Here is a 57671-nt window from a genome sequence, read left to right as displayed (position 1 = left end):
AGATAGGCTGGAACATCATAAGAATGATCTAATTGCCTATACCATTTGGTCAGATGCTGAACCACAAAAGGAATACACTGTTTATGATAAAAGTAAGGAAGGAAAGGTCATGAAGCAGATGCATTTTATTGAGGATCAGCTTGTTGAGTGATACACTATCGATACAAAATAAGGAAATGGAAATTGTTAGAAACTAAAACAGGGACACTACATGATAGACTAGGGATCAATGTGAATATTTTCCATAGTGGTCCTCATTACTCGAATCGTTTCCATACCCAATTAAAACTTTAATATTCAAAGCTGGAAGCTATGAATACTAAGACTCGTAAAGCAAAGGAAGTTCCACTGTCCACTAAGACAATGAAACTCTTAAAGGAATACATGAACGAGTCAGACGACTTTGGAGAAGACCTGCTATTCCTTACCTACGATGGTAGAGAAATGCTCTCTAATACTTGGAGAACTAGACTTCATGAAGTTGCAGAGCTGTCTGAAGTTAAGAAATCTGTTCGTCCATATTTTAAGACACACAGGAGCATTACTTTACATTACAAATGGAGGAGAACCCTTCAGCTTACAAAAAATATTAGGTCACACAGACATGTCATTGACTAGGAAATATGTAAACATGACTAACATGGACGTTAAGAGACAACATAATTCATTTAGTCCTTTAAGAAATGTTTTCCGTTAAGCTTTCCCTTTATGGAGAGCTTTTTTTTATGAGTCATTAGAAGAAATTAAAGAAGAAATAAGTGAATATATTGAAGAAATATTGCTTGGTACAAATTAGAGTTCTTCTCTAACAAACTGAGGCTTTTGTTATAGATGATGGTCGATACGGCGGTCTTTTTCTTGTTGAGCTAACTGGCAATTTAGTGGAATAGCATTGTATTATTTGTATCAGGGGGTTGATAATAATGCCTGTTCATGAATTTGGAATCATTGATGATATTGAAATAGTGAAAAGAAATATTGGTTATGAACCCAAAAATATAATTGTATTTCTGTTGATGATGAAATTATTATTCACTTAAATGAGCATTTATCTATTATGAGAACCTACTTTCATTCGCTTGAACGTCCAGAGTTTGGGTTAGCTTTCTGGGGAATTACATTTATTCCACCTGAATCTTTATCAATGTTTTATGATGTGATTACATATTCAACGATATAGAAAAATTCTGCTGAACTTAATCAGTTAGCTTCTAAAATAATAAAGGCTAAAGAGGAAAATAAATATATTATTTACAAGCGATTTCCCAAACCTTGACACACTGATTTTTACTAAAGATTTTACTCGAAAATGGTGGATAAGAAAAAAGTTAATGGTATTCACGGAACTCTTTATCTTGAGGATATTGCAAAGGAAATTTTTCCAAATAGAAGAGAAACAGACTCTAGGAAGTTTTAATTGCTGAAAAAATATTATTCAGCTAACGGGTGATAGGATGAAACAAGGTGTTGCTGCGGCAACATCTTGTTGCTTGTTGAGCTTAACGGGGTAGTTTATTGTAATAAGTTTTGGGGATATTTTTGAAAAAAATTTTAAATAAGCAATTTTATAGTTCTTTATTGATAGTCATTTTATTATTTAGTGTTTTGTTTTGGAATCACTATTCTTGGTGGATAGCATTGTTTAATTCTATAGCTATTGTTCTAGTTGGAGTCATACTATACAAACCTGTACAGAAAATAAATCGTAATCGTAGGCGATATTTTCCGAGGTGGGTGCAATCACTAGTATTCTTTCTTTTTCTTCTAATTATGTTCAATTTTAGAAGCTACTTCTCCAACATAGCAGTACTTTGGTTTTGTGTTTTTGTATCGTTATTAGTAAATCTAATTTTTCCTGAATTACCTGAAAAATGAGGGGGGAAGGGTAGTTATTAAAAGAGATTTCTTGTTCTCAAGAGTCGAAGAACAGGGCTGTCACTTTCGGCAGCTTTTCTTATTGAAGTAACGGTCAGTTTGATGAAGAAGGTTAATTAAAACAAGCAGAGAATTATTATGTATATAAATACACAGGGATGAATGTAACGATGAAAAAGAATAGGACATATACACCTAAAGCGTTTGAAGAAAAACCGACCAGGGGAGAAAAAACTCGTTAGTCTATTTATATTTTGCTTTCCAGCTGTTTAAGAGTTGGTAGTGCAATCCCGTTACTTTTCTCTTTAACAGTAATAGGACTTGTGTTTTAGCTACTATAAAAGGATGTTGAAGGGGAGATTGTGAAATGTTGTACTTAAACTATCGGGTGCAAGAGTTAAAGAATGGGATGGCTGCGGCGATCCCATTTTCTTATGTGCGCCCGGCATGGGCGATAACTTGGTGGTGAAAGTCCACTACAGGCTTGGCAGTAGGAACTGTTAGCCAATAGCAAGGGTGTCCACCGTGAGGTGGAATCTGAAGGAAGCTGGAGGCAAATTCTCGAACTGACGAACAGAAACTATATACAAGGCTGAATTGGGGAGGACGAATCTGCATAGCAAGATAAAGTCCAATACTGCCCGACCCCCATACAGTAAATATAGCAGTTACATGAGAAGAAGGTTATCGCTCTTACCCGGGGAGGTCTCACGAACGAGCGAACTCGCTCGGTTGAAAAAAGATTTATCGTGAGAAGTCAGCAGAGGTCATAGTAGTTTCCAGTGGAAATGAAGGACTGAACAATCTTAAATCTTGGAAAACAAGGAGGTGTAGGCACCCCGCCTAATCGCAGAAAACATCGCGGTATAGACCAAAAGATGGCTACCTATGAAGAAATAGGTTGGAAACCGAAGGTTACATAGGAGTGCGTAGGGATGCCAACATGGGTATGAAAGAACAAGATGGTATCAATTTAATCAATAAAGTTATCGCAAACGAGAATCTTTGGAACGCTTATGAAAAAGTGAAAAGTAACAAAGGAGCCCCCGGGGTTGATGGGATTACCGTATATCAATTGAAATCACATATGGAAAAATACTTACAACCTCTTAAACAGAAACTTATGGAGGGAACTTACCAGCCCCAACCTGTCAAAAGGGTTGCGATTCCAAAACCGGACGGTTCCAAAAGATATCTAGGAATACCATGTGTATTGGATAGAGTGGTACAACAAGCCATTCTCCAAGTAATTGAACCAATCATAGATCCATACTTCTCTGAGAATAGCTTTGGTTTTCGTAAAGGCAAGAATGCCCACCAGGCAATCAAACTTGCCGAACGGTATTATCAAGAAGGATACAGAGTAGTGGTGGACTGTGACTTGAAAAGTTATTTTGACACAATTCATCACCAAAGAGTTAGAGCTTATTTAGAGGAGTTCATTTCGGATAAAATTGTCCTTAAACTGATTTGGAAATTTCTTCGTTCAGGCATTCTTGACAAAGATATTTATATCGAAACCACAGAGGGAGCACCGCAAGGTGGTCCGTTATCCCCGATTCTAGCAAATGTCTATTTGAACAATCTGGATAGAGAACTAGAAAAGAGAGGGCACCGTTTTATTAGATATGCGGATGACTTCGTCATCTATGTCAAAAGTAAACGTGCAGGCGTAAGGGTAATGGACAGCGTTGCAAGCTACATCGAGAAAGACCTCGGACTAGTTATAAACCAAAAGAAAAGTACAGTGTGTGGTGCAACTTCGGCTACATTCCTTGGGTTCAATATACATAACCTCATGGGAAAGTTGGTTGCCGACCAAGTGAGTCGGCAAAACAACGATTTAAAAATAAACTAAGGAAAATAACCGGTCGAAAATGCCCGGGTGAGTTCAAAGAAATCGTAACGAAAATAAACCAAGTAACCATAGGGTGGATTAACTGCTACGGGATATCCCGAATGAAGAAATTCATTGTAAAAACTCAAAAATGGTTAAATCACCGACTCAGACAACTCATCTGGAAGAGATGGAAAAAGCTAAGGACAAAGTACAGGATGCTTCGTAAATATGGAATTAATCATGATGATGCCATGAAATTAGCAAACTCCCGTAAGGGATACTGGCGGATATCTAAAAGTGAGATTCTGCATCAAGCGATAACAAAAGAAAAACTCACAAAATGGGGATTAAAAGATACATCCCAACTTTATGAGTTACGATACTTAAAAGATTGAACCGCCGTATACGGAACCGTACGTACGGTGGTGTGAGAGGTCGGGGATTAAATTTCCCCTCCTACTCTATTGTGCTAACGGGGCAGCATTCCTGTAATGAGTGAAAATGAGGTTTGAACCAAAAAATAACCTCTTGGTAGAATGAGAGTGTCCTGAAGCTGGCCAGCGAAAAGGACAATACTCAAATACCAGGAGGCTTTAAAATGAATTATAACCAAAATAAGAAGATTGCTCAAATTACTTCTCAAACACTTATTATAGGAGTCGACATCGCTAAATTCAAGCATGTGGCACGTGCCCAGGACTTTAGAGGAATGGAGTTCGGGTCACCTTGTTATTTTGAAAACACAAAAGAGGGATTCTATCATTTTCTTAAGTGGATTTGGGAAATAAAGAAAGAACAAAGCCTGGATAAAGTTGTGGTTGGGATGGAACCGACAGGGCATTATTGGTTCAACCTGGCACATATTCTAAAGGAAAATGAGATTAAGTTTGTAGTAGTCAATCCATTGCACGTAAAGAAAAGCAAGGAACTCGATGATAATTCACCAACTAAAAATGATGTAAAAGACGCTAAAGTCATAGCCCAGTTGGTCAAAGACGGAAGATACGCCGAACCTACAATACCACAAGGGGTTTATGCAGAACTCCGAGTGGCGAAAAAAATACGCGATCTTTTAACTGATGACCTCCAAACGGTCCAAGGGCAAGTCCATAACTGGATTGATCGGTACTTTCCAGAATTTCTTACAGTCTTTAAGTCGACACTTTTAAGGGAGATTCCTTTTATTTTAGAAACACCGGATGACGAGGGGATTAGTCATAAAGTGGAGATTGAGATGCTTAAGAGGAAATGGGGGTGAATTGCAAATTGTCGATATCCCTTTAAAAAGTGTTGATAATTCTAGTTTTGTGTCGATAATTCCCGCTAAAGAATGTTGATATCGGCTAATAATGTGTTGAATAGCCCCAGCGAGTAAAGGATTTCCGCCTCCGATTGTCGAAATCCTTAAAATATAAGGGGGATTTAATCGTGAAATACAACTGGAATCAATTAGAAGCCTACATAAATGAAAAAATGAAACAAGAACATATTGCCGGAGCCGCAGTTGGAATGATGAAAAATGATAGTATCATTTTTCAAAAAGGCTTCGGATACCGTGATCTAGAAGCACAATTACCGGTTACACCGGAAACTAATTTTGGAATTGCTTCCGTCACAAAGTCATTCACCGCAATGGCGATATTGGAAATGGAAGCGAAGGGATTGCTTTCAGTCGACGACCCGGTTCAAAAATTTCTTCCTGAGTTTAACCTTAAACAGGTAAAAGACATGGAAAGCATCAGCATCCATCACTTACTCTCCCATACAACCGGACTCCCACCGATTGAACGGAAAGAGTACCTAACTGAATTTAGCAAACACCTTTCCTATTTAGCAGAGTTAGAGATTAACATGTTGGGGAAACCAGGAGAATTTTTTAGTTATTGTAATGATATGTTTCTATTATTAGGTGCCATAATTGAAAAAATTTCCGGTAAACCGTACCATCAATATATGACAGAAACCTATCTGCAGACATTTCAAATGAATCGGTCTACCTATTATCTTGAAGAGCTTTTTCAAATGGAAAACGTATCGATCCCCTACGATTACAATCAAAAGGCAGGGCGATTAGAAAAGGTTGCATGGCCAACACTAGGAAACTATGAAGTTGGAGGAGGGATTCGTTCCAATGTAGTCGATTTGTTAAAATACGGTCATGTCTATTTAAATAACTCGTATACGAATAAAATGTGGAATCCTATACATAAAATTGGAAGAAATTCGTTTTATGGCTATGCCCTGAACGTAACTCCCAATTATGCAGAACAATATACCCTTGTCCAACATGGAGGCGGTCAACCGGGTGTGTCTTCAAATTTCGGCTTTATCCCAGAAGAAAATTTATTTGTAGTTGTATTAACAAATGTAGGCGGTGTCAGTGCTGGGAATCTATGGCTTGCAGCGGTTCATACTGCGTTAGGCCTTCCATTGGAAGAAAAGATAAGTGAAGAACCGGAATATGAAATGACTTTAGATGAAATGCGAAAGTTTCAAGGAATTTACTCCTCATTGGAAGGAGATCGGCTGAAGATCCAAATAGAGGGAATTCAAGCTTTTGCAGTTGTTGAAGAGCAGAAATATCATTTACGGGCAAGTGCTCCAGATACTTTGGTTATGATTCAAAATGAAAAGCTGCTTCGTTTCTTTTTCAATGAATTGAAGCAACCGTGGGCGGTTATGTATGGCTTGCGGATGTTGGTAAGAGAGAATGAATTTTAGAAGTAACTTCTGTTAATAAATGGATGTAGATGATATACTCAAAATGATATATGTGGTCTTAGTGACCGAACATGAAAAAAATCTGGTTCAACGGTCACCGAAGACCAATGTCGATGCCCGACAGAGTAAAAATCCGGTGTCCATGGTAACTGAAGAGCAATCTCGATGCCCGGAAGAGCAAAAATATGATGTCCGCGGTAACCGAAGACCAATGTCGATGCCCGACAGAGTAAAAATCCGGTGTCCATGGTAACCGAAGACCAATGTCGATGCCCGAAAGAAGCAAAATCCGGTGTCCATGGTAACCGAAGACCAATCTCGATGCTTGGAAGAGCAAAAATATGATGTCCGTGGTAACCGAAGACCAATCTCGATGCCCGGAAGAAGCAAAATCCGGTGTCCATGGTAACTGAAGAGCAATCTCGATGCCCAGAAGAAGAAAAAACGGTGTCCATGGTAACCGAAGACCAGCCTCAGTGCCCGACAAAGCACGAAATCCAGAGAATCGGTCACTGAGCCAGTGCAAACTATGCTTTATTAGAAATTCTTCTTTTAAAATCGCATACATTTTTAAATCCCTGTGCTTTTCTTTAATAAACATAGCTTTCTTCATGATGCCTTCAAAAGACATGCCTGCTTTTTCCATGACTCGAGCAGACCCAATGTTTTGAACATAACATCTTGCTTGGATCCGCACCAAATCCATTTCTTCAAAGCCATATTCAATTATTCTCTTTGCAGCCTCCGTGATGATGCCCTTTCCCCAATAATTTGGTGAAAGAACATAGCCAATTTCCGCTACCTTATGGTGCTGCTGCCAGGAAACAAAGTCAATCGATCCAATCATTTTTCCCGTTTCTATGTATTCAATTCCCCACGGCGCAATTTTCTTTTGCTCATACTGATTTAATGCAAAATCAACAAACACTTGTGAGTCTGCTAACGACCGGTGTGTATTCCATGTAACATATTTGGTTACCTCTTCAATGGAACCATAAGAAAAGATGTCGTCCAGATCTTCCTGCGTTACTTTTCTAAGAATGAGACGTTCTGTTTCTAAAACAGGTAACTCAAAATCCATAAAACCCACCTTCTTAATGTTAGTTATTTCCATTATATAGGAAACTTGTAAAATATAAAGTAAGGGGGAAGCGAAAATGGATGATAAAATTCAAATTTTAAAACAATGGCTGGAGGAATCGAATTATACCGTTATATTTTCAGGGGCAGGCATGTCCACGGAGAGCGGACTACCTGATTTTCACTCCGCTTCATCCGGTTTATGGAAGGATCAAAATCCTATGAGATTAGTCAGTACTGATGCGATTCAAAATAATCGCTATGAGTTTATTGAATTTTATCAAAATCGGATTGAATATATTGATAAATATAAGCCCAATATCGGGCATGATGTTCTGGTTCAATGGGAACAGGAAGGGAAACTTAACGCGATTATTACCCAAAATGTGGATGGATTTCATCAGTCAGCAGGCAGTAAAAATGTTGTAGAATTACATGGCAGCTTAAGAACCTGTCATTGTTCAGAGTGCCGAGATATTTTTCCAATTGCGAGATTTATGGAGCAAAATTTATCCTGTGAATGTGGTGGATTCATCCGCCCATCTATTGTCCTGTTTGGCGAAAGGTTGCCAGAAGCATCTTTATTACAAGCAGCACGGGAAACAAAGAAAGCGGAGCTGTTTATTGTTCTCGGTTCCTCCTTAAATGTCTCACCGGCAAACTTTTTTCCACAAGAAGCAAAAGAGAATGAGGCAAAACTCGTCATTATCAATATGGAGCCAACGGGAATGGATGATGTAGCTGATTTGATGATTCATCACCGGAAAATTGGCGAGGTATTAAAGGAATTAACCTAATAGATTTTTGCAAATAGGCGAAACCACCTTTCTCATAGAAATCTATTATGGTTATACTATATATTCAGGTAAAATGCAAAATGGAAGATTGGGGGTCTTATAGATGCAATTGTCAAACGAACAAACGAGTTTTATAGTAGACAATTCGAAAATAAGCTATCAAAGATGTTCTGAGGTAGAGGATCATTTTATACACCAAGCTTTTCAAGATGGTTTTTCGGATTATATAATAAAAATGGAAAATTCAGAGCCGGATTTTATCCAGCGCTTTTTTGGTCCTGAAGGCAATGCAAGAGAGACTTCCTTCATCGCTTTTTTTGAACAACAGCCTGTTGGAGTAATATTGGGCGGCATTAAAAATTATGAAACGATTAAAACGATGAGATGTGGAACATTAGCACTTCACCCTGATTTTAGGGGTCATGGCATCAGCCAACAGCTATTTGAACTTCATAAAGAAGAGGCGGTTAAACAAGGCTGTAAGCAGCTTTTTCTTGAAGTAATCGTTGGGAATGACCGAGCGATTCATTTTTATAAAAAATTAGGCTACGAAAAAATCTATGATATTGTTTATTACTCAAATCAGAATTTATCGGGGCTAAAAATGGCAGAAACAAAATCAGAAGCCATCATAAGAAGTTTGGATTTTAATGATTTTCAAACACATATTCAAAAATGGACCTACCATATTAACTGGCAGAATGATATCGATTTCTTAGAAAAATTGACCCATAACCATTATTTTGCGGCCTATTTAAACGAAGAATTAGTTGGATGTCTATCCATCAATTCGAACGGCGGGATAAGTTTTTTAATGGTGGATAAAAATGTAAGAGGTCAGGGTATTGCAACACAGCTTTTGCAAACCGCCTGTAAAAATCTCCAATTATCTAAAATGACTACTGGGTTTTCAAACAATAGTTTACTTGAAGGTTTTTATAAAAAGCATGGTTTTCAAAAAGGAAACCTAGCACAATATGAAATGTATCTGATCCTTTAATAGGGAAAAGCATTGGTTTTCAAGCAACCAATGCTTTTTTCTTTAGGTAAATAAATATTGTATCATTTCCCCATACTTTATAAATCCTAGCTTCTCGTAAAGCCGCAGCCCGGCTGGTGTTGCATGGAGAATCGCTGTATGATATCCATCATGTTTCGCTTTGAAGAGTAACGCTGTCATAATATCCATACCGATGCCTTTTCCTTGGAAGTCCAGTAAGGTGGCTACATTGTAGATTCCTGCTAATCCATTACAGTAATAAAGCGTTGCAGTCGAAACTACTGTGTCATCTACATAACCAACAAAATTGACGATATTGGGATCTTCTTTATGGATTAATTCACCAATCGGCTCAAGAAATTGCTTTGGAATACCGAATGAAGTGCAGGCACATTGAGAGAAATTTACTGCATCTCTTTTCATACCGATTGTTTGTATCGTTAGTTCAGGAAGAGGTTGTGTGAGTGGTTGAAAGGAGTCCAAGTTGATTGCCATCAAGATTGTACCAGGAATTTGCTGGGCACCATTTTCGAGCAATACTGACCCGATTTCATCTGGTTCATCATGGTCCCAGATGCGCCAAAGAAAAGGGATCTGTTGACTCTTGTAATCGTTTATAATTGAATCTACATATCCATGAACATCCTGATCAACCTTTGTTTTTAAAATATTGTTAAATAAGGGGTGTTTAATTGGCGATTTAATTCGAAAACAATTTTCGTCTTCGATTACTTGAAGTGATTCGGATAAACCTCCCCAGGTATGCATAAGTCCAATCATATTATCTTGTGTTGCTTTAATTACTTCAGGAACGGTTAAATTATTCAAGGAAAAATTCATACACATACCCCCTTTTTTCTCATCCTATGGATATGTTTCATGTCCATCTTTAGAACCAACTGAAAAAAAAGTATTTGGAAAATATGAAATTTTAGTAGATAATATTATATATAAAATATTATATATAGGAGTGATGATTATGATGAATTTTTTTGAAGAAGCAAAAAGATATGAAGAACAAATTATTAAGGATCGCCGGCATTTACACCAATATCCTGAACTCGGATTTGATCTTCCAAACACTCAAAAATATATTCGTGAACGGTTGAACGAAATGGGGATTGAAAATAAACCATGCGGTGTGGTACCAGCAGATATTACTAAAAAATATGCGAAAGCAGGATTTGGTGAACAGTTCCAATGTACAGGTGTAGTTGCGACAATTGGTAAAGGGGAACCATGTATTCTCCTCCGTGCAGATATGGATGCCTTGCCGATTGAGGAAGAATTTGAATCTGAATTTAAATCTAAAATTCCTGGTAAAATGCATGCTTGCGGCCATGATTCCCATACAGCTATGCTGTTAGGCGCTGCACAACTATTGAAAGATCATGAAGATGAATTGCAAGGAACAGTTAAATTAATGTTTCAACCCGGTGAGGAGTGGGGTTATGGGTCTAAGTTAATGATTGAAGATGGACTCTTGGAAGATCCAAAAGTTGATGCAGCTTTTGCTATTCACATCATGCCTGACCAGGAAGCCGGCACATTATCTGTCCATAAAGGAACCATATCACAAGCAATGGATACCTATATTATTGAGGTTCAAGGTAATGGTGGTCACAGTTCACAACCACATAAAACCATTGATGCCAATATGATCATGAATCAATTGTATACAAGTTTAAATTTATTATTCACGCGCGAAGTGGACCCAAGTTCAAGTGTTACTTTTTCGATCGGTGCGATGAGCGGAGGAACCGTTACGAATGTTATCCCGGACAAGGCTGTTTTACAAGGGAATATGCGCAGCTATGACCAACAGTCAAGAGATCATTTATGCGGCCGAATTCCAGAGATGATAGACCATGTTGTTAAAGCATGGCGAGGTAATTATACTATCGTTGATTTCCATACACCTACGACCTATAATGATCCAAATTTTGTAGATGAAATTATGCCGGCATTAGAAGAAATTGTCGGGGTGGATTATGTAACGGATTTAGGAACATTGGGAGGATCAGAAGATTTTTCACATATTTCCCAGGCAGTTCCTTCCGCATTTGTTGTTTTAGGTACGGGTAAAGAGGGAGAAGCACCTGTTCACAATCCGCGCATGCATCAAAAGGAAGAGATATTCAAATATGGTGCCGCATTACATGCAAATGTTGCAATGGAATGGTTGAAAGCGCAGCGTAAATAGAATTGGCTTTATTCGTATTTTAACATCACAATTTTCTTAAATGACGTCCTGAGTTAGATTGGGGCGTCATTTGTTATTTTTGAAACATTTCCTTAAAAAACAGAAGATTGACACTAATAAAAATGCCCGATACAATATTTTTATATATTAGAAGATTGGGGCTAAGACATGCTTAAAACTGAGATAAACACCGTTGCAACCTTATGTCAGCTTCATACAGACCTATCAGATGAAGAGATCCGAAAGATTCAAGAAGTGGTTCAAAACCTCCAGTTAATTGCGGACCTGAATCAAGCAAATGTATTTATCGACTGTCAAACGCGGGAAAAAAAGCATGCGATTGTCGTGGCTGAGGCGGCACCTTCGACGGCTAAATCGGTCTATAAAAATCCGGTTGTCGGTAAATTTGCTTATGAAACGTTTGAACCCGCTGTTTTTTATGCCTTTCGAACAGGAAAGCCGCTTTTTCTAAATCATGCCTTTACACAAGAAGGTAAAAAAGTCGAACAAAGTGTGGTTCCTATTATAGGTGTACATAACCGGGTTATTGGCACGTTGATTATGGAGAAGGACAATAGCGATAAGCTTCAAAATCAAAATAAACTGAAAGCGCTAACAGAAGCAAATGAGACACTCAGTGAACTATTATTGGGAATGGCCGAAAACCGACCGTTTATTCCGGAAGTCATTGAGGAGTCTTTATTCATAATTGACCAAGATTTACGGATTCAATATTCGAATCCTGCGGCGATGAACCTTGTGTTAGAAATGTGTTCGATGGAGTGTAAGAGCGGAAATTTTTTTACCACTTTTTTTCCAAACTTAGAAGAAATCTGCCTGCGTTCAGATGAACTTGTGATTCAAGAAGTGACGATTCAGAATAAAGTCTTTCAAATGAAAAAAATTGCGCTCGTGCAAAATGAACAAAACAGCGGCTCCTTCATTATTTTTCGCGATTTAACAGAGCTGCGTGAAAAGGAGCGCGAGCTTACCGTTAAAACGGTGGCGATCCGTGAAATTCACCATCGCGTGAAAAATAACCTGCAAACAGTCGCAAGTCTACTGCGCTTGCAGATGAGAAGGGGAATTCCTGAGGAGAGCAAGGTGCACTTCGTTGAAAGCCTCAACAGAATTTTAAGTATTGCTTCTGTGTATGAAATCATTTTATCTAACTCGCAAAACCAGGACGATGTGGAGATTGTCAGTTTAATAGAGAAAATCGGCAATATGCTGGTCTTTAGTGATGATCATGAAGGAAAAACGATTACGATTGATTATTCAGGACCGAAGCTTTATATCAAATCAAACCTAGCAGTTTCGGTTGCCCTTGTCATCAATGAATTGATCCAAAATTGTGTGAAGCATGCTTTTACGGAGAGGAATGAAGGCCAAATTCATGTGGTCATCGAGGAAGAGGCTTCAGCCATAATGGTTCTGGTAAAAGATAATGGAATTGGCTATACCTCTACCATGAAACCATCTTTAGGGCTTGATATTGTCAAGATGATGATTGAACATGATTTGTCGGGACATTTTAGGATCGAGGGAACGAGTGAAGGCACAGTTGCGACCGTCGAATTTCCCTTTACGAGGGAGGTTTAAGGAATGAAAAAGCGAATTATGGTAGTAGAAGATGAATCCATCGTCCGTTTGGATGTTTCGCTAATGTTAAAGGATGCCGGCTATGATGTTGTTGCCGAAGCGGCTGATGGAGAAAAGGCCATTGAATTAGCTTATTCACTAAAGCCCGACTTAATCATCATGGATATTAAGATGCCAAAGTTGAATGGTTTGAAGGCGAGCGAGATTATTTCGAATAAATTCAATATCCCGATTTTGCTGTTAACGGCCTATAGTCAAAAGGAATATATTGAGAAAGCGAAGAAGGCCAATATTTTAGGGTATTTGGTAAAACCAATCTCGGAGGCAAATCTGATTCCAGCGGTTGAAATTGCCTTGATGCAGGCTGAAAATGCAAACTTTTACAAAGAAAAAGTAGAAGAAATGAATCGAGAGCTGAAAAACCGCAAGCTGGTAGAAAAAGCAAAAGGAATTTTAATGAAACAATTGAATTTACCGGAAGAAACGGCTTACAATAGGATGAGAGACCTCAGCATGAAAAAACAGCTGCCAATGGAAAAAGTGGCAAAGTACATTATTTTGAAGTACCCAAGCTAGTTTACAAGTGAATAGATCAAGCAATGGTGCTTAATAGATTTTATTTTTGATAAAAATAAAATCTATTAGGCATTTTCTTTTTTTAAGAAAGGGAGAGGTGATTGTTGTGAGTGAAGAGAAAAAGCGGTTTATTCAGGAGTTTGTCCCAGGGAAGCAGGTAACGTTAAGCCATATTATTGCGAATCCAGACCCGGATATGTTTGAAAAATTGGGGATTCAAGAGGCGGGAGCCCTTGGAATTTTAACACTGACACCAAGTGAGACGGTAATCATTGCCGGGGATTTAGCGACAAAATCAGCAAATGTAAAGTTAGGATTTTTGGACCGGTTTACCGGAAGCCTCGTGATTGTTGGCAATGTTTCTGAAGTAGAAATGGCGATGGCAGAAATCAACCGGTTTCTGTCGGATACGCTGATGTATACGCCGGCGAAGATCACAAAGTCGTAGATTTGTTGATATATTCGAAAAAGTGTTGATATCCTTTAAATTTTTGTTGATATCCGTCCAAAAAGTCTCGATATCGCGTGGATTTGTGTTGATATCCGATGAAAAAGTGTCGATATCGCCAAACTTCTCAGGAAAGGAGGCCATCACATGGCTAAAAAGAACCGAGCGATGCTTATCGGCTCCGTTGGTGCGGGAAAATCGACATTAACCAACGCATTACTTGGCCGGAAAGTGCCTGCTGTCAAAACACAGTCGCTAATCTATTATGATTGGATTGTTGACACTCCGGGAGAATACAGTGAAAATCCATTCTACTATAAAAATATTATGTCAACTGCACTAGAAGTCACCCATGTCCTCTATTTGCAGGATGCAACCAAGAAAAAAATGGTATTTCCGCCTGGATTTAGTACAGGGATCAATAAAATCCCGATCGGAATCGTTACAAAAAGTGATTCAGATCAAGCAGATGTGGAGCTCGCTATTTCTTTATTAAAAAAGGTAATTGTGAACAAGGGACCCATCATTATTACCTCATCGGTTAAAAATGAAGGAATCGAAGAGATTCGAAAGCTAGTAACCTTAAATTCATTACAGGAAATGAAACAGCATCTTGAAGAAAATCCATCTCCGTTTATAATTTTTTAAATGAAAGCCTTTACAGTATCCAGAAAATAATTTATATTATGAATAACAAATGAATTTAACGGCAATGGCGCCTCTTTTAAACTATCTAAATTGGGATAGTTTACAAGGGGCGCTTTTTGTTTTTGGGGAGATGGGAATGAACTATAAAGGCCCACAGAAAGAAGAAATGATCAGTGCCGGAATTGATATTGGGACCAGTACAACGAAGCTGGTAATAAGCCGGTTCACCTTAATGAATATGGCCGGCGGGGCTCATGTACCGCGGATTGAAATCATTGATAAACAGGTTATTCATCGAAGTCCGATTTACCGGACACCGCTGAGGACGCCAACAACCATTGATATTGAAAAAATTGAAGACCTTGTCAAAGTGGAATATCAGAAAGCAGGAATTGAACCGAAGGACATCCAAACGGGGGCTGTGATCATCACAGGTGAAACAGCCACGAAGTCTAATGCCGAAGTAATGCTCCATCAGTTATCAGACCATGCCGGGGAGTTTCTAGTGGCAACTGCAGGGCCGGACTTAGAAGGGATTATTGCAGCAAAAGGCTCGGGTGCCTATGAATATTCCAAAGAGACGGGAAAGGTTATAGCCAATATCGATATCGGTGGGGGTACCGCGAATGTGGCGGTCTATAAATCAGGAAGGCTTTGTGGAACCTGTACACTTCATATTGGCGGCAGATTGATTGAATTCAAGGAAAACAAAATTCAAAGCATCTCTCCTCCAGTTAAGGACCTGCTTCAACGATGGGGAGCCAGAATGGAAGTGGGGCAAAGCTCTAATCCAATCGAAATAAAAAAGATTACCGATTTCATGGCCGAGGTTATCGCGAGAATGTTAAATAGGGCACTCACCCTTGAAGACCACGCATTATTGCTGGGGCATGAACCAAACTGGGGAGAAGACATAGAGGCTATTATGTTCTCAGGCGGGATCAGTGAATGTATCTATCAGCATGAGAACGGTTCTGGACAGACAGCTCAATATGATGACATCGGGCTGATGTTAGCAGCTTCGTTAAAGGAGAGTACCAGTTTATCAGAATGGACTTGGGTTATGCCGCAGGAAACAGTCCGGGCCACGGTGCTCGGTGCTGGAATGCAAACGACGGAAATTAGCGGGGCGACCATCGAGGCCGATAACGGAAAATTACCGTTAAAAAATTTACCGGTTTATCAGGTCCGATTTGAAGCTGATTTTAAAATCGAAATGAACCAATTTTCTAAACGAATTGAAGAAGCAATTGAACTCTATGATTCGCAACGCGATGGGCAGAATTTTGCGGTTTATTTTTCAGAGCTGCCTTATCTAAGGTTTCGTGAAATTGATGAATTTGCTGACACAATCCTCACTGCGATGAAACAAAAACCGAATCCGGCACAGCCGCTAGTCCTAGTTCTTGACCGCGACTATGCAAAGGTTCTTGGGCAAACGCTAAAGAGGAAGGATTCATCACAATCCGTCATCTGTATTGATCAAATCAATGTTGAAAATGGGGACTATTTGGATATTGGCCAAGTGCTAAACACAAATGTTGTTCCTGTAATTATAAAAACATTAACATTCCAGAAATGACGAAAGGGGGACTTTTTTGTGAAATTAAAAACCACCTATTTAGGTACTGTTTATCAATTTTCCTCGCTAAAGGATTTATTTGCAAAAGCAAATGAAGAAAAATCCGGCGACCGCTTAGCGGGGATTGCGGCTGAAACCGTCCAAGAAAGAATTGCAGCTAAGCAAGTATTGAGCTATTTAACGCTTCAGGATATCAGAGAAAATCCGTTGCTATCCCCTGAAGAGGATGAGGTTTCTAGGATAATCGAAGGGCAAATAAACGAACCAACCTATCAATCCATCAAAAATTGGTCCGTTTCCGAGCTTCGTGAATATATCCTGAACGATACTACCACTGGGGAAGATTTGAAACGCCTCAGCAGAGGGTTGAATAGTGAAATGATTGCGGCCGTGGCGAAAATCATGTCCAATCTGGATTTAGTCCATGCAGCCAATAAAATTGAAATTTTATCTAAATGTAATATCACCATCGGTCAAAAAGGTGTTCTGGCATCAAGACTGCAGCCGAACCATCCGACGGATAATGTTGAGGGCATGATGGCCTCAATGAAAGAGGGTCTTGCTTATGGAATCGGTGATGCGGTAATCGGGATTAACCCAGTGGATGATTCCGTGGAAAGTGTAAAACGATTATTGCATGCTACGCACGACTTCATTCAAAAATGGGAAATTCCAACACAGAACTGTGTACTTGCCCATGTGACTGCACAAATGAAAGCAGTCCAACAAGGGGCACCGGCAGATATGATTTTCCAAAGTATTGCCGGAACAGAAGCAGCCAATCGTTCCTTCGGGATCACGGCTTTGCTGTTAGAGGAAGCAAATGAAATGGCTAAGGTGTATGGAACCGGAACTGGGCCGCAACGCCTCTATTTTGAAACAGGCCAAGGCTCGGAATTATCCGCAGAAGCCCATTATAATATTGACCAATTGACCTTGGAATCGCGGAATTACGGCTTTGCCCGCTACTATGATCCGTATATTGTCAATACAGTAGTTGGCTTTATTGGACCTGAGTATTTGTACAACAACAAGCAGGTGATTCGTGCCGGTCTTGAGGATCATTTTATGGGAAAAATGCATGGGATCCCAATGGGCGTAGATATTTGCTACACAAACCATATTAAAGCGGATCAAAATGACATCGAGGATCTTGGGGTGCTGCTGACAGCGGCTGGAGTGAATTTTATTATCGCTGCGCCAATGGGGGATGATTGTATGCTGAACTATCAATCCTTGAGCTATCATGATGTCGCGACATTAAGACAAACGCTGAATAAACGGCCGGCACCACAATTTGAAGCATGGCTTGAAAAAATGGGGATTTTTGAAAACGGGAAATTAAGTAAATATGCTGGTGATCCAACGATTTTTTCGCGATAGGAGGTGTAGGGAATGAATCCTGAGTTAGTGGAACAAATAACGAAAATGGTGGTTGAAAAATTGCAGACAAAGGCTGCGGTTGGCAGTGAGTCAACGGTGGAAGAGGTTCGTACAAAGGTAACCAATGAACCAGCGGCAAGTGTTGAAGTAAAGTTTTGGAATCACCGTTCAAATAATGTTGAAGAGAAATGCAACTCGGATTGTACCGAGTCTGAGCCGGAAAAGGAAATAGCAGTAGAACCAAAGCCGCCGGTTGGACTTGAAAATCCTTTTAACAAAGAGGAGCTGGATCTTCTCATTAGTAAAACGCCAGCGAGAATAGGGGTTGGCCGCGCGGGCTTACGGCCAAAAACGGATACGTGGCTGAAATTTCGTTTTGACCATGCGGCAGCGGTCGATGCGGTCTATGGCGATGTCGATCCTAAAATCTTAGAAAGCCTGTCCTTATTCAAGGTCAATACAAAGGTTGCTGACAAAGAGGTATATGTCCGCCGACCTGACTTTGGCCGAAAGCTTTCGGATGAGGCCAAACAATTAATTAACGAAAAATGTAAAAAGTCGCCGACTGTGCAAATTATTGTTTCTGATGGCTTGAGTTCAAAAGCGGTTGAGGAAAATGTAGAGGATGTCTATCTCTCTCTGAATCAATCACTTCAAAGCTTAGGACTGGATGTTGGTACACCATTTTTTATCGAAAAAGGCCGGGTCGCGGCGATGGATGATGTCGGGGAACTGCTCAAACCGAAGGTAATTGTTTATCTAATAGGTGAGCGACCAGGGTTGGTTAGTGCGGAGTCATTAAGTGCATATTTATGCTACGAACCGCGCCAGGGCACGATTGAAGCCGACCGTATGGTTATTTCCAATATTCATAAGGGCGGCATCCCGCCGGTTGAGGCAGGGGCTTATATCGGAACGGTTGTCCAAAAAATTTTAAAATATGAAGCTAGCGGGGTATCGCTGGTCAATAAGGAGGGGTAAAAAGTGGCTTTAGAACGAATTCATGCAGAAATTTTAGCTGTCCGGATTATCCCAAATGTTGACCCTGCCTTAGCTGCACAGTTCCAGTTAAAACCGCATCAACGGAGTTTAGCGATTTTTACCTCAACTATTGATGATGTGGGTTATACCGCTCTCGATGAAGCAACCAAACGGGCGGATGTTGATGTCGTCTATGCAAGGTCTTTCTACGCAGGGTCCGGGCATGCTTCAGGGCCTTTGTCAGGCGAAATGATTGGCGTTTTAGCCGGCCCGAGCCCTGATGAAGTGAAAAGCGGCATTGACGCGGTTATCCAGACCGCAGAAAATGATGCCTATTTTGAAACTTTAAATGATGAAAAAAGTCATGCGCTATATGCTCATGTCGTGGCTAGAACGGGTACGTATTTATCAGCTGAGGCTGGGATTAATCAAGGGGAGGCACTTGCCTATTTGATTGCCCCGCCGCTTGAAGCCGTGTATGGAATTGATGCCGCCTTGAAGGCTGCGGATGTGGAACTGGTTAAGTTTTTCGGTCCTCCTTCGGAAACAAACTTTGGTGGCGGGCTGTTGACGGGTTCGCAATCAGCCTGTCAGGCGGCAGCCGATGCATTTCGCGATGTGATTATCGAGATTGCGAGAAATCCGCGGCAGTACTAGATAAAGCTTTTTTAATTCGCTGATAAACTCTTTGAATTCGCTGATAAACCGTACCAATTCGCTGATAAGCCTTTGAAATTCGCTGATAAAGGATTCCTGTACGAGAATGTGTGTAATTTTATACTAAAAATACAAGAGAGAAAGGAGTGTCCCTGGTGCAATTTGATTTAGATCTTCAATCCATCCAGGAAATGCGGCATGCACTTCAAAAAGCAAAAGAAGCACAGCAAAAATACTTATCGTATTCACAAGAACAAGTAGATAAAATCGTCAAACGGGTCGCTGAAGCTGCTGCTGCAAAATCACTTGAACTAGCCCAGATGGCGGTGGAAGAAACCAGAATGGGTGTTGTTGAACATAAAAAAATGAAAAACGATGTGGGTTCACTGGCAGTCTATGAATCCATTAAAAATGAAAAAACAGTTGGAATTATCAACGAGGACCGAACAAAGAAAATCGTGGAGGTTGCCTATCCCTTTGGGGTTATTGCCGGGATCATTCCCACAACGAATCCAACGTCGAGTGCGATTTTTAAAGCATTAATTGCCTTAAAAACAAGAAATGGAATCGTCTTTAGTCCACACCCACGTGCTGTTAAATGCTCTGTCGCTGCATTAAAAATTTGTTTAGAGGCAGCGGTTGAAGCGGGGGCTCCGGACGGAATTATCGGGTGGATCTCAAAGCCGACGATGGCGGCAACCACCGAATTAATGCACCACCGCGATATTGATTTAATTTTAGCAACCGGCGGTAAAGACTTGGTCCGCGCTGCTTACAGCTCAGGTAAGCCAGCCTACGGTGTTGGTCCCGGAAACGTACCGGTCTATATTGAAAAAACAGCTAATATCCAAAAGTCGGTCAAAATGATTGTCGAAAGCAAAACCTTTGATTATGGCACGATTTGCGCCACAGAACAGGCGATTGTTGTCGACCAGAATGTAAAAGAGATGGCCGTGAGAGAGTTCAAAAAGAACGGTGCCTACTTCTTAAACGAGCAGGAAAAAGTACTTTTAGAAAAGGTCATCTCGCCGTTTCCAGGAAAGCTCAATCCTGACATCGTGGGGCAAAGCGCAATCAAGATTGCAGAACTGGCAGGAATTTCAGTTCCAGTGGATACCACCATCTTAATTGCGGAAGAAACAAGGATCGGGAAGGACGTCCCTTTTTCCATCGAAAAATTGTCACCGATCTTCCCGATATATACAGCAGAAAGCTATGAAAATGCGAAAGAGCTTTGTGTGAAAATCTTAAATTTAGGCGGGATGGGGCATAGCTTATCGCTCCACACCAATGATGACAAGGTGGCCCGTGAGTTTGCGTTAGAAATGCCGGTATCACGTCTAATGGTTAATACACTTTCGTCCATAGGTGCGGTTGGTGCAACCACCGAATTGATGCCATCGCTGACACTTGGCTGCGGTTCGTTTGGCGGAAATATTACTTCTGATAATTTAACGGCCCGCCATTTAATCAATATCAAGAGAATGGCCTATGGAACGAAGGAAGTAAATGTTCCTAAGCCGTCCTACCAAAACTCTGGTCCACAATGGGGCGCAAGCAATCATGTTGACGAGATTGTGAATCAGGTATTAAGCAACGTCAATGTATCGGGTTCACTAGATCCAAAAGTGATTTCTGAAATGGTCAACCAAGTATTAAAAAAATATCAAATGAACTAATAGGAGGAATTTAAAATGGCTAGAGAATTAACAGCATTAGGAATGGTAGAAACAAAAGGTTTGGTAGCATCAGTGGAAGCAGCCGACGCAATGGTGAAGGCAGCAAACGTACATTTAATCGGGAAAGTTCATGTTGGCGGCGGACTTGTTACCGTTCTTGTTCGTGGTGATGTAGGTGCAGTAAAGGCGGCGACAGAAGCAGGTGCGGCAGCAGCAGAACGTGTTGGCGAACTTTTATCTGTCCATGTCATCCCACGTCCACACAATGAATTGGAAAGCATTTTACCTAAATTAGATGTTGAAGTGTAAGAAGTAAGGAGTGGGTTTGATGAATGAACAAGCCATTCGAACGATTGTTGAAGAAGTCATTCAGCAATTGTTAAAAAAGGACTCAAGACCGAATACGATCCCAATGGCTGTTTCTGCCCGCCACTGTCATTTAAGTCAAACTGATTTAGAGATTCTTTTTGGTAAAGGGTATGAATTAACGAAAAAAGCGGATTTGTCGCAGCCAGGTCAATTTGCCGCAAATGAAACGGTGGTCATTGTCGGGCCAAGAGGAAGCATTGAAAAAGTGCGCATTCTTGGTCCGGCCCGTTCCTTAACCCAGGTTGAGGTCAGCAAAACGGATGCGGTGAAGCTCGGAGTGAACCCGCCAATCAGGGAATCGGGTAATATTGTGGGCTCTGCACCGATTACGCTGGTAGGGCCGAAAGGAAGTATTTATAAAAATGAAGGACTGATCATAGCCCAGGCCCATATCCACATGCATCCCGATGATGCTGCGCATTTCGGGGTGGAAAATGGGGAATATGTTCGAATCAGAACAGAGGGGGAGCGCCCGGTTTCGTTTGAAAAAGTACTCATTCGGGTGTCGCCGAGATACAGGCTTGAAATGCATATTGATACGGATGAAGCCAATGCGGGGTTAATTACAACCGGGCAAACTGGTTCAATTGTTAAGGATGGAGAGCCTCCAGCAAGACCTCTACCGACCTTGAAAGAACCAGTCCAAACACAGGAACCAGAGGCATTTATTTTTCAAAAAAACCTCTTAACGAAGAGAGAGGTGCAAGCCTGTAAGAGTGAATCGATTTCAGTTCGGAAAGGGACGATTGTAACCCCATTAGCACGGGATGCCGCAAGAGAGTTGAAAAAAACCATCCGGGTTATGGACTAAGTTAGGGGATGATTTTTTGCAAGTAGGAACGGTGATTGGAAATGTGTGGGCGACCAGAAAGGAAGACAACCTGACAGGATTAAAATATTTGTTTGTCCAGCCGGAGCTTCCAACCGGGGCACCGATCCTTTCACCGTTTATTGCGGTGGACCGGATTGGTGCAGGTGTCGGGGATAAGGTGATGGTTACAACGGGAAGTGCCGCGGCAAATATTATCGGGGATCAGAAGCTCCCGATTGATGCTGTGATTATCGGAATAATTGATTCAATTGATGTAGAAGGAGGTGCGTAATTTGTCAAAAGCATTAGGAATGATTGAAACCAGAGGTCTGATTGCTTCGATTGTTGCGGCCGATGCGATGGTTAAAGCAGCTGATGTCACTTTAATTAAAAAGGAAAAAGTAGATGCGGGACTCGTTTCGATTTTAGTAGAAGGGGATGTCGGGGCTGTTCAGGCAGCAGTCGATGCCGGAAAGTATGCGGCGCAAAGTGTCGGAGTGTTGGTAACCGCACATGTCATCCCGCGTCCTGATGAGGAAGTGGGTCAAATGCTGGCGAAGGCGCCGAAGAAGGTGGAGGAAAAACCAAAGCCTTCAAAAAGGGGTCCAAAAGCAAAACAGGAAGAGCCTCCTGCAACAACGGAATAAAGTGAAACTTCAATCAGTGGATCCCACTCGGGTTGTTAATCCCATTCTACTGTCGCCTTGATAAAGAGACAGTACGAACCCGATTGTTTCAACTAAGCCGCTGAAGATCACAGCGGCAAGTTTCACTGTATTTCACCAATCGGCTTTTTACGGGCAGTCGCCCCCCACTAATCCCTTGAAGATGGGGACGTACTGCTCGTTAATGCGGAATGATTTTTGAAGGATTGGAGGAAAAAAGATGGCATTTAGACGTAAAAAAATTGCAGTCATAGGTGCGGGTTTTACCGGTGCAACGGCTGCACTGATGCTGGCTCAAAAAGAATTAGGGGATGTTGTGATCGTAGATATTCCAGCCCAAAGCGATCCTACTAAAGGGAAAGCCCTCGATATGCTTGAAGCAAGTCCGATTCAAGGCTTTAACGCAAACATCACGGGTACCTCGGATTATGCAGATATTCAGGATGCTGATTTGGTGTTAATTACTGCAGGCCTGCCGCGAAAACCGGGGATGAGCCGGGACGATTTGGTTTCCACCAATGCCAAAATTATCGAGCAAGTCTCGGAAAATATTAAAAAATATGCGCCAAATAGCTATATTATCGTGTTAAGTAATCCGGTCGACGCAATGACCTATGTTTGTTATAAAACCACTGGGTTTCCGAAAAACCGTGTCATCGGTCAGTCCGGTGTCTTGGATACAGCCCGCTTTAACACCTTTGTTGCTCAGGAATTGAATGTGTCAGTGGAAGATATTTCGGGCTTTGTTCTTGGCGGACATGGGGATGATATGGTCCCATTGGTTCGGTTCTCCTATGCCGGAGGAATTCCGCTGGATAAAATTCTTCCTCCCCATCGCATCGAAGCGATTGTGGAAAGAACGCGCAAAGGCGGGGGCGAGATTGTTAGTCTGCTAGGGCAAGGAAGCGCTTACTATGCACCTGCCGCTTCGATGGTGCAAATGGCCGAAGCGATATTAAAGGATAAAAAGCGAATTTTACCGTGTATTGCTTATTTAGAAGGAGAATATGGCTATAAGGATCTATATCTAGGTGTTCCTACCGTCCTTGGGGGAGATGGGATTGAAACGGTGATTGAAATTGCTTTGACACCGGAGGAAAAAGCGGCCCTTGATCAATCTGCTCAATCCGTTCAGAATGTGATGTCGGTCTTGAAAACACTTTAATTTATAGAAAAATTAACCTGTGTAATCCTTCTACAATTCTATATTAAACTAGGAGCTAACTAGTTAAATGACATAGTCGGGTTTAAGGGAATGTTTGAAGCTTATTTTTACCAGGAGATTTAGTTTTGAAAGGGGAAGGGTTTATGGAGCAGGGAAACAACCATTTGCAAAAAGCGCTTAAGCCGATCCATCTCTGGGGCATTGCCGTCGGGATGGTTATATCCGGTCAATATTTTGGCTGGAACTATGGGTTTGAATCAGGCGGAACGATCGGTCTTGGCATTGCAGCACTCATTATTATTGTCTTCTATACGACCTTTATTTTTAGTTATTCAGAGCTGTCAACTTCCATTCCTCACGCAGGCGGCCCTTCTGCCTATGCAAGAAAAGCAATGGGGCCGTTTATGGGCTATGTTACAGGGTTAGCCTGTTTGCTCGAGTTCGTGTTTGCACCACCAGCGATTGCTGTTTCGGTAGGTGCTTATATTAACTTTCTGGTCCCAAGTATTAATGCGGTTTATGCAACAGTCGGAATGTTTATCTTATTCATTTTGGTTAACCTCATTGGTGTAAAAGGTGCGGCTGTGATTGAGTTAGTGGCAACGGTAATGGCACTGATTGGTCTCGCGATTTATTATGTTGCCGGCTTACCTCACGTTCAGGCATCAAATATCTTTAATGATATGGCTTTTAGTCATGGCTGGTCCGGCGTTTTGGCTGCGATTCCATTTTCGATTTGGTTCTTCCTGGCCATTGAAGGGGGGGCGATGGCAGCGGAAGAGGTGCGCGATCCGAAGAAGGATATTCCAAAAGGGTTTATTTCTGGGATCTTAACGCTTGGAATTGCTACGATTTTAACCTTAGTGGTAACAGCGGGTCTAGGCGGCGGTACCGGGAAACCAGCGGATTATCCGCTTCCGCAGGCATTGGCTAGTATTTATGGCGAAGGCAGCTTTATTCCAAAATCTGTTGCAATTATCGGTTTATTCGGTCTGATTGCCAGCTTGCATGGAATTATCATTGGGTATTCCCGTCAAACGTTTGCGTTAGCTCGTGCCGGTTACCTGCCTAAGTTCTTATCCAATCTTTCAAAACGCGGTGTTCCACATTGGGGCTTGATTGTTCCGGGAGCGATTGGTGTCATTGCGGCTGGGTCTGCAAACTTTGCGAATGCCTTGATCATCCTTTCTGTGTTTGGTGCAATCACGATGTACTGCTTAAGTATGATTTCGTTGTTTGTGTTACGGAAAAAGGAACCAAACTTGGAAAGACCGTTTAAGGTAAGTTATCCAGTGGTGCCGGCGATTGCGTTGGTACTGGGCGTTTTCTCGTTCTTCTGTGTAGTCAAATATAGTGTGTTAACGACAACTCTTCCATTGTTTGGGGTTCAGCTTCCATTAGCAGGAGTGATTTTGACGATTTTTGGTGTAGCGATTGTCTATTATTTCTTGGTAGGATCCAAGAATTTACGTCCAATGTCAGAGGAGTTTGTGTCGATTGAGGATGTAACCTCTGGGTCTGAGGTTGACGAGGAAAAGATTGGTTAATAGATTTAGAAAAAGATGTCCTTTTGGGGGCATCTTTTTCAATTTTGGGGGATGTCTTGAATTTGCATTCCCCGAAGGAAGGGATACTTGTTATATGGGTAAAAGGAAGAGAGTTCCATTGCCCGAAGAAGGTAGAATTTTGTAAAGAGGGTAAAAGGAAAGGAGTTGCATTGCCCAAGGGAGGTAGATTTCCGTGTGGAGGGTAAAAAGAAAGGCGTTGCATTGCCCGAGAGAGGTAGGTTTTTATTGTGAGGGTAAAAGGAAAGGAGTTGCATTGCCCGAGGGAGGTAGAATTTCATGCAAAAGGTAAAAGGAAAGGCATTTCATTACCCGAGTGGAGATGATTCGCTTACAAAAGGGAAAAGGAATACCCTCTTATTACCCAAATGAGCACCATTTTTCATTTCAAGGTCAAAGGAAACCTTATCAACTTGTAAAATAATGAGCAAAGGTGACAGGCACCATGTGAAAACTTCACAATGTATATTTGATGGTTTACGAGAATAATATAGTGATAACTTGACCAAATTAGGTCTATTTAATTGAACCGAAAGGAGGGGAGCGGATGGGGGTTGTAATCGGATTTACGATGATTATCTTTACGCTTGTTGTCGGTACAGCCATTGGAATGAAGGCAAATAAGAATGTAAGATCCTTTAATGACGAAGAACATGAAATTTTTGTCGGTAATGAAGCTGATAAGGAATCATGAAAGGGGAGAATCGAATGAAGAGCAAAGACCAACAATTGCTCGAGGATAAAAAACACCTCAATCGTTATGGATATGCCCAGGAGCTCTTGCGCGACATGGGCGGCTTTTCGAACTTTGCGATCTCATTTTCCATTATTTCCATATTAACAGGTGCAGTTTCCCTATACGGCCACGGGTTGACCTACGGCGGTCCGGGAATGATGGGATTTGGCTGGACCATCGTTGCCTTTTTCGTCATGCTAGTCGCTGCTTCACTTTCAGAACTGGCTTCAGCCATCCCAACAGCAGGGGCACTTTACCACTGGGCAGCTGCCTTAAAAGGAACCCGAATCGGCTGGTACACAGCCTGGATCAACTTAATTGGCCAAATTGGAATCGTCGCCGGAATCGATTACTCTGTAGCCTTATTCGCCGACCCACTTCTAGCAGGAATCTTCAACTATCAATCTACTGATACAACCACCTTAATCGTCTTTGGCGTTGTCCTCCTATTACACGGAATCCTCAATCATATCGGAATTAAAATCGTTGCAAAATTAAATGATTTCTCTGCTTGGTATCACATGGCTGTCGTTGCCATTTTAGTGGTCAGTCTAGCCTTCTTCACGAAGCTCGGACTGCAGCCGATTGATTATCTATTCCATGTCGGTCAAACCTTTTCAGATAAACCTTATTTCCTGGCATTTTTAATCGGATTATTGCAGGCCCAATGGACCTTCACCGGCTATGATGCTTCGGCCCATACTATTGAAGAAACGGTTCATCCACGTGTCCGCGCCCCATGGGGGATTTTTAACTCCGTTGCCTTCTCATTTGTCTTTGGCTTTATTATGCTTGCATTTGTTACACTTTCCATTCATGATGCGAACGGTGCGGTTAACTCGGACAATGCCTTTATTTTTGTAATTAGTAAGGCACTAGGCGGTACATTTGGCAACATTGTTTTGTGGCTTGTCACGTTTGCCATGTTCTTCTGCGGCCTTTCATCCATTACTTCTTTTTCGCGGATGATGTATGCATTTTCAAGGGATAATGGAATGCCGCTCAGCCGTCATTGGGCAGAAATCAGCCGCAAATTCCGGACACCAGCAAAAGCCATCTGGCTTGCGGTTATTCTTTCCTTTATATTAGCGTTAATCGATTACATTACGAAATTGGTCAATCCGGATGCAGGTTACTCAACGATTGCTTTTTTAACCGCGGTAAGTGTGGTCGGTTTGTATGTGGCTTACGGAATCCCTATTTATCTGAAACTTAGAGCTGAATCGAAAGGTTTATTTTTACCAAAGCATTACGGTCCTTGGGCACTTGGGAAATGGAGCAAACCAATCAACGTAATCAGCTTAATCTGGATTGTATTCATTTGCATTATCATGGTCATACCGCCAAATCAAATGGCAGCCTACGCCCTGATTGGGATGTTTGTGGTGTTGGTCATCATGGACCTTTCCTATTATAAAAAGCATTTCAAAGGCCCACAAGCTGCACTTGAAAAATCAGTAGATGAAATCAGAAGGCTGGAAGATGAGTTTGAGCATGGGAGAGAATAGTTTTCATTAAAGGTGCCATAATTTGGCACCTTTTTAGCATTCTAGTAATCTTCGAAGTTTGAAAAAATTCTGAGTTGTTCTATAATTGTTATATTAGTATTACTATTCCGAACATTCGAGAGAGGACTGGCTGAAAATGGTATTAGTAGACGAGTTAAGAAGAATTCTACCTGAGGAACAGGTTACGGTAAACCCAACGGTTTTGGAGCAGCATAGTAAAGATGAGTCCTATCATACTCCGCATTTACCGGATGTGGTTGTTTTTCCAAAAAATAAAGAAGAAGTCAGCGAAGTTCTAAAGTTTGCAAATGATCACGAAATCCCGGTAACACCGTTCGGCTTTGGGTCGAGCTTGGAGGGGCATGTGATTCCCTATCAAGGTGGAATTTCCATCGATTTTCAACTGATGAATCGGGTCCTTGAGGTTCGCCCGAATGACTTTTTAGTGCGTGTACAACCAGGGGTTACCCGGACGCAATTAAATAAAGAGTTAAAAAAATACGGGTTGTTTTTTCCGGTGGATCCGGGAGCGGATGCAACGGTTGGGGGGATGGCGGCGACCAATGCAAGCGGAACAACCTCTGTCCGCTATGGGGTGATGCGGGACCAAGTCCGTGATTTGGAAGTGGTTTTAGCAGATGGACGCATTATTCATACTGGAAGCATGACAGCGAAATCGTCCTCAGGCTATCATATTACTGGATTGTTTGTTGGATCAGAAGGGACACTGGGGGCATTTACAGAGCTAACCTTACGAGTTTACGGGATACCGGAAGTGATCAGCGCGGCACGGGCTGTTTTTCCAAGTGTTGAAGAGGCTGTTGCAACGGTTACCGATATTCTCTCAGCCGGGATTCAGATGGCACGGATTGAATTAGTCGATGCCCGCTCGATTAAACAGGTTAATCTTTATAATCAAACCGATTATCCAGTTAAACCAACGTTGTTCATGGAATTCCATGGAAATGAGGCCGGCCTTCAGTATGATGCTGATTTTGCAGAAAAAATTGCCCAGGATCACGGCTGCGAGGAATTCTTGTTTGAAACAGATTCAAAGGAACGTGCGAAACTGTGGGAGGTCCGCCATAATTTAGCGTATGCTTTTGTACATAAATCTCCTGGGAAAAAAATGATGGTTACGGATGTGTGTGTGCCGATGTCAGAATTGGGCGGTGCGATACATGATGCCCGCGAGGCGATTGATCGAATTGGCTTGGATGGTGCTTTATTAGGACATGTAGGAGATGGAAACTATCATTCCATTATAATGATTGATGTTGATGATCCAGAAGAAATGAAAAAAGCGGCGGAACTGAATGCCCATTTGGTTGATTATGCTCTTAGCCGAGGAGGTTCCTGTACGGGAGAGCATGGGGTAGGGGTTGGAAAGACTAAATACCAGCAGAAGGAACACGGGGAATCATTGGATGTAATGAAGGCCATTAAATTTGCGCTTGATCCGAAGGGGATTTTAAATCCAGGGAAGATATTTGAGTAAAAACCTTGTTAATTCTGATAAGAATGATTTTAGGACAAAATCTTATGGGATACTCGGGGAAACGTTCTTGAAATGGTTTTTTTGAACAAAATCTTACAGGAGACCTGGAGAAATGTCCTTAAAAATGTTTTTTGGGACAAAATCAGTGCGAAAGCACGAAAGATGTCCTTGAAAAGGTTATTAAAGAGCACAAATCAGTGAAGAACCAAGAAAAGGTCCTTCATATACTAATGAAGCATATTCCATTGGCATTTCCTCCTCTTGTGTTACACTATCCTTAATCATCACAAAAAAACGAGGTGTAACCATGAAAATAGAGGTATGGTCAGATTTTGTATGTCCATTTTGTTATATAGGAAAACGCCACCTGGAGGAGGCGTTGGCACAATTCCCGAATCGGGACCAGGTAGAGGTTGAATTTAAAAGCTTTGAACTTGATCCAAACTCGCCAAAATACAGTGGTGAATCCATTCATGAAGTACTCGCTGGCAAATACCGCATGAGTCTTGAACAGGCAAAGCAAGCGAATCAAGGGGTTGGCCAGCAAGCTGCAAACGTCGGCTTAAAGTATGATTTTGATACAATGAAACCAACGAACACCTTTGACGCTCATCGTCTAGCCAAATTTGCCAAAGAACATGGAAAAGAAACCGAGGTTACGGAAAAGCTACTCCATGCTTACTTTACAGAAGGAAAGAATATCGGTGATTACGAAACCTTGGCAGATATTGCTGCAGTAGCAAGCTTGGACCGTCAAGAAGCATTAAATGTACTTCAAGACCAAACGTCTTACGCCAATGATGTTCGAATTGATGAATCGATTGCCCAGCAATACGGCATCAGCGGTGTACCGTATTTTGTTATTAACCAAAAATACGCGATTTCAGGAGCACAACCGATTGCAACCTTCTCAGGTGCACTCCAGCAAGTATGGCAAGAAGAATCCGCGGCACCAGTTGTGCTAAAGGATCTTTCAACCGAAAACGCATCAGACGCAACCTGCACAGATGGCAGCTGTGGAATCCCAGAAAAAAAATAACCAAGCAAACAACAGGCACCGTCCGATTGGGGAAGGTGCCTTGTTTTCTATTTAGACTGTCCATCCAGGACGGACAAAATAGTGAGAAAGTCCACGGGCGGTGCCTGTCACTGCGTTACAGGTTTCGGATTCTTAGTTCCCACATATTGCCGTCGTCCCAGCAGGTACTGATTTCTTGGTTGCCCCGAACCATGGTTCTCCAATTGGAGCGGTGTGCGCAATGGTTGCGGCGTCTGGTTGTATTTCTTCTAGAAGTTACTTTTCTTGAAGTTTTTCTTCTTGTTGTTGTACGCTTCCTAGAAGTATTTCGTCTTGAAGAAGTTTGTCTCCGTGATGTACGGCCAAATCCTGGATCTCTGAACATGAAATCACCAAATCCGCCTCTTTGTACTTCCTCTGCTGCTCTCTGAATATCTTCTGATGAATATTCGTTCATAATTGCACCTCCTTATTTCACGAAAGAGGGATTTAAAACGAAAAAGTCATAACCTCTCTCTTCTTTTATCAAGTTACGTAAATCGGCTCGTACTTGTTTGGGGCATTCGCCCAATCATTCGTAAATTGTTGTCCGCTGGTGACCTAAAAATTTTTACTGAATACGAATAAACTAGGAGGGGGAAATCATGGACGAGACTTTCAAATTACCTCAATATAAAATTTTTATTAACCCAATTGACTTACGGGAACTAAAAAGGGATATCTGGATTGACGATCCAGTCCCGGCCCAGCTTGCGATCGAAGGGAAGAAACTCGAAATTGATCTCAGCTACAGGGGATCACATATTCGTGATTTTGAAAAAAAGTCTTATCAAATTGCCTATTATAAACCCAAGAAATTTAAAGGATCCTCATTGGTTCATCTTAACGCTGAATTTAAAGACCCTTCCTTCATTCGAAACAAATTGTCCTTTGATTTTTTTAGAGAAATCGGCTGTCTTGCACCCCAGTCCCGCCATGTCTTTCTAACGATAAACGGAAAAGCGGAAGGCGTTTATTTGGAAATTGAGTCGGTTGATGAAAATTTTATCAAACGAAGGGGTCTGCCAAATGGTGCCATATTTTATGCGGTCGATGGCGATGCAAATTTTTCACTCATGAGTGATTTAGATAAGGAAACGAAAAAATCGTTGAAATTAGGATATGAACGACAATGGGGAAGTGCTAAAGACGATCTCCATTTACAGGAATTTATTTATAAAATTAATACCCTTCCAAAGGCTGAATTTGAAAAAGAAATCCCAAGATATTTAAATGTAGAAAAATATCTTCGCTGGGTCGCAGGAGTGGTGTTCACATCGAACTACGACGGGTTTGTTCATAATTATGCACTCTACCGCAATGGAGCTACTGGTTTGTTTGAGGTCATTCCATGGGATTATGACGCAACCTGGGGAAGAGATGTGAATGGAAAGCGAATGGAAGCGAACTATGTTCCCTTTGATGGCTTCAATACATTAACCGCCCGAATCCTAGATGAAAACAGCTTTCGCAGTCAGTATCACAGGCTGCTCGAAGACATTATGAATCATCAATTCACGATTGAATTTATGGCACCAAGAGTGGAGCAACTCCTTCATTCGATTCGTCCCTCTGTCTTACATGACCCCTATAAAAAGCAACAAATCGAACAATTTGATCAAGAATTAGCCATCGTCACCTTATATATCGAGGAAAGAAGAAACTATTTGAAAAAGAAAGTAACGATGTTTGATTAGGTACTTCTAAACCTATTTGAAGTGCCTGTTCTTATTTTTCAGGAATAATAATTATTTGAAAATTCTTTTTGTTTAATTGCAGGTTGATGTTCGAATTTTTATGTATTAAGATAAGTATGTTTGATACGCTAAAAAAATAAAACGCTACCAATATGCAGTAAAAAATTATTTTACGAAAATTTGTAAAATAATTCTGACTAAAAAAACATGCTATAATTAAATCAAAAAGAGCAAGGGGTAATTGCTATGTTAAGAGACTTTTTTATCGGCTTATCGCAAAATCAATTTTTGAATAGTGCTGCTAAAAAGTATGGCCTAAAAATGGGTGCTCAAAGTGTTGTTGCGGGTACCAATATTCCAGAAGTAATCAAAAGCATTAAAGAATTAAATGCCCAAGGAATTTCATGTACGGTTGATAACTTAGGGGAGTTCGTCTTCAAAAAAGAGGAAGCTACCGAAGCGAAAGATCAAATTCTTCAAGTGATTGAAGCAATTCATGAGAATAAAGTAGATGCTCACATTTCTTTAAAGCCGACACAACTTGGGTTAGACATTGAATATGATTTCTGCTTAAACAATTTGCGGGAAATCGTACACAGAGCAAATGAATATGGAATCTTCATTAACTTTGATATGGAAGATTACGGCCACTTACAGCCTTCATTTGATCTATTAGATGAGCTTTCAAGAGAATATGATAATGTTGGAACGGTTATCCAAGCTTATTTCTATAATGCGCAGGAAAACCTTGAAAAATATAAAAACTACCGTCTGCGTATCGTAAAAGGTGCATATAAAGAGCCGGAAGAATACGCGTACCAAGATAAAAAAGATATCGATAATAACTTTATTAAACTAATTGAATGGCATTTATTAAATGGTAAATTCACTTCAATTGCGACACATGACCACCGTGTCATTAACCATGTGAAGGAATTTGTGAAAAAGAACGATATTCCAAATGATAAATTTGAATTCCAAATGCTGTACGGTTTCAGAAAAGACCTTCAATTAAAATTAGCAAGCGAAGGCTACAACTTCTGTACGTATGTTCCATTCGGAAATGACTGGTACGGCTATTTCATGCGCCGTTTAGCGGAAAGACCGCAGAACTTAAATCTTGTGGCAAAACAAGTATTTAATAAGAAAACCAACACCATGATTGGGTTGGCAGCTAGTGCTTTCGTTTTAGGCAGAATGACTAAAAACGGTAAGAAAAAACGTTAATAATTGATAAAAGACCTGTACATCGTAAATGTACAGGTCTTTTATTAGATTCCTACTTCGATATGCCGAAACGTTCCAACATCAAAAAGTCCCAAATCAGTTAGTTTTAGTTCAGGAATCACTGGAAGGGTTAGAAAGGACAAGGTCAAAAACGGATTAAAGTTGCCGGTAAAACCAATTTGCACAAGTGCTTCATTGATTTGTTTCAATTCCTGATGTATGGATAGAAAGCTATCATCCGACATTAAGCCTCCAATCGGAAGAGACAGAGCTGCTAAAATTTCTCCATCTTTCAACACTACACAGCCGCCATTTAATTCCTTGATTGCTTGAATCGCTGCTAATAAATCCTTGTCATTGGTGCCTGCTGCAACGATATTATGGGAATCATGCGCAATCGTGGTCGCGATGGCACCATTTGTAAAGCCGAACCCCTTAACAATGCCTAGTCCAATATTTCCGGTATTTTTGTGACGTTCAAGAACGGCGAGCTTTAATTGGTCCTGTTCAAGGGATGGGACGAAGAATCCTTCTGACGTTTGAACTGTTTCTTCAAGCTTTTTCGTCACAATGCTATTCGGGATGATTCCAATTACATTTGCGCATTCCGTTTCACCGATTGGAATCTGCAAATCTTTTTCCAGAATGTTAGGGATGTGCACCGTTTGGGTCAAGTGTTCTCCTGGTACGTTAGCTCGGAGAGGTTCTCCAACATACTTTCCATCCTTTGCAGTCAGTTTACCCGAAACATAAACCTCTGAAATCTTCATCGTTTCCAGATCGTCTACTAAGATAAAGTCTGCCTTATATCCGGGTGCAATCGCCCCTTTTTGGTGAAGTCCAAAGCATTCCGCGGCATTTAAAGTAGCAATTTGAATGGCCAATAGCGGGGAAAGTCCCGCGCGAATGGCCAAACGGACATTTTGGTCAATGGTGCCTTCATCAACAATCTCATCCAAGTGCTTATCATCTGTACAAAACAAGAAGCGGCGAGCATTATTGGGGTTTACAGCCGGAATAAGGGCGGTAAGGTTTTTAGCCGCAGACCCTTCACGAATCATCACATACATCCCACGACGCACCCGATCTAATGCCTCCGCAGCTGTTGTGCATTCATGATCAGTGCGAATGCCTGCAGTGCGGTAGATATTTATTGCAGTTGTATCCAGTCCGGCTAAATGTCCATCAATCGGCCGGTTGTGTTCATCTGTTAATAAGATTTTGTCCATAATATGATCATCGGCATTTTGTAAGGATGGATAATCCATTACTTCAGCCAGTCCAAGGACACGATCGTGCTGGTAAAAATCTTTTAAGTCATCAGCTAACAGCCTTGCACCATTATTTTCAAACGGCGTTGCCGGAACGCAGGAGGGCAGCATGATTTTTACTTCTAGAGGAAGATGATCCGAATCATCTAACATAAACTGTATCCCTGGGGCACCTGAAACATTGGCGATTTCGTGAGGGTCCGCGATGACTGTTGTTATCCCATGAGGAAGAACGGCTTTTGCAAATTCTGTTGGTGTGACCATCGATGACTCGATATGAACATGGGCATCAATGAATCCCGGACAAACGAAGCGATTTTTGGCATCGATAACTACTTTTCCTTCAAAAGCGCCAATTCCGACAATCATACCGTCTTGGATCGCGAGGTCACCAGTAAGGATTTCTTGGTTAAACACATCGATAATTTTTCCATTTTTGATAACGAGATCAGCGGTGATTTTGCCGCCAGCTGCAGCGATTTTATTTTTTAATCTTGTTTTATTCATGGTTCTCAGACCCTCTCAGTTAGATTTGAAAAAACCTCCAGAAAATTCTGGAGGCTGACTAAGAGAGAAATATAAGGCCCAAAAAACCTTTCCCTCTCGTAGTCAAACTATTTACGGCAGTTTGGTAGAAACTTTTGGACCCTATCTCCAATATTATACGAGTTCACGTTGTATTAAATTCTCTTAAATTATTAGGACAAATTTTACCGTTAAAAAGTTGAAAGTGTCAATGAAATCAACAAAAATTGTAATTATCAAAAAACAATTCAGCTTTGTAAAAATTTTAAAAATTGGGATTGACCTTGACGTTGCGTAAGGGTGTATCGTTAATTTAGGAGGTGAGCGGATGGAGTACACAGTGCAGAAACTTGGAAAGTTAGCAGGAATTAGCACCAGGACACTCCGTTATTATGATGAAATTGGAATTCTTAAGCCGGCAAGAATTAATTCATCAGGATATCGGATTTACGGGCAGGCAGAAGTGGATCGTTTGCAGCAGATCCTATTTTACCGTGAGCTTGGTGTTAGTTTAGACAATATTAAGAAAATCGTTACCGCACCATCCTTTGATGGGGCACAAGCACTGCGGGAACATCGTGAGAAACTCCTGGAAAAAGAGCGCAATTAGAGGTGCTAATTGCCAACGTGGAAAAAACGATCGCTTTATCGGAAGGGAGAATCGATATGTCGGATCAGGAAAAATTTGAAGGATTTAAGCAAAAGATGATAGACGATAATGAGAAAAAATTTGGTGAGGAGGTTCGCCAAAAGTATGGGAACGACGCAGTAGAGAAATCCAATGCAAAAGTAAAGAACATGACGCAGGAGCAATATCAAGAGGTTACTGCACTTGAACAGCAGGTAAGGGAAGCCTTGGCCCAAGCGTTCGCAACGGGGGATCCAGCAGGTGAGTTAGCACAAAAAGCGGCAGATCTCCACAAACAGTGGCTGACCTATTATTGGAGCGGATACAGCAAGGAAGCGCATGCGGGGCTTGCTCAAATGTATGTGGATGACGATAGGTTTAGGGCTTATTATGATAAAGAACAACCGGGAATTGCCGAATTCCTGCGGGATGCAATTCGAATTTACACAGGCATCATTTAATAGATAATGAAAAGGCGATTGGTGAAAACGGCCAATCGCTTTTTCGAATTTAAAAAATGACTTATTCATTTACCAGAAGGAAATATTAGTAGTTTCTTTCAATGACAAAATGGGCCAAATCCCCTCGATAAATGGTTTTAGAATATTCAATAATGGTTCCGTCACCAAGATAGGCGATCGTATCTAGAACGAAGCAAGGGTCGCCAATGCAGATATTTAATTTTTCTGCAGCATCTTTATCAGCGATATACATTTCAAGTGTTTCAATTGTTTTATTTATTTTTAAACCAAATTGTGTTTTTAAAGCGTTATATAATGACTTTTCGCAACCTTGTTTATCTAAAGCGGGAGTTTTGTACCAAGGCAAATAGGCCGTTTCATACTGAATAGGGATATCATCTACATAGCGTATCCTCTCAAGCATATTAACAGGTTCGCCTTCTTGTATCATGAGTTGGTCTCTAAGAAATTCGTCTGCTGGAATAACGTCTAGCTGCAATACTTTTATAGAAGGTTTTTTTCCCTGCATGGCTATTTGTCTTGAAAAATGTTCCACCGTCGAGGTTAAAATTTGTTTAACTTTATTTGCAGATACGAAGGTTCCGCTCCCTCTTTTACGATACACATACCCCTCCATGGTTAATTGCTGCAGGGCAGTTCGCACAGTAGTTCTGCTTACCCCATACTTTTCGCAAAATTCAGCCTCGGTGGGCAGCTGAGAGTCAGGCTTATATTCCCCTTCGTTAATTAATTGTATGATTGCATCCTTAACTTTAAGGTGCAGCGCACTTCCGTCCTTCGCATCTTCCATCATTGCAACGTCCCCCTTACTACATATAGAATATCACAAAATTTCACAATATAATAAACGATTAATACAAATATCATTAAGTTGTTATTACAAATTAAAAATAAATAACAAATTTATAAAAATTGTATTGTAAATATTCTGAATTGTTATTACAATGTGATTATATTATTGTTTCATCAAACTTTCAGATGCTTTTAATTTATCGATGGAAAGGGGAGAAAGAAAAGTGGTTTATGTAGAACCGTTTGTTTGATCTTTTTTGAAAACGCTATCTTTTAGACAAAGGGGGAATTATGAGTGAGAATTCTACTTTGCTGCTCAGCTGGCATGTCAACAAGTCTTTTAGTTTCCAAGATGGAAGCAAGTGCAAAAGCTCAAGGTTTGGACTGTAAAATATGGGCAGTTGCGTCAACTGAAGTGAATACCCATCTTGATGATGCAGATGTTCTCCTTCTTGGACCGCAAGTCCGTTATTTACTTTCCCAGTTAAAAAAGGTTGGAGAATTAAAGGGCATCCCGGTTGAATCGATTAACCCGACACATTATGGCCTATGCAATGGAGAGGAAATATTAAAACAAGCTATTAATCTAATAAAAGGAGAATGATGCATTTGATGAATTTTATCGATAAATTTATTATGCCATTCGCAAATAAGCTTGGAAATAATCGGCATCTTCTTGCAATTCGTGATGCTTTAGTAGGGATGATCGCGATTACCATGATTGGGTCCTTATCTGTGTTATTAAATAACTTAGGGGCTGTTCCTGGTATTGGTAAATATTATGAGAATTTAATGGTATCTATTTTTGGAGAAACATGGAAAACGCTTGGTGGGGATATTTGGTGGGGAACCCTTGCATTTATGACTATCTTTGCCGTTGTCGGTATTTCATATAAACTGGCAAGGTCCTATGGTGATGATGGCTTTGAAGCAATGCTTGTAGCTGCAGCTTGTTTTTTTGTTTTGATTCCACAAGTGGCAAATGTCTCTATCACTCCTGATGGTGGGAAAGCCGTAACAGGCGGGGCATGGGGCTTTGTGAGCTGGAATTATTTCAATGCTACGGCCCTATTCACAGGAATTATCGTAGCGATTGCGGCAACGGAAACATTCGTTCGTTTAGCTAAAATAAAGTATTTAGTGATTAAATTGCCGGATGGGGTGCCTCCTGCTGTATCTCGTTCGTTTGCGAAACTGCTGCCCGGAATGGCAACGATTTTTATCATTGGCTTATTCGGACTCATTTTAAGAAAATTCATCAGTGATGGTGCTTATCTAAATGATTGGATTAATAAGGTACTTGTTTCACCCCTTACAGGTGCAGTCGATTCCATATTATTTGCTATTTTAATTGTATTTTTAGTTCATGGATTTTGGATTCTTGGTCTGCATGGTCCTAATTTACTTGGCGGCATCACTACGCCATTAATGACAAAATTAGGACAGGACAATGTGAATATGTATGCACAAGGGGTACATGATTTAAGCAAGTATCATGTTCTAGCCGGATCATTTTTAGACGCATTTGTTTATCTGGGAGGGTCAGGTGCTACACTCGGTTTATTGATTGCTATGTTTATAGCTGGAAGAAAGCGTCATAAACAATTACTTGCATTAGGAACACCGCCAGGAATATTCCAAATTAATGAACCTATTCTTTTTGGTTTGCCAATTGTACTTAATCCCCTATGGTTTATCCCATTTATCCTTGGACCAATTTTAATGACAATCATCGCATATACCTCTGTTAGTTTAGGCTGGGTTCATCCAATTGTTGCAGATATTCCTTGGGTTACACCTGCCATTGTTGGCGGATTGCTTGCTACTGGAGGACATATTTCAGGTGCAATATTAGCTGCCGTGAATTTAGCTGTTTCCATCCTCATTTATCTGCCCTTTGTCATTGCACAGGGCCGAATCGAAGCTAGGAAGGAACAGGGGAATCCTCCTGCACAATCAACAGACACTTTAAACGTTTAGACCATTTTTTAAATAATGGGTTTAATACTTTCTTAGATTATTTGTTATTGTTAATAGACTCAACCAGAGGTGTGGTGGAATGAAGTCAGGTTTAAAAATCGTAACGATTGGCGGCGGTTCAAGTTATACACCTGAACTAATAGAAGGATTCATTAAATATTTTCACGAACTTCCAGTAAAGGAAATTTGGCTTGTCGATATTGAAGAAGGTAAGAGAAAGCTTGAAATAGTAGGGAATTTGGCGAAAAGAATGGTGGAAAAAGCAGGATTGCCTATTCAAGTCCATTTAACATTTGACCGAAAAGAAGCATTAAAGTCGGCTGATTTTGTCACCACTCAATTTCGGGTTGGATTATTAGAAGCCCGTAGAAAAGATGAGAGTATCCCGTTAAAATACGGTGTTCTTGGTCAGGAAACGAATGGACCTGGAGGCTTATTCAAAGCCCTAGGACGATTCCTGTAATCATTGATATTTGCCGTGAAATGGAAGAACTATGTCCTAATGCATGGCTAATCAATTTTACCAATCCTGCAGGTATGGTCACAGAAGCTGTCCTTCGTTACAGTAATATTGAAAGAGTAGTAGGCTTATGTAATGTTCCAATTGGGATGGAAATGGGAATCGCAAAGCTTTTTGATATTGACCATAAAAGAGTAAGAATAAATTTTGCAGGTTTAAATCACATGGTGTACGGATTGGATGTTTTTATTGATGGCGTATCGGTTAAAAAAGAAGTCATCTCCTTAATTACAAATCCTAATAACAACATTTCGATGAAAAATATTCATGCAATGGGATGGGAGCCTGAATTCTTAAAGGCATTAGACGTTTTTCCATGTCCATATCACAATTATTATTATAAAGCCGGTGACATGCTGGAAGAAGAATTAAATAATTTTAAACGAGGTGGAACACGGGCGGAAGTGGTGAAAAAGCTGGAAGAGGAATTGTTCGATTTATATCAAGACCCCAAGCTTGCCATCAAGCCTCCACAACTAGAGAAGCGCGGAGGGGCCTATTACAGTGATGCAGCTGTACGATTGATTCATTCCATGTATACCGATAAATGTGATATTCAGGCGGTAAATACAAGGAATAATGGTGCAATCACCAGTCTTCCTATTGATTCAGCAGTAGAAGTCAGTTCCATAATATCAAAAAATGGCCCGAAACCACTAGTGATGGGGGAACTGCCGATACAAGTCCGCGGGATGGTACAGCAGTTGAAATCATTCGAAAGGGTGGCGATTGAAGCTGCGATAAGTGGTGATTATGGTACTGCCTTACTGGCAATGACCATCAATCCTTTTGTACCAAGCGACCGCATAGCTAAAATGATACTTGATGAAATGCTTGAGGCACACCAAAAATATCTTCCACAATTTTTTAAAAAAGGAGGGGCGTAATTTGAACAACATGGAAAATGTGGTTTTTCAAATCATTCTCCACGGTGGTAATGGCAGGAGTGCTGCGATGGAGGCCATTCAAGCAGCAAAACAAGCTGATTTTGAAGAGGCAAAGTTTAAACTAACAGAATCGGCCAAAGCTTTGAATGAAGCACACCATATACAAACTTCGCTCATACAAGGTGAAATCAAAGGGGAAAAAACAGAAGCTACACTGCTATTGATTCATGCGCAAGATCATTTAATGAATGCAATGACCCTGAAGGATTTAGCTGCTGAAATGGTCGATTTGTATCATAGAATTCACGTTTCGGAAAGGAAAACATGATTCAATTAATCGTAAATGCAGATGATTTTGGGTTTAGCCCTGGAGTAAATTATGGGATAATCGATAGTTATTTATATGGCATCGTAAATTCGACCACGATGATGATGAATTTGACTGGAACAGACCATGCGATTCGATTAGCGAAGAAAAATCCGGAACTGCAAGTAGGAATCCATCTTGTTCTTACGTGCGGGAAACCATTACTGAAGGATGTACCTTCTTTGGTTGATAAAGAGGGATTTTTTCACTCATTGTCCGATTTACCTAAAGCAAATCAAATCTCAATAGATGAACTAGAGAGGGAATGGACTGCACAGATTGAACGCTTTATCTCATCTGGACTTAAGCCTTCGCATTTCGACAGCCATCACCATGTCCATTTTATCGAGGAATTTCAACCGGTAATAAAGAACTTATCAGAGAAGTTTGGTTTACCTGTCAGACGAAATGGTCATATCCAGGTCAATGGTGTAAAATCCTTTTCGGACTTATCACTGTTTGACTTCTATGGGGAAGGGGTAGCACCAGATTATTTTAATAAACTGGCGGAACGAATAGATGATGGCAAAATCGTTGAAATTATGTGTCATCCTGCCTATTTGGACAATATTCTTTTACGGGGCTCTTCTTATACATTTAAAAGATTAACAGAGTTTGAGATTTTAACTCATGTAACTTTGCCAAAAAATATGATGTTATATTTAAATTAAGACCTTCGTAATTGAAGGTCTTTTTTCTTCGACGGACAGTCGAATTGATTGTCGAATAATCAATCCATTTTTTAAATAACCAATTGCCAGGTGCTATCCATTATTTGGTCAGTGCCTGAGCAGCTGAAAAATTCATCAGAACGGGAACTATATGTCACTACACAGCGCTCTCCATTGCCATCATTTTTACATTTTGCTTGATGGAAATCGACTTAATAGATTGACAGATTGTGATATAATTTAGAAGTTGATTTTTTTAATGGAGGTTTTGAAACATGGCGCAAATGAATAGTTCGATTCCAACGCCGCAGCCTAACTCCAAAAAGACTGTTGTGTATGCCATTTTATTTTTATTTATCGCGATTGCCGGATTAGCGTATGTAAAATGGGTTCCTTACTATGGTAAATCCATTCTTGCAGCAACTACTCATTCCATCGGTACATCAATTTTAGGGGATAAAGCGGATCTGCCAGCTGCATCATGGGACAGTGCCTGGGCTTACGCATTGACCTATTTTAATGCTGTTTGGAAAGCAGCCATTCTCGGAATCATCATTGGTTCATTAGTTCAAGTATTAGTCCCAACGAACTGGCTGTTAAAAGTTCTTGGAAAAACTTCTTTTGGCAGTACGGCTGTAGCCGGACTTGCATCACTTCCAGGGATGATGTGCACATGCTGTGCAGCACCCATTGCTGTCGGCCTACGTAAAAAGAATGTCTCAGTTGGTGCGAGCCTTGCGTTTTGGATTGGGAATCCTACGCTTAATCCAGCCGTATTAATTTTTATGACATTTGTTTTATCTTGGAAGTTTACCTTGTTACGCTTAATTTTTGGTGTCATCTTAACGTTCGGTGTGAGTTACTTGGCGAATCGCTTCGCACCAAATTCAAAGGTGGTAGACCTTGATAAAATGCTCGAAAAAGCAGAGAAAGAAGCATCAGGTTCATTTTTAGCAAGATGGGTAAAAGCTATGAGCAGCATGGTGTTATATATTATTCCAGCCTATATCCTTTCAGTTTTGTTAATGGGTGCGGTAAAAGTGTGGCTGTTCCCGCATATTGGCGATGCAGCTGCAAATGGGATTCTTACCGTGTTAGGTTTTGCGATTGCAGGGATGTTATTCGTAATCCCAACTGCAGCAGAGATTCCTATCATTCAAACGTTTATGTCGTTTGGACTTGGCGGCGGACCGGCTGCAGCACTTTTAGTGACATTGCCATCCGTTAGTCTTCCATCACTTATCCTTGTTGCAAGATCATTTCCGAAAAAGGTATTGTTCTTCGTCGCAGGTTCGACAGTAGTAATCGGTATCCTGAGCGGAATCGTAGGAATGTTCATACTTTAATAAAGGTAGACGCATGAGTTTTCATGTGTCTATTTTTTTTGTCAATATGAGTCGATAAAAATGTGGTGAAAATTCACAAAACTGACACATGAAAACTGAAAATATGGAAAAAACAGGAGATAATATAGTATTAGAGAAAGGAAAAAAGCGGCACATGATTGTGAAAGTTTTAACAAGGAGGGTGAAAAATGAATAAGCAAAAATGGATTGCTATTGTTTTGGCCGGTGGAAAAGGGACACGATTAAATCTGCTGACCCACACGATGGTAAAACCTGCGATGCCATTTGGCGGGAAATACCGCATTATTGATTTTGCATTAAGTAATTGTAGAAATTCAGGGATTGACACTGTTGGGATTTTGACACAATTCATGCCGCTTGCTTTACATTCACATCTTGGAAGTTACAACCAATTTGACCAAAAAGGAGGCTTAGCTATTCTTCCTCCTTATCAACGGAATGATGATGGTATTGAATGGTATGAGGGCACTTCCCATGCTGTGTACCAAAATATTGAGTTTATTGAGCATTACAATCCTGAGCATGTCCTTATTCTTTCCGGGGACCAAGTCTATAAAATGGATTATACGCTTATGCTTGAACAGCACATCGAAACTAATGCCGATTGTACTATCGCAGCAGTTGAAGTTCCATGGGCGGATGCCAAGCGTTTTGGTCTTCTAAAAATGAATCATGCTACCATGCGCATCCTTGATTTTGAAGAAAAGCCTGATCACCCATCATCTAATTTGGCTTCTATGGGAATTTATCTTTTTAAATGGCCAGTTTTAAAAGAATATTTGATTTTGGCCGAGCAGGCGGAACATCGGGATTTTGGTAAGGATTTAATACCAGCGATGCTTGAGGATCGGCTAAAGCTTTATGCATATCTTTTTAAGGATTATTGGAAGGATGTCGGGACCGTTCACAGTTATTGGAGAGCAAATTTAGATCTTTTAGATCGTGGAAAAAATATTTTTCTCCAAAATACAGATTGGCCGATTCAAACGGTTGCTAGCCAATACCCGCCATTATTTTTGGATGAACGGGCAAAGGTGCAGCAAAGCTTAATTAGCGAGGGCTGTGAAATCTTCGGAACTGTTGAGAATTCCGTATTATTCAACGGTGTAAAAATCGGGAAGGGTTCACATATCAAAAATGCCGTGATCCTGCCGAAAACCATTGTGGAAGAAAATGTATGGATAGAAAATGCCGTTGTGGGCGGCCAATCCTTGATTAAAAAAGGAGTGATTATTTTTTCAAAAAACCCTGAACGGCACTTAATGGTTGTGGGGAATCATGTAATGATTGATTTAGCGATTGAACAATCTAAGCTGCAATCGAGGGTGAAGATGGTGATGACGTAAAATAATTTTTGTTGCTCGCCAAATTGGCGAGTTTTCTTTATATTTTTTTTATTTCAAAGATGGTAAACTATTAAAATATAAATCAAACACAAGGTGAGGTTCAAAATGTTAAAAGCAATTTTTTTCGACTTAGATGATACACTTCTTTGGGATCAAAAAAGCGTGAAGGATGCATTTGTTGCGACTTGTAAGGTCGCGGAAGAACGTTATGGTGTTGATCATGAACAATTGGAGGAAGCGGTTCGTGAAGAAGCCAGAAAGCTATACTCTTCCTATGAATTCTATCCTTTTACGCAAATGATCGGAATCAACCCCTTTGAAGGACTATGGGGGAATTTTTTAGATGAACATGATGAGTTCCCGAAAATGAAGGAAATGGTTCCACTATATCGTAAGGATGCCTGGACTGCAGGTTTGAAAAAATTAGGAGTGGATGACCCTGATTTTGGCTATGAATTAGCAGAGCGTTTTCCAGAAGAGCGTCGGAAGACACCGTTTGTTTACGAGGAAACTTTTAAAACATTGGATGCGCTAAAAGGAAATTATCGATTGCTGCTTTTAACCAATGGTTCACCGGATTTACAAAATACGAAATTAACGATTACCCCTGAGCTGGTACCGTATTTTGATAAAATCGTGATTTCTGGAGATTTTGGCAGAGGAAAGCCGGATCCGTCTCTTTTTGAACATGCACTTTCCTTAATGGAGCTGGAAAAAGAAGAAGTGATTATGGTAGGGGATAACCTGATGACTGATATACTTGGGGCTAATCGTGCTGGGATTCAATCGGTTTGGATTAATCGCCATGAGAAGGAACGTAACGAAGTGATTCCTACGTATGAAATTAAACATTTAGAAGAGCTTTTTTCAATTATCGAGGAATTAAAGTAAGCCAGGCAAAGTGCCTGGCTTTTTTACTGTTTATCCGTGTAATTCCTCGTTTGCTCGGCTGCTCTTCTGGATAACCACTGCGCCGCATAACAGGAACAAGAATAACGTGATGTATAAGGCATCATCGCCGCCGAGTTTAAATAGGGCAGATCCTAGAAGCGGCCCAATCGCGGCACCGGTGAACCGGACAAAATTGTAAACTCCCATAGCGGTTCCTTTTTCCTTGGCAAATAAATTGACGAGCGAGGTGGATTGGGACGGTAAGCTCATCCCGAGCATTACCCCATAGAAAAGGAGTAAGACAATCAGGGATGGTATATTTAAGAGACCCCAGTGCAGGCACACCCAAAAGACGGTTACTACGATTCCAATTCCATAGGCCGTATAAATCAGAATGGAGGTATGCCTCATGAACGATTGAAGTTTTCCGCCAACAAGCGAACCTATGACGATTCCTGCGGTAAGCGGGAGGAAAAACAGCCCTTTTACAGCCAATGGAACCTGAAATAATTCATCTAACAAGCCGGGAATAAAGACAAGGTAAATATAATAGCCGTAAAACTGGACAAAGCCCAAAAGTAAAACAGAAAAAGCGGCCCGATTCGTCAGGATTCCTAAAAAGGTCTGAATCGTGATTTTTCTAGGAGCTGTTTCTTTCGATAGGGTTTCCGGCAGGATGACGCGATTATAAAAGTAGGCAAATAATGCGCCGGCTGCTAAGACAGCAAAAGCGGTGTGCCAATCAGCGGAGGCGGCGATAAAGCTTCCAACGACCGGACCAAGAACGGGACCAAGGAACACCATCGTCTGGTACACGCTCATTGCTTTACCTCGTTCTTTTGGTGGATAAAGATCACCGATAACCGCTGCTGCAACGACGGAGCCAGTTGTAATTCCGAATGCCTGCAGCGCCCGCCCAAATAGAAATAGATAGTAGTTGGGGGAGAGGAAACAAATCAAGGACCCTACAATAAAAATAAGCAGGCCTGGAAGCAGGGTCGCTCTTCGCCCGCGGGTATCTGCCAGTGGGCCAACTAGGAATTGGTTGGTCGCTAACACAAAGGTATATAAGGAGATGGTTAGATTGACCATAAATTGGCTTGCGTGATAATAATGTCCCACCTCCCCCAAGCTTGGTGTATAGATCGTTTGGGTAAACGGCCCCATAAAGGCGGCAATTGATAACCCAAGCAAAATTTTCCCGTTTCCGGATTTCAAGATACTCACTTCCTTCGGTTTGCTAAATATCTTTCATTTTACCAGAATGTCGTGCTTGGGAGGGGGAGTGGGAGAAATTTTCTTTGTTAGGGAAGTGGAGGGATAAAATTCAGCCCCACTCTTCAAGGGCAAACACCTGATTTTTCTCAAAATCGTTAATAATTTCAGGCTTCAGGAACCCTTTTATTTCCTCTTTGCTGACCCATTTATGAGACGAATGCTCCTCTGAGAGAGTGACTTCACTATTTTCGCTCGCACATTGATAGGTTAGAATAATGAGCTGTGTGGAAGGACCATTTCTAAAAGTAGTTGCATATAAAACTTTTCCAACCGTAATCTCTAAACCGGTTTCTTCCTTTACTTCTCTCTTAAGTGCGGCTTCTAAATCTTCGCCAAACTCGATTTTACCGCCGGCACATTCCCATTTACTGTGGCCAATTTTATTGGTTCTTGCCCGTTGAACAATTAAAACCTTGCCATTATGAAAAATAACGCCCTTCACTACAAAAACGATTTTGTTCATCCAAAACACCTTCATCTTAAAATATATTGCAATACTTTCTATATTTAATGAATTGTAAGGTTAAAACTCTTGGATTCTGTCGAATTATCTGACAAAACAGTGAAATAGTCCTATTTTTCTGAAAATACCGAGGTGAGATAATAGCTTTTAAGTAAGCGTTTTCTAATGATATTTGTGCAAACGTTTGCCTTAACTTATAAAAATGAAAAGGAGGAAATTTATGAAAAGAAAATCTAGTAAGTTTGTAAACTTGCTAACTCTCTTTTTGCTCATTGTGCAAACGATTGCAGGCGCAGCGCTAATGAACCCAAAACAAACAAACGCAGCGGAACGGGTTGTAACCCTTGTTGGTGATTTGCAGACTGAACTTGGGGGATCGGGTGATTGGAATCCCGCCGACCCCGCCACTCAAATGAAGCAGCAAGAAAACGGAACATACATATTCACAGGAACACTGCCTGCTGGAAACTATGAATATAAAGTTGCCATCAATGGCTCATGGGATGAAAATTATGGGGCGAATGGGGTTGCAGGTGGAGAAAATTACAAATTGAGTCTTGAAAAAGAAACAAAAGTTAAATTTATTTACGATGATAACACGCATAAAGTAACCGTTCCATTAGAGTTGCCAGATGAGCAAAAGCCAAGACTTGTCGGGGATATCCAGCCCAAAATCAATGCCGGCAGTGATTGGTCCCCAGGCGATTCCACTGCTATTTTACAAGATGGGGACCAAGATAATGTTTACACATATACCACTCAAGTGCCGAAAGGAAAATACGAGTTTAAGATCGTTTTAGGAAAAGATTGGTCAGCCCCTGCTTATCCTGGAAACAATTTTGTTTTAAATGTCCTAAAGGATTCGACCGTTACGTTCTTTTATAATCACGATACAAAAGATGTGTACACGGACTATGACCCAGGAGTGCCGGACGGCAAAATCCAGGGGGACCAGCTATTGCACAACACATGGGACACAGCTTACCGCTCACCGTTCGGTGCAGTTAAGACGGGGGATACGGTGAAGCTTCGTCTTCAAGAGAAAAAGGGGGATTTAACTAGTGCAAAGGTTCAGCTTAAAAACTATAACACTGGAAATACCTCTACCATCGAGATGAAAAATGCCGGATGGATTGAGCAGAATGGCAAACAAGTAGAGTTTTGGGAAACGTCGTTTACGCCGGGAGAAAAAGGTGTTTATGGCTATAAATTTATTGCCCGTGATGGCAATGCTCTAGAAGAATACGGTGAAGATACCCAAGAAGGCGGAAAAGGGACAGCTTCCGAATCAAATGCATCTTTATTCCAATTAACCGTTTTTGACCCAGGGTTCAAAACTCCTGATTGGATGAAGGAAGCTGTTGTCTATCAGATTTTTCCAGACCGATTTTTAAATGGAAATAAAAAGAATGATGAGGCAAAATCAAATGCCCGGGGCGATGAGCCGATTGAGCATCGCAGCTGGAATCAACTGCCTGACAACCCTCGTCAAGAAAGCACGGATGGGTATGATGGCGATAAAATATGGTCCAATGATTTCTTTGGCGGGGATATTGCCGGAATTCAAAAAAAGCTTGATTATATTCAATCATTAGGTGTGAACACCCTCTATTTAAATCCAATTGCTGAAGCGGCATCTAATCATAAATACGATGCAACTGATTATAAAACGATTGATCCGATGTTCGGCACGCCGGAAGAATTTCAAGCTTTTACAAAGGAATTAAAGAAACGGAAGATGCATTTAATTTTAGACGGCGTGTTTAACCATGTCGGGGATGATTCGATTTACTTTGACCGTTACGGAAAATATAAAACGGTCGGAGCCTATGAATACTGGTCCGCCATTTATGACCTAGTGAACAAAGGGGTAAAAGAAGCCGATGCCAAGAAACAGGTAGAGGAAAAGTTCAAAGCGGATGGACAAATTTTCAGCCCGTATGGTTTTCAAAACTGGTTCAACATTGAAAACAAAAAAGTGGATGGTGTCTATCAATACCAGGGTTGGTGGGGCTATGATTCACTTCCGGAAATTAAATCAATTCCTGGAGAAGCTGTCGATTATAATTCAGAGTTAAACAATAAACAGTTTGCCAACTACATTATGTACGATAAGGATTCAGTAGCCAAAACCTGGCTTGACCGTGGTGCTTCTGGCTGGCGTTTAGACGTTGCAAACGAAGTGGACCCTGAGTTTTGGCGAGAATTCAGAAAAGAACTGAAAACTGGCAAGAAAGATGATCCATTAATTCTAGGGGAAATTTGGGACGATGCCTCCAAGTATTTCCTTGGTGACCAATATGATTCTGTCATGAATTATCGTTTCCGCGATGCCATGATTAATTATTTGAAAAATAGAAATGCAGAAGGGGCCGAAAATCAGCTGAATGCCGTATATGAAGATTATCCAAAGGAAGCTTTTTATTCCTTGATGAACCTAATGGGATCCCATGATACTGCGCGTGCTTCCTTTATCTTAGGGAATGGAACGGATTCCTATGAACGGGCGGAGCTGGATAAAAATTATAATCCAAAACTCGGGATTCAACGTCTTAAGCTCGCGGCAATTCTGCAAATGGGATATGCCGGCGTGCCAACCGTTTATTACGGGGATGAAGCAGGTGTAACGGGATCAAAGGATCCGGACAACCGCCGCACCTATCCATGGGGGAAGGAAGACAAGGATCTTGTAAAACACTATCAATCAATAGGAAAAGTGCGCAACGATTATCATGATTTATTCAGCTTTGGCGATTTGAACCATCTCTATGCCAAAGGGGATGTGCTTGCATTTTCCCGCTCCGATAAAAAGAATTTCGCAGTGGTGCTGACCAACCGAGGAAGCGAAGCAAAAACGGTTGAACTGAATGTTGGAGATTTATTGAAAAATGGCATTTCTTTAACGGATCAGCTTGATAAAAAGTACATTGCCGTTTCGAAGGACGGGAAGCTAACAGTTACGGTTCCTGCAATGAGCGGACGGATGCTGGTTTCTGATAAAGGTCAGAACCTAAAACGTCCGGAAGCAGTTAGCGAATTAACCGTAAAAGAAGGAAGCCACTCGGCAACACTAACTTGGGAAGGCGATGCAAAAAGTTACGCTATTTACCAAACGACAATTTCCGGAGCTTTTTATAAACAAGTAAAAGAAACCGCGGGGAATTCTGTAACCATTGATGGATTGGATAACGGCCGTAAATATTATTTTGCCGTTGCAGCACTTGATAAAAACGGTAATAGCTCTGAAAAAGTTGAAACAGCGAAGTCGGTAATTCCGCATGTGGAGTTAACGGATGGTCTTTATAAGCTGGATCACATTACAGCGTTGCAACCTGCTACGATCGACCTTGCGAAACCACAAACGGTTACCGCTAATATTTTTGTAAAAGGTGAGACAGAAAAAGGCCAGATGGAAGGATTGCGTGTGAAGCTGCAGGTGAAATCACCTGGGAAGGATATATGGTCTGACTATGAAGCAATTTATGTGAATCAAGATGAATCTGTGAATGCCTTCAGTGCAAATTTCCTTCCATTAAAAGAAGGAAGCTATCAATATCGATATGCGATTTCAACGGATTTAGGACGGACCTGGGCAGTGAGTGATGCACAAACAGCGGAGTTTACAAAAGGGGATGATACCACTGCTCCTGTTGATAAAGTAACCTTGAAGCAGCCTGCACAGGAGTCGGGACAGGTCAATCTATCTTGGAAGGCTGATGGGGCGAAAGATCCTTACATGGTTGCCATTGTTCGTGATGGCGAAATCATTGATCAGTTGTTTGATTCTAGTACAGATTCATACAAGGATATAAATGTAATAAATGGAAAATCGTATCAGTACGAAGTGGACATTTATGACCAGGCAGGAAATGTTGTAAAATCGAATACTGTTAACATTACACCTGAACTTGTGACTGTTAAGGTGACGTTTAAGGTGAATGCACCGTCTTATACACCGCTTGGAGTGAATATTACCATCCCGGGCAGTAAAAATGGCTGGAATACTGGAGCTTGGACGATGACGCGCGGCGGTGCAGTGACTAATGATTATGAATATACGGTCGAAGCGGAGGAAGGGGAAGTGCTGACATATAAGTACGTTAAAAATGGAACGTGGGATGAAGAAGGTCTCGCTGACCACACCCCTACTAATCCAAATGATGATGATATCAGCTATTATGGCTACGGAGCACCGGGTACAGATCTTTCCGTAGTCGTCACAAATCAAGGTGGCAACCAGATGGTGGTTCAGGATAAAATCCTTCGCTGGATTGACCAGCCAGTTATGATTACCTCGCATACTGATGGAGAATCTGTTTCAAGTGATAGCATTACATTAAAGGGAACTGCCATTAAAGATGGAGTCCTCACGATTAATGGTCAGAATGTACCGATTAATGCTGATATGAGCTTCTCTCATAATGTTGCTCTTAAGGATGGGGAAAACCAATTTTCGATTCATATTGAACCATCAGAAACTGCTCAATCAACCATCTTTAAAAACGATGGCGGGGCGATCAGTAAAAATACGAAGACGATTGAATATACGATTATAAAAAAGTAATCAAGCAGTAATGCCTCTGTCCTCTTGGTAGGATAGAGGCACTTTTTTGAAATTGGATTATTTTTCATATTGAAGGATGATTGTTGTGGTGGTAATATAGAAAAAGTCCACTCTGGAACATCAAAATCTTTTTGAAAAGGAATTATAGATAAAAGATGTTTTGGAAAAAATTATATGTTGTATCAATGGTACTTAAATGGTATGATATAAAAGTTCCCTCAAAAATGAATGAAAATATTAAAAAAGATGTTGATTTCAAAAAGGTAATGTGATAAGATATTAAATCTCGTTTAAATTGTTCTTTGAAAACTAAACAAACAAAAACGTCAACAAACAATAATAATCGTGTTTCTTCTATTATATAGAGAACATGAGCCAACGTAACAAATGAGCTATATCAACTTTCCCCGTATTAACGTGCAGTAATATCCTTCCGGATAAACTGCACGTAAATACCCGGAAAGTTCGACTAACCATCGCGGGGAAAACACCCCGCGATAGAAGTCTCTCTTTTTTGGAGAGTTTGATCCTGGCTCAGGACGAACGCTGGCGGCGTGCCTAATACATGCAAGTCGAGCGAATCAATAGGAGCTTGCTCCTGTTGGTTAGCGGCGGACGGGTGAGTAACACGTGGGCAACCTGCCTGTAAGACTGGGATAACTTCGGGAAACCGGAGCTAATACCGGATAATCCTTTTCCTCTCATGAGGGAAAGCTGAAAGTCGGTTTCGGCTGACACTTACAGATGGGCCCGCGGCGCATTAGCTAGTTGGTGAGGTAACGGCTCACCAAGGCGACGATGCGTAGCCGACCTGAGAGGGTGATCGGCCACACTGGGACTGAGACACGGCCCAGACTCCTACGGGAGGCAGCAGTAGGGAATCTTCCGCAATGGACGAAAGTCTGACGGAGCAACGCCGCGTGAGCGATGAAGGCCTTCGGGTCGTAAAGCTCTGTTGTTAGGGAAGAACAAGTATCGGAGTAACTGCCGGTACCTTGACGGTACCTAACCAGAAAGCCACGGCTAACTACGTGCCAGCAGCCGCGGTAATACGTAGGTGGCAAGCGTTGTCCGGAATTATTGGGCGTAAAGCGCGCGCAGGCGGTCCTTTAAGTCTGATGTGAAAGCCCACGGCTCAACCGTGGAGGGTCATTGGAAACTGGGGGACTTGAGTGCAGAAGAGGAAAGCGGAATTCCACGTGTAGCGGTGAAATGCGTAGAGATGTGGAGGAACACCAGTGGCGAAGGCGGCTTTCTGGTCTGTAACTGACGCTGAGGCGCGAAAGCGTGGGGAGCAAACAGGATTAGATACCCTGGTAGTCCACGCCGTAAACGATGAGTGCTAAGTGTTAGAGGGTTTCCGCCCTTTAGTGCTGCAGCTAACGCATTAAGCACTCCGCCTGGGGAGTACGGCCGCAAGGCTGAAACTCAAAGGAATTGACGGGGGCCCGCACAAGCGGTGGAGCATGTGGTTTAATTCGAAGCAACGCGAAGAACCTTACCAGGTCTTGACATCCTCTGACACTCCTAGAGATAGGACTTTCCCCTTCGGGGGACAGAGTGACAGGTGGTGCATGGTTGTCGTCAGCTCGTGTCGTGAGATGTTGGGTTAAGTCCCGCAACGAGCGCAACCCTTGATCTTAGTTGCCAGCATTCAGTTGGGCACTCTAAGGTGACTGCCGGTGACAAACCGGAGGAAGGTGGGGATGACGTCAAATCATCATGCCCCTTATGACCTGGGCTACACACGTGCTACAATGGATGGTACAAAGGGCTGCGAAACCGCGAGGTTTAGCCAATCCCATAAAACCATTCTCAGTTCGGATTGTAGGCTGCAACTCGCCTACATGAAGCCGGAATCGCTAGTAATCGCGGATCAGCATGCCGCGGTGAATACGTTCCCGGGCCTTGTACACACCGCCCGTCACACCACGAGAGTTTGTAACACCCGAAGTCGGTGGGGTAACCGTAAGGAGCCAGCCGCCTAAGGTGGGACAGATGATTGGGGTGAAGTCGTAACAAGGTAGCCGTATCGGAAGGTGCGGCTGGATCACCTCCTTTCTAAGGATAATGCAGTCCTCATGGACTGATAAGAAGTTGACCGTTTCTTGTTTGTTTAGTTTTGAGAGTGCAATTTTCTCTCAAAAAAAACATTGCTCCTGCGCCGCAGTAGTTCGAGGAAGTTATCCCTCAGCTCGTCGCATGGCAGCATGAAGTAACGCTCTGATGTTTAATCATGATGTGATTGAAATCAGTAGCCACGTTCCTTGAAAACTAGATAACCGTAAGAAGAAGTAACCAAGTAAAAACCGAGTAATCGCCATTTTAGTTTTTCTCTCTAATTTTAGAGTAAAACCTTTTAGGTTAAGTTAGAAAGGGCGCACGGTGAATGCCTTGGCACTAGGAGCTGATGAAGGACGGGACTAACACCGATATGCTTCGGGGAGCTGTAAGTAAGCTTTGATCCGGAGATTTCCGAATGGGGGAACCCACTGTTCGTAATGGAGCAGTATCTTTATCTGAATACATAGGATAATGAAGGCAGACCCGGGGAACTGAAACATCTAAGTACCCGGAGGAAGAGAAAGCAAACGCGATTCCCTGAGTAGCGGCGAGCGAAACGGGAACAGCCCAAACCGAAAGGCTTGCCTTTCGGGGTTGTAGGACACTCAACATGGAGTTACAAAGGAACGGGGTAGATGAAGCGATCTGGAAAGGTCCGTCATAGAAGGTAAAAACCCTGTAGTCGAAACTTCGTTCCCTCCTGAGTGGATCCTGAGTACGGCCGGACACGTGAAATCCGGTCGGAAGCAGGGAGGACCATCTCCCAAGGCTAAATACTCCCTAGTGACCGATAGTGAACCAGTACCGTGAGGGAAAGGTGAAAAGCACCCCGGAAGGGGAGTGAAATAGTTCCTGAAACCGTGTGCCTACAAGTAGTCAGAGCCCGTTTATGGGTGATGGCGTGCCTTTTGTAGAATGAACCGGCGAGTTACGATTACATGCAAGGTTAAGTTGATGAGACGGAGCCGCAGCGAAAGCGAGTCTGAATAGGGCGTATGAGTATGTGGTCGTAGACCCGAAACCAGGTGATCTACCCATGTCCAGGGTGAAGTCCAGGTAACACTGGATGGAGGCCCGAACCCACGCACGTTGAAAAGTGCGGGGATGAGGTGTGGGTAGCGGAGAAATTCCAATCGAACTTGGAGATAGCTGGTTCTCTCCGAAATAGCTTTAGGGCTAGCCTCACGAAGTAAGAGTCTTGGAGGTAGAGCACTGTTTGGACTAGGGGCCCTCATCGGGTTACCGAATTCAGACAAACTCCGAATGCCAATGACTTATCCGTGGGAGTCAGACTGCGAGTGATAAGATCCGTAGTCAAAAGGGAAACAGCCCAGACCACCAGCTAAGGTCCCAAAGTATACGTTAAGTGGAAAAGGATGTGGAGTTGCTTAGACAACCAGGATGTTGGCTTAGAAGCAGCCACCATTTAAAGAGTGCGTAATAGCTCACTGGTCGAGTGACTCTGCGCCGAAAATGTACCGGGGCTAAACGTATCACCGAAGCTGTGGGTGGACACCATTAGGTGTCCGCGGTAGGAGAGCGTTCTAAGGGCGTTGAAGCTAGACCGTAAGGACTGGTGGAGCGCTTAGAAGTGAGAATGCCGGTATGAGTAGCGAAAGATGAGTGAGAATCTCATCCACCGAATGCCTAAGGTTTCCTGAGGAAGGCTCGTCCGCTCAGGGTTAGTCGGGACCTAAGCCGAGGCCGAAAGGCGTAGGCGATGGACAACAGGTTGATATTCCTGTACCACCTCTTTATCGTTTGAGTGATGGGGGGACGCAGGAGGATAGGGTAAGCGCGCTATTGGATATGCGCGTCCAAGCAGTTAGGCTGAGAAGTAGGAAAATCCGCTTCTCATAAAGGCTGAGCTGTGACGGCGAGGGAAATTTAGTACCGAAGTTCCTGATTCCACACTGCCAAGAAAAGCCTCTAGCGAGATAAAAGGTGCCCGTACCGCAAACCGACACAGGTAGGCGAGGAGAGAATCCTAAGGTGAGCGAGAGAACTCTCGTTAAGGAACTCGGCAAAATGACCCCGTAACTTCGGGAGAAGGGGTGCTCTTTGAGGTGAATAGCCTCGAAGAGCCGCAGTGAATAGGCCCAGGCGACTGTTTAGCAAAAACACAGGTCTCTGCGAAGCCGCAAGGCGAAGTATAGGGGCTGACGCCTGCCCGGTGCTGGAAGGTTAAGAGGAGGGGTTAGCCTTAAAAGCGAAGCTCTGAATCGAAGCCCCAGTAAACGGCGGCCGTAACTATAACGGTCCTAAGGTAGCGAAATTCCTTGTCGGGTAAGTTCCGACCCGCACGAAAGGCGTAACGATCTGGGCACTGTCTCAACGAGAGACTCGGTGAAATTATAGTACCTGTGAAGATGCAGGTTACCCGCGACAGGACGGAAAGACCCCATGGAGCTTTACTGTAGCCTGATATTGAATTTTGGTACAGCTTGTACAGGATAGGTAGGAGCCGTAGAAGCCGGAGCGCTAGCTTCGGTGGAGGCGTCGGTGGGATACTACCCTGGCTGTATTGAAATTCTAACCCGCACCCCTGATCGGGGTGGGAGACAGTGTCAGGTGGGCAGTTTGACTGGGGCGGTCGCCTCCTAAAGAGTAACGGAGGCGCCCAAAGGTTCCCTCAGAATGGTTGGAAATCATTCGCAGAGTGTAAAGGCATAAGGGAGCTTGACTGCGAGACCTACAAGTCGAGCAGGGACGAAAGTCGGGCTTAGTGATCCGGTGGTTCCGCATGGAAGGGCCATCGCTCAACGGATAAAAGCTACCCTGGGGATAACAGGCTTATCTCCCCCAAGAGTCCACATCGACGGGGAGGTTTGGCACCTCGATGTCGGCTCATCGCATCCTGGGGCTGTAGTCGGTCCCAAGGGTTGGGCTGTTCGCCCATTAAAGCGGTACGCGAGCTGGGTTCAGAACGTCGTGAGACAGTTCGGTCCCTATCCGTCGTGGGCGCAGGAAATTTGAGAGGAGCTGTCCTTAGTACGAGAGGACCGGGATGGACGCACCGCTGGTGTACCAGTTGTCTTGCCAAAGGCATCGCTGGGTAGCTATGTGCGGACGGGATAAGTGCTGAAAGCATCTAAGCATGAAGCCCCCCTCAAGATGAGATTTCCCATAGCGTCAAGCTAGTAAGATCCCTGAAAGATGATCAGGTTGATAGGTCAGAGGTGGAAGCGTGGTGACATGTGGAGCTGACTGATACTAATCGATCGAGGACTTAACCAAAACGAAAAGCGAAGGCGACTGTTCAACTTCGACGAACGCTTCCGAGCCGGCACTGCAAATCCTGCCTTTTGGATTTGTAGAGACGGATCGAAACGGCCGAGAAGTTAGGAGCCGAAGCTAGACAAGTCATATGTATCATATGAAGGTGAACTCGTTTTTACTAAAAACTTCTTCTGTATTATCTAGTTTTGAGGGAATGATACCTCATATAAATAGTCTGGCAATAATGGCGAGAAGGTCACACCCGTTCCCATACCGAACACGGAAGTTAAGCTTCTCAGCGCCGATGGTAGTTGGGGGCTGTCCCCCTGTGAGAGTAGGACGTTGCCAGGCATGATGAAAGACAACCTAAAGAGGGTTGTCTTTTTTGATGTTTCATTTACTGGAAAATAATACAATTAAAGGTGGGGAATATAGTTCAAAAATGGGACAATAAAATCAAAACCTGGAAAATAAATTGAGAAAGCTATTTTTTATAAAAGAATACCTAAAAGATGGTAATTATTAGGAACTTTGTTGCGGATAAGGTCTTTGTAATATGTTTTCATTAGGATTTTTCCTTTTCGGATGGTCTTTGGAAAATAGAATGGGTAAACTGGAAGATAAAATTCATTAATAGGACAATAAAACCCAAAACCGGAAAATAAAATCTTCAAAGTGTGTTCATCAAGTGAGGTTAACCTAAAATTTTTATTTTCCATAGTGGTCTGATAAAATGATATGGGATTACTTGGACAATGAGGATGGAGGTAAATAGATGACATTAGCAACCGAATGGGTTCGTTATGGTAAAAATCAAGAGTACATAGGTTATATAGCAAAAATGGATCGGGTAAATGAAAACCTCCCTGCTGTATTGGTAATTCAGGAAATATGGGGTGTTGATAAACATATCCAGGATATAACGGAAAGATTTGCAGAAGCAGGTTACCTTGCGTTTGCTCCTGATTTATATGCAAAGGCCGAAG

43 protein-coding genes, 3 rRNA genes, 7 pseudogenes and 1 riboswitch (2 of these 54 cut by a window edge) are annotated in these 57671 nt (G+C 41.8%); of the genes and pseudogenes, 46 read left to right on the top strand and 7 right to left on the bottom strand.

Annotation, left to right across the window (positions count from 1 at the left end; genetic code table 11):
- From RCG21_RS21195 to RCG21_RS21170, 8 genes and pseudogenes are all read left to right on the top strand, one after another.
- A protein-coding gene (locus tag RCG21_RS21195) for a hypothetical protein (RefSeq protein ID WP_133340377.1) crosses the window boundary here: on the top strand, positions 1-151 show its 3' end. Its footprint begins 371 nt before the window's first position; the window shows 151 of its 522 coding nt (coding positions 372-522); the start codon falls outside the window, past its left edge; the stop codon is at positions 149-151.
- Between the two features lie 161 nt (positions 152-312).
- The gene (locus tag RCG21_RS33595) at positions 313-618 is read left to right on the top strand and encodes a tyrosine-type recombinase/integrase (RefSeq protein WP_133340375.1); all 306 of its coding nucleotides are present in this window, start codon (positions 313-315) and stop codon (positions 616-618) included.
- A gap of 305 nt (positions 619-923) precedes the next feature.
- Positions 924-1276, top strand: a pseudogene (locus RCG21_RS21190) (short-chain dehydrogenase).
- A gap of 30 nt (positions 1277-1306) precedes the next feature.
- Positions 1307-1417, top strand: a pseudogene (locus RCG21_RS33775) (DUF8220 family protein); the annotation flags it as partial.
- 1401 nt (positions 1418-2818) lie between these two features.
- Complete coding sequence (gene ltrA, locus RCG21_RS21185) at positions 2819-3733, top strand: group II intron reverse transcriptase/maturase (RefSeq protein WP_308913736.1); 915 nt, start codon at positions 2819-2821, stop codon at positions 3731-3733.
- A 5-nt stretch (positions 3734-3738) separates the two neighbouring features.
- Complete coding sequence (locus tag RCG21_RS21180; RefSeq protein WP_308914290.1) at positions 3739-4110, top strand: group II intron maturase-specific domain-containing protein; 372 nt, start codon at positions 3739-3741, stop codon at positions 4108-4110.
- A gap of 203 nt (positions 4111-4313) precedes the next feature.
- Positions 4314-4871 (top strand): annotated as a pseudogene (locus tag RCG21_RS21175) (IS110 family transposase); the annotation flags it as partial.
- Between the two features lie 272 nt (positions 4872-5143).
- Positions 5144-6436: a serine hydrolase domain-containing protein gene (locus tag RCG21_RS21170; RefSeq protein WP_308913735.1), complete on the top strand. Its 1293-nt coding sequence runs from the start codon at positions 5144-5146 to the stop codon at positions 6434-6436.
- Positions 6437-6977: 541 nt separating this feature from the next.
- Here the strand turns inward: RCG21_RS21170 and RCG21_RS21165 are convergent.
- Positions 6978-7550, bottom strand: a pseudogene (locus tag RCG21_RS21165) (GNAT family N-acetyltransferase); the annotation flags it as partial.
- Between the two features lie 43 nt (positions 7551-7593).
- Between RCG21_RS21165 and RCG21_RS21160 the strand changes: the two are divergent.
- On the top strand, positions 7594-8313 hold the full coding sequence (locus RCG21_RS21160) for an NAD-dependent deacylase (protein ID WP_235824945.1): 720 nt from the start codon (positions 7594-7596) through the stop codon (positions 8311-8313).
- Positions 8314-8416: 103 nt separating this feature from the next.
- Complete coding sequence (locus RCG21_RS21155) at positions 8417-9313, top strand: GNAT family N-acetyltransferase (RefSeq protein WP_133339684.1); 897 nt, start codon at positions 8417-8419, stop codon at positions 9311-9313.
- Positions 9314-9355: 42 nt separating this feature from the next.
- On the opposite strand, the gene RCG21_RS21150 is transcribed toward RCG21_RS21155, so the two are convergent.
- Positions 9356-10153: a GNAT family N-acetyltransferase gene (locus RCG21_RS21150; RefSeq protein WP_165976400.1), complete on the bottom strand. Its 798-nt coding sequence runs from the start codon at positions 10151-10153 to the stop codon at positions 9356-9358.
- Between the two features lie 139 nt (positions 10154-10292).
- On the opposite strand from RCG21_RS21150, the gene RCG21_RS21145 reads away from it, so the two are divergent.
- The 20 genes and pseudogenes from RCG21_RS21145 (at position 10293) to RCG21_RS21050 (ending at position 30428) form a co-directional block, all read left to right on the top strand.
- Positions 10293-11516, top strand: coding sequence for a M20 metallopeptidase family protein (locus RCG21_RS21145; protein WP_208025432.1), 1224 nt, complete (start codon positions 10293-10295; stop codon positions 11514-11516).
- Positions 11517-11684: 168 nt separating this feature from the next.
- Positions 11685-13118: a GAF domain-containing sensor histidine kinase gene (locus RCG21_RS21140; protein WP_133339688.1), complete on the top strand. Its 1434-nt coding sequence runs from the start codon at positions 11685-11687 to the stop codon at positions 13116-13118.
- 3 nt (positions 13119-13121) lie between these two features.
- Positions 13122-13694, top strand: coding sequence for an ANTAR domain-containing response regulator (locus RCG21_RS21135; RefSeq protein ID WP_133339690.1), 573 nt, complete (start codon positions 13122-13124; stop codon positions 13692-13694).
- 106 nt (positions 13695-13800) lie between these two features.
- Positions 13801-14142: an ethanolamine utilization microcompartment protein EutS gene (eutS, locus tag RCG21_RS21130; RefSeq protein WP_133339692.1), complete on the top strand. Its 342-nt coding sequence runs from the start codon at positions 13801-13803 to the stop codon at positions 14140-14142.
- 147 nt (positions 14143-14289) lie between these two features.
- The gene (locus RCG21_RS21125; RefSeq protein ID WP_133339694.1) at positions 14290-14790 is read left to right on the top strand and encodes a EutP/PduV family microcompartment system protein; all 501 of its coding nucleotides are present in this window, start codon (positions 14290-14292) and stop codon (positions 14788-14790) included.
- 136 nt (positions 14791-14926) lie between these two features.
- Positions 14927-16372 (top strand): ethanolamine ammonia-lyase reactivating factor EutA, encoded by a 1446-nt coding sequence (locus RCG21_RS21120; RefSeq protein ID WP_133339696.1) that lies wholly within the window; start codon positions 14927-14929, stop codon positions 16370-16372.
- 18 nt (positions 16373-16390) lie between these two features.
- The gene (locus RCG21_RS21115; RefSeq protein ID WP_133339698.1) at positions 16391-17755 is read left to right on the top strand and encodes an ethanolamine ammonia-lyase subunit EutB; all 1365 of its coding nucleotides are present in this window, start codon (positions 16391-16393) and stop codon (positions 17753-17755) included.
- 12 nt (positions 17756-17767) lie between these two features.
- On the top strand, positions 17768-18736 hold the full coding sequence (gene eutC, locus RCG21_RS21110) for an ethanolamine ammonia-lyase subunit EutC (RefSeq protein WP_133339700.1): 969 nt from the start codon (positions 17768-17770) through the stop codon (positions 18734-18736).
- A gap of 3 nt (positions 18737-18739) precedes the next feature.
- Positions 18740-19393, top strand: coding sequence for an ethanolamine utilization microcompartment protein EutL (gene eutL / locus RCG21_RS21105; protein ID WP_133339702.1), 654 nt, complete (start codon positions 18740-18742; stop codon positions 19391-19393).
- Positions 19394-19548: 155 nt separating this feature from the next.
- Positions 19549-21072, top strand: coding sequence for an aldehyde dehydrogenase family protein (locus tag RCG21_RS21100; protein ID WP_133339704.1), 1524 nt, complete (start codon positions 19549-19551; stop codon positions 21070-21072).
- Positions 21073-21087: 15 nt separating this feature from the next.
- Positions 21088-21381 (top strand): BMC domain-containing protein, encoded by a 294-nt coding sequence (locus RCG21_RS21095; RefSeq protein ID WP_026576647.1) that lies wholly within the window; start codon positions 21088-21090, stop codon positions 21379-21381.
- A gap of 19 nt (positions 21382-21400) precedes the next feature.
- Positions 21401-22024, top strand: a pseudogene (locus RCG21_RS21090) (phosphate propanoyltransferase); the annotation flags it as partial.
- Positions 22025-22268: 244 nt separating this feature from the next.
- Positions 22269-22544, top strand: coding sequence for a EutN/CcmL family microcompartment protein (locus RCG21_RS21085; protein WP_026576645.1), 276 nt, complete (start codon positions 22269-22271; stop codon positions 22542-22544).
- Position 22545: 1 nt separating this feature from the next.
- Positions 22546-22899, top strand: a complete 354-nt coding sequence (locus RCG21_RS21080) for a BMC domain-containing protein (RefSeq protein ID WP_133339708.1) — start codon at positions 22546-22548, stop codon at positions 22897-22899.
- A 238-nt stretch (positions 22900-23137) separates the two neighbouring features.
- A complete protein-coding gene (mdh, locus tag RCG21_RS21075) occupies positions 23138-24082 on the top strand; it encodes a malate dehydrogenase (RefSeq protein ID WP_133339710.1) in 945 nt (314 codons plus the stop codon).
- Positions 24083-24225: 143 nt separating this feature from the next.
- Positions 24226-25629: an ethanolamine permease gene (eat, locus tag RCG21_RS21070; RefSeq protein WP_133339712.1), complete on the top strand. Its 1404-nt coding sequence runs from the start codon at positions 24226-24228 to the stop codon at positions 25627-25629.
- Between the two features lie 565 nt (positions 25630-26194).
- Positions 26195-26341, top strand: coding sequence for a hypothetical protein (locus RCG21_RS21065; protein ID WP_165976401.1), 147 nt, complete (start codon positions 26195-26197; stop codon positions 26339-26341).
- Between the two features lie 14 nt (positions 26342-26355).
- Positions 26356-27891: an amino acid permease gene (locus RCG21_RS21060; RefSeq protein WP_133339714.1), complete on the top strand. Its 1536-nt coding sequence runs from the start codon at positions 26356-26358 to the stop codon at positions 27889-27891.
- Between the two features lie 136 nt (positions 27892-28027).
- Entirely contained in the window at positions 28028-29389 is a 1362-nt protein-coding gene (locus RCG21_RS21055; RefSeq protein ID WP_133339716.1) for an FAD-binding oxidoreductase, read from the top strand.
- 307 nt (positions 29390-29696) lie between these two features.
- Positions 29697-30428 (top strand): DsbA family oxidoreductase, encoded by a 732-nt coding sequence (locus RCG21_RS21050; RefSeq protein WP_133339718.1) that lies wholly within the window; start codon positions 29697-29699, stop codon positions 30426-30428.
- Between the two features lie 115 nt (positions 30429-30543).
- Here the strand turns inward: RCG21_RS21050 and RCG21_RS21045 are convergent, their stop codons facing one another.
- Positions 30544-30864: a CotG/ExsB N-terminal domain-containing protein gene (locus RCG21_RS21045; protein ID WP_133339720.1), complete on the bottom strand. Its 321-nt coding sequence runs from the start codon at positions 30862-30864 to the stop codon at positions 30544-30546.
- Between the two features lie 187 nt (positions 30865-31051).
- On the opposite strand from RCG21_RS21045, the gene RCG21_RS21040 reads away from it, so the two are divergent.
- Both RCG21_RS21040 and RCG21_RS21035 read left to right on the top strand, forming a co-directional pair.
- Complete coding sequence (locus RCG21_RS21040) at positions 31052-32143, top strand: CotH kinase family protein (RefSeq protein WP_133339722.1); 1092 nt, start codon at positions 31052-31054, stop codon at positions 32141-32143.
- A gap of 246 nt (positions 32144-32389) precedes the next feature.
- Positions 32390-33370 (top strand): proline dehydrogenase family protein, encoded by a 981-nt coding sequence (locus RCG21_RS21035; protein ID WP_133339724.1) that lies wholly within the window; start codon positions 32390-32392, stop codon positions 33368-33370.
- 44 nt (positions 33371-33414) lie between these two features.
- Here RCG21_RS21035 and ade read toward each other — a convergent pair whose 3' ends face one another.
- Positions 33415-35148: an adenine deaminase gene (ade, locus tag RCG21_RS21030; RefSeq protein ID WP_133339726.1), complete on the bottom strand. Its 1734-nt coding sequence runs from the start codon at positions 35146-35148 to the stop codon at positions 33415-33417.
- Positions 35149-35227: 79 nt separating this feature from the next.
- Positions 35228-35329: riboswitch (purine riboswitch) on the bottom strand.
- Between the two features lie 165 nt (positions 35330-35494).
- On the opposite strand from ade, the pseudogene RCG21_RS21025 reads away from it, so the two are divergent.
- Positions 35495-36255: pseudogene (locus RCG21_RS21025) on the top strand (MerR family transcriptional regulator).
- 85 nt (positions 36256-36340) lie between these two features.
- On the opposite strand, the gene RCG21_RS21020 reads toward RCG21_RS21025, so the two are convergent.
- Entirely contained in the window at positions 36341-37069 is a 729-nt protein-coding gene (locus RCG21_RS21020) for a GntR family transcriptional regulator (protein ID WP_308913734.1), read from the bottom strand.
- Between the two features lie 294 nt (positions 37070-37363).
- On the opposite strand from RCG21_RS21020, the gene RCG21_RS21015 reads away from it, so the two are divergent.
- From RCG21_RS21015 to RCG21_RS20980, 8 genes and pseudogenes are all read left to right on the top strand, one after another.
- Positions 37364-37672 carry a PTS sugar transporter subunit IIB gene (locus RCG21_RS21015; protein ID WP_133339730.1) on the top strand — a complete coding sequence of 103 codons (309 nt, stop codon included), beginning with the start codon at positions 37364-37366 and terminating at the stop codon, positions 37670-37672.
- Positions 37673-37680: 8 nt separating this feature from the next.
- Positions 37681-39048 (top strand): PTS sugar transporter subunit IIC, encoded by a 1368-nt coding sequence (locus tag RCG21_RS21010; RefSeq protein WP_308914289.1) that lies wholly within the window; start codon positions 37681-37683, stop codon positions 39046-39048.
- 79 nt (positions 39049-39127) lie between these two features.
- Positions 39128-40455: pseudogene (locus RCG21_RS21005) on the top strand (6-phospho-beta-glucosidase).
- A 10-nt stretch (positions 40456-40465) separates the two neighbouring features.
- Positions 40466-40783: a PTS lactose/cellobiose transporter subunit IIA gene (locus RCG21_RS21000; RefSeq protein WP_372512769.1), complete on the top strand. Its 318-nt coding sequence runs from the start codon at positions 40466-40468 to the stop codon at positions 40781-40783.
- Positions 40780-41493, top strand: coding sequence for a chitin disaccharide deacetylase (chbG, locus tag RCG21_RS20995; RefSeq protein ID WP_133339736.1), 714 nt, complete (start codon positions 40780-40782; stop codon positions 41491-41493). The genes RCG21_RS21000 and chbG overlap by 4 nt, the downstream gene beginning before the upstream one ends.
- Before the next feature lie 275 nt (positions 41494-41768).
- Positions 41769-42839, top strand: a complete 1071-nt coding sequence (locus RCG21_RS20990; RefSeq protein WP_308913733.1) for a permease — start codon at positions 41769-41771, stop codon at positions 42837-42839.
- A gap of 188 nt (positions 42840-43027) precedes the next feature.
- Positions 43028-44206, top strand: a complete 1179-nt coding sequence (locus RCG21_RS20985) for a glucose-1-phosphate adenylyltransferase (protein ID WP_133339740.1) — start codon at positions 43028-43030, stop codon at positions 44204-44206.
- A 105-nt stretch (positions 44207-44311) separates the two neighbouring features.
- The gene (locus RCG21_RS20980; RefSeq protein ID WP_133339742.1) at positions 44312-45097 is read left to right on the top strand and encodes an HAD family hydrolase; all 786 of its coding nucleotides are present in this window, start codon (positions 44312-44314) and stop codon (positions 45095-45097) included.
- A 30-nt stretch (positions 45098-45127) separates the two neighbouring features.
- Here RCG21_RS20980 and RCG21_RS20975 read toward each other — a convergent pair whose 3' ends face one another.
- A complete protein-coding gene (locus RCG21_RS20975; RefSeq protein WP_133339744.1) occupies positions 45128-46315 on the bottom strand; it encodes an MFS transporter in 1188 nt (395 codons plus the stop codon).
- 109 nt (positions 46316-46424) lie between these two features.
- On the bottom strand, positions 46425-46838 hold the full coding sequence (locus RCG21_RS20970) for an NUDIX hydrolase (protein WP_235824946.1): 414 nt from the start codon (positions 46836-46838) through the stop codon (positions 46425-46427).
- A gap of 220 nt (positions 46839-47058) precedes the next feature.
- Between RCG21_RS20970 and RCG21_RS20965 the strand changes: the two genes are divergently transcribed.
- The 5 genes from RCG21_RS20965 to RCG21_RS20945 all read left to right on the top strand — a co-directional run.
- The gene (locus RCG21_RS20965) at positions 47059-51402 is read left to right on the top strand and encodes an alpha-amylase family glycosyl hydrolase (RefSeq protein WP_308913732.1); all 4344 of its coding nucleotides are present in this window, start codon (positions 47059-47061) and stop codon (positions 51400-51402) included.
- Positions 51403-51913: 511 nt separating this feature from the next.
- Positions 51914-53463: ribosomal RNA gene (locus RCG21_RS20960) — 16S ribosomal RNA — on the top strand.
- A 301-nt stretch (positions 53464-53764) separates the two neighbouring features.
- Positions 53765-56703: ribosomal RNA gene (locus RCG21_RS20955) — 23S ribosomal RNA — on the top strand.
- A 216-nt stretch (positions 56704-56919) separates the two neighbouring features.
- Positions 56920-57036: ribosomal RNA gene (gene rrf, locus RCG21_RS20950) — 5S ribosomal RNA — on the top strand.
- The 16S, 23S and 5S rRNA genes sit together here, the layout of an rRNA operon.
- Before the next feature lie 424 nt (positions 57037-57460).
- Positions 57461-57671, top strand: partial view of a dienelactone hydrolase family protein gene (locus RCG21_RS20945; protein WP_133334736.1) — the start only. Its footprint extends 605 nt past the window's final position; only the first 211 of its 816 coding nucleotides appear in the window; its start codon is at positions 57461-57463; its stop codon lies beyond the right edge, outside the window.

The organism is Bacillus salipaludis (assembly GCF_030938565.1).
GTDB classification, from domain to species: Bacteria; Bacillota; Bacilli; order Bacillales; family Cytobacillaceae; genus Neobacillus; species Neobacillus salipaludis_A.
The sequence above is the reverse complement of the archived record's forward strand: the minus strand, read 5'-3'. Positions and strand labels throughout refer to the sequence as shown.

Bases quoted from the DNA above. Each gene is read 5' to 3' on its own strand.
- RCG21_RS33595 (WP_133340375.1), top strand. From the start codon at position 313: ATGAATACTAAGACTCGTAAAGCAAAGGAAGTTCCACTGTCCACTAAG.
- ltrA (WP_308913736.1), top strand. From the start codon at position 2,819: ATGGGTATGAAAGAACAAGATGGTATCAATTTAATCAATAAAGTTATC.
- RCG21_RS21160 (WP_235824945.1), top strand. From the start codon at position 7,594: ATGGATGATAAAATTCAAATTTTAAAACAATGGCTGGAGGAATCGAAT.
- RCG21_RS21155 (WP_133339684.1), top strand. From the start codon at position 8,417: ATGCAATTGTCAAACGAACAAACGAGTTTTATAGTAGACAATTCGAAA.
- RCG21_RS21150 (WP_165976400.1), bottom strand. From the start codon at position 10,153: ATGAATTTTTCCTTGAATAATTTAACCGTTCCTGAAGTAATTAAAGCA.
- RCG21_RS21145 (WP_208025432.1), top strand. From the start codon at position 10,293: ATGATGAATTTTTTTGAAGAAGCAAAAAGATATGAAGAACAAATTATT.
- RCG21_RS21140 (WP_133339688.1), top strand. From the start codon at position 11,685: ATGCTTAAAACTGAGATAAACACCGTTGCAACCTTATGTCAGCTTCAT.
- RCG21_RS21135 (WP_133339690.1), top strand. From the start codon at position 13,122: ATGAAAAAGCGAATTATGGTAGTAGAAGATGAATCCATCGTCCGTTTG.
- RCG21_RS21125 (WP_133339694.1), top strand. From the start codon at position 14,290: ATGGCTAAAAAGAACCGAGCGATGCTTATCGGCTCCGTTGGTGCGGGA.
- RCG21_RS21120 (WP_133339696.1), top strand. From the start codon at position 14,927: ATGAACTATAAAGGCCCACAGAAAGAAGAAATGATCAGTGCCGGAATT.
- eutC (WP_133339700.1), top strand. From the start codon at position 17,768: ATGAATCCTGAGTTAGTGGAACAAATAACGAAAATGGTGGTTGAAAAA.
- RCG21_RS21095 (WP_026576647.1), top strand. From the start codon at position 21,088: ATGGCTAGAGAATTAACAGCATTAGGAATGGTAGAAACAAAAGGTTTG.
- mdh (WP_133339710.1), top strand. From the start codon at position 23,138: ATGGCATTTAGACGTAAAAAAATTGCAGTCATAGGTGCGGGTTTTACC.
- eat (WP_133339712.1), top strand. From the start codon at position 24,226: ATGGAGCAGGGAAACAACCATTTGCAAAAAGCGCTTAAGCCGATCCAT.
- RCG21_RS21065 (WP_165976401.1), top strand. From the start codon at position 26,195: ATGGGGGTTGTAATCGGATTTACGATGATTATCTTTACGCTTGTTGTC.
- RCG21_RS21060 (WP_133339714.1), top strand. From the start codon at position 26,356: ATGAAGAGCAAAGACCAACAATTGCTCGAGGATAAAAAACACCTCAAT.
- RCG21_RS21055 (WP_133339716.1), top strand. From the start codon at position 28,028: ATGGTATTAGTAGACGAGTTAAGAAGAATTCTACCTGAGGAACAGGTT.
- RCG21_RS21050 (WP_133339718.1), top strand. From the start codon at position 29,697: ATGAAAATAGAGGTATGGTCAGATTTTGTATGTCCATTTTGTTATATA.
- RCG21_RS21045 (WP_133339720.1), bottom strand. From the start codon at position 30,864: ATGAACGAATATTCATCAGAAGATATTCAGAGAGCAGCAGAGGAAGTA.
- RCG21_RS21040 (WP_133339722.1), top strand. From the start codon at position 31,052: ATGGACGAGACTTTCAAATTACCTCAATATAAAATTTTTATTAACCCA.
- RCG21_RS21035 (WP_133339724.1), top strand. From the start codon at position 32,390: ATGTTAAGAGACTTTTTTATCGGCTTATCGCAAAATCAATTTTTGAAT.
- ade (WP_133339726.1), bottom strand. From the start codon at position 35,148: ATGAATAAAACAAGATTAAAAAATAAAATCGCTGCAGCTGGCGGCAAA.
- RCG21_RS21020 (WP_308913734.1), bottom strand. From the start codon at position 37,069: ATGATGGAAGATGCGAAGGACGGAAGTGCGCTGCACCTTAAAGTTAAG.
- RCG21_RS21010 (WP_308914289.1), top strand. From the start codon at position 37,681: ATGAATTTTATCGATAAATTTATTATGCCATTCGCAAATAAGCTTGGA.
- RCG21_RS21000 (WP_372512769.1), top strand. From the start codon at position 40,466: ATGGAAAATGTGGTTTTTCAAATCATTCTCCACGGTGGTAATGGCAGG.
- chbG (WP_133339736.1), top strand. From the start codon at position 40,780: ATGATTCAATTAATCGTAAATGCAGATGATTTTGGGTTTAGCCCTGGA.
- RCG21_RS20990 (WP_308913733.1), top strand. From the start codon at position 41,769: ATGGCGCAAATGAATAGTTCGATTCCAACGCCGCAGCCTAACTCCAAA.
- RCG21_RS20985 (WP_133339740.1), top strand. From the start codon at position 43,028: ATGAATAAGCAAAAATGGATTGCTATTGTTTTGGCCGGTGGAAAAGGG.
- RCG21_RS20980 (WP_133339742.1), top strand. From the start codon at position 44,312: ATGTTAAAAGCAATTTTTTTCGACTTAGATGATACACTTCTTTGGGAT.
- RCG21_RS20970 (WP_235824946.1), bottom strand. From the start codon at position 46,838: ATGAACAAAATCGTTTTTGTAGTGAAGGGCGTTATTTTTCATAATGGC.
- RCG21_RS20965 (WP_308913732.1), top strand. From the start codon at position 47,059: ATGAAAAGAAAATCTAGTAAGTTTGTAAACTTGCTAACTCTCTTTTTG.